The 57,671-nt window shown below is 69.3% G+C and carries 45 protein-coding genes (1 of these 45 running past the window's edge); 28 read left to right on the top strand and 17 right to left on the bottom strand.

Going from position 1 to position 57,671, the window contains the following annotated elements:
- From ACN469_RS28360 to nadE, 10 genes are all read left to right on the top strand, one after another.
- Nucleotides 1-1,275: cyclic nucleotide-binding domain-containing protein (locus ACN469_RS28360; RefSeq protein ID WP_498772733.1), on the top strand; the 1,275-nt coding region annotated here is incomplete at its 5' end.
- 168 nt (nucleotides 1,276-1,443) lie between these two features.
- Complete coding sequence (locus ACN469_RS28365) at nucleotides 1,444-2,124, top strand: hypothetical protein (protein ID WP_498772735.1); 681 nt, start codon at nucleotides 1,444-1,446, stop codon at nucleotides 2,122-2,124.
- A gap of 171 nt (nucleotides 2,125-2,295) precedes the next feature.
- On the top strand, nucleotides 2,296-4,698 hold the full coding sequence (locus tag ACN469_RS28370; protein WP_498772737.1) for an ABC transporter permease: 2,403 nt from the start codon (nucleotides 2,296-2,298) through the stop codon (nucleotides 4,696-4,698).
- Between the two features lie 188 nt (nucleotides 4,699-4,886).
- Nucleotides 4,887-5,750: a hypothetical protein gene (locus ACN469_RS28375; RefSeq protein ID WP_498772739.1), complete on the top strand. Its 864-nt coding sequence runs from the start codon at nucleotides 4,887-4,889 to the stop codon at nucleotides 5,748-5,750.
- Nucleotides 5,751-5,829: 79 nt separating this feature from the next.
- Nucleotides 5,830-6,300: an acyltransferase gene (locus tag ACN469_RS28380; RefSeq protein WP_498772741.1), complete on the top strand. Its 471-nt coding sequence runs from the start codon at nucleotides 5,830-5,832 to the stop codon at nucleotides 6,298-6,300.
- The gene (locus tag ACN469_RS28385; protein WP_253991708.1) at nucleotides 6,297-6,887 is read left to right on the top strand and encodes an acyltransferase; all 591 of its coding nucleotides are present in this window, start codon (nucleotides 6,297-6,299) and stop codon (nucleotides 6,885-6,887) included. The genes ACN469_RS28380 and ACN469_RS28385 overlap by 4 nt, the downstream gene beginning before the upstream one ends.
- Nucleotides 6,888-6,977: 90 nt before the next feature.
- Nucleotides 6,978-7,232: an acyl carrier protein gene (locus ACN469_RS28390; protein WP_498772743.1), complete on the top strand. Its 255-nt coding sequence runs from the start codon at nucleotides 6,978-6,980 to the stop codon at nucleotides 7,230-7,232.
- Nucleotides 7,233-7,245: 13 nt separating this feature from the next.
- Nucleotides 7,246-9,222 carry an asparagine synthase (glutamine-hydrolyzing) gene (asnB, locus tag ACN469_RS28395; protein ID WP_498772745.1) on the top strand — a complete coding sequence of 659 codons (1,977 nt, stop codon included), beginning with the start codon at nucleotides 7,246-7,248 and terminating at the stop codon, nucleotides 9,220-9,222.
- Complete coding sequence (locus tag ACN469_RS28400; protein WP_498772747.1) at nucleotides 9,219-10,793, top strand: class I adenylate-forming enzyme family protein; 1,575 nt, start codon at nucleotides 9,219-9,221, stop codon at nucleotides 10,791-10,793. The genes asnB and ACN469_RS28400 overlap by 4 nt, the downstream gene beginning before the upstream one ends.
- Nucleotides 10,794-10,816: 23 nt before the next feature.
- A complete protein-coding gene (gene nadE, locus ACN469_RS28405; RefSeq protein ID WP_498772749.1) occupies nucleotides 10,817-11,812 on the top strand; it encodes an NAD(+) synthase in 996 nt (331 codons plus the stop codon).
- Nucleotides 11,813-11,869: 57 nt separating this feature from the next.
- Here nadE and ACN469_RS28410 read toward each other — a convergent pair whose 3' ends face one another.
- The gene (locus tag ACN469_RS28410) at nucleotides 11,870-12,862 is read right to left on the bottom strand and encodes a hypothetical protein (protein ID WP_498772752.1); all 993 of its coding nucleotides are present in this window, start codon (nucleotides 12,860-12,862) and stop codon (nucleotides 11,870-11,872) included.
- Between the two features lie 167 nt (nucleotides 12,863-13,029).
- On the opposite strand from ACN469_RS28410, the gene ACN469_RS28415 reads away from it, so the two are divergent.
- The 3 genes from ACN469_RS28415 to ACN469_RS28425 all read left to right on the top strand — a co-directional run bounded on the left by ACN469_RS28415 (nucleotide 13,030) and on the right by ACN469_RS28425 (nucleotide 15,678).
- Entirely contained in the window at nucleotides 13,030-14,505 is a 1,476-nt protein-coding gene (locus tag ACN469_RS28415) for a C39 family peptidase (RefSeq protein WP_498772754.1), read from the top strand.
- Between the two features lie 83 nt (nucleotides 14,506-14,588).
- Complete coding sequence (locus ACN469_RS28420) at nucleotides 14,589-14,792, top strand: hypothetical protein (RefSeq protein WP_498772756.1); 204 nt, start codon at nucleotides 14,589-14,591, stop codon at nucleotides 14,790-14,792.
- Nucleotides 14,793-14,922: 130 nt separating this feature from the next.
- Complete coding sequence (locus ACN469_RS28425) at nucleotides 14,923-15,678, top strand: hypothetical protein (protein WP_498772758.1); 756 nt, start codon at nucleotides 14,923-14,925, stop codon at nucleotides 15,676-15,678.
- A gap of 296 nt (nucleotides 15,679-15,974) precedes the next feature.
- Here the strand turns inward: ACN469_RS28425 and ACN469_RS28430 are convergent, their stop codons facing one another.
- The 3 genes from ACN469_RS28430 to ACN469_RS28440 all read right to left on the bottom strand — a co-directional run bounded on the left by ACN469_RS28430 (nucleotide 15,975) and on the right by ACN469_RS28440 (nucleotide 22,317).
- Nucleotides 15,975-16,274 carry a hypothetical protein gene (locus ACN469_RS28430; RefSeq protein ID WP_498772760.1) on the bottom strand — a complete coding sequence of 100 codons (300 nt, stop codon included), beginning with the start codon at nucleotides 16,272-16,274 and terminating at the stop codon, nucleotides 15,975-15,977.
- Nucleotides 16,275-16,411: 137 nt separating this feature from the next.
- A complete protein-coding gene (locus ACN469_RS28435) occupies nucleotides 16,412-21,352 on the bottom strand; it encodes a myxosortase-dependent M36 family metallopeptidase (protein ID WP_498772762.1) in 4,941 nt (1,646 codons plus the stop codon).
- A 224-nt stretch (nucleotides 21,353-21,576) separates the two neighbouring features.
- Nucleotides 21,577-22,317, bottom strand: coding sequence for a hypothetical protein (locus ACN469_RS28440; protein WP_498772764.1), 741 nt, complete (start codon nucleotides 22,315-22,317; stop codon nucleotides 21,577-21,579).
- A gap of 224 nt (nucleotides 22,318-22,541) precedes the next feature.
- On the opposite strand from ACN469_RS28440, the gene ACN469_RS28445 reads away from it, so the two are divergent.
- The 3 genes from ACN469_RS28445 (at nucleotide 22,542) to ACN469_RS28455 (ending at nucleotide 25,998) form a co-directional block, all read left to right on the top strand.
- Nucleotides 22,542-24,371 (top strand): sensor histidine kinase, encoded by a 1,830-nt coding sequence (locus ACN469_RS28445; RefSeq protein ID WP_498772766.1) that lies wholly within the window; start codon nucleotides 22,542-22,544, stop codon nucleotides 24,369-24,371.
- On the top strand, nucleotides 24,368-25,084 hold the full coding sequence (locus ACN469_RS28450; RefSeq protein ID WP_498772768.1) for a response regulator transcription factor: 717 nt from the start codon (nucleotides 24,368-24,370) through the stop codon (nucleotides 25,082-25,084). Before ACN469_RS28445 ends, ACN469_RS28450 begins: the two co-directional genes overlap by 4 nt.
- Nucleotides 25,085-25,248: 164 nt before the next feature.
- Nucleotides 25,249-25,998 carry an energy transducer TonB gene (locus ACN469_RS28455; protein ID WP_498772770.1) on the top strand — a complete coding sequence of 250 codons (750 nt, stop codon included), beginning with the start codon at nucleotides 25,249-25,251 and terminating at the stop codon, nucleotides 25,996-25,998.
- A gap of 21 nt (nucleotides 25,999-26,019) precedes the next feature.
- Here ACN469_RS28455 and ACN469_RS28460 read toward each other — a convergent pair whose 3' ends face one another.
- Nucleotides 26,020-27,138: a tetratricopeptide repeat protein gene (locus tag ACN469_RS28460; protein WP_498772772.1), complete on the bottom strand. Its 1,119-nt coding sequence runs from the start codon at nucleotides 27,136-27,138 to the stop codon at nucleotides 26,020-26,022.
- 207 nt (nucleotides 27,139-27,345) lie between these two features.
- Between ACN469_RS28460 and ACN469_RS28465 the strand changes: the two genes are divergently transcribed.
- Together ACN469_RS28465 and ACN469_RS28470 are read left to right on the top strand one after the other, a co-directional pair.
- Nucleotides 27,346-28,185, top strand: coding sequence for a zinc metalloprotease (locus ACN469_RS28465; protein WP_498772774.1), 840 nt, complete (start codon nucleotides 27,346-27,348; stop codon nucleotides 28,183-28,185).
- Nucleotides 28,186-28,362: 177 nt separating this feature from the next.
- On the top strand, nucleotides 28,363-29,853 hold the full coding sequence (locus ACN469_RS28470; RefSeq protein ID WP_498772776.1) for a phytoene desaturase family protein: 1,491 nt from the start codon (nucleotides 28,363-28,365) through the stop codon (nucleotides 29,851-29,853).
- 73 nt (nucleotides 29,854-29,926) lie between these two features.
- On the opposite strand, the gene eutB is transcribed toward ACN469_RS28470, so the two are convergent.
- From eutB to ACN469_RS28505, 7 genes are all read right to left on the bottom strand, one after another.
- On the bottom strand, nucleotides 29,927-32,242 hold the full coding sequence (eutB, locus tag ACN469_RS28475) for an ethanolamine ammonia-lyase subunit EutB (protein ID WP_498772778.1): 2,316 nt from the start codon (nucleotides 32,240-32,242) through the stop codon (nucleotides 29,927-29,929).
- 112 nt (nucleotides 32,243-32,354) lie between these two features.
- A complete protein-coding gene (locus ACN469_RS28480) occupies nucleotides 32,355-33,485 on the bottom strand; it encodes a dienelactone hydrolase family protein (RefSeq protein WP_498772841.1) in 1,131 nt (376 codons plus the stop codon).
- Nucleotides 33,486-33,505: 20 nt separating this feature from the next.
- Nucleotides 33,506-35,398: a two-component system sensor histidine kinase NtrB gene (locus ACN469_RS28485; RefSeq protein WP_498772780.1), complete on the bottom strand. Its 1,893-nt coding sequence runs from the start codon at nucleotides 35,396-35,398 to the stop codon at nucleotides 33,506-33,508.
- A 94-nt stretch (nucleotides 35,399-35,492) separates the two neighbouring features.
- The gene (locus tag ACN469_RS28490; RefSeq protein ID WP_498772782.1) at nucleotides 35,493-36,443 is read right to left on the bottom strand and encodes a TIGR02757 family protein; all 951 of its coding nucleotides are present in this window, start codon (nucleotides 36,441-36,443) and stop codon (nucleotides 35,493-35,495) included.
- 152 nt (nucleotides 36,444-36,595) lie between these two features.
- A complete protein-coding gene (locus ACN469_RS28495) occupies nucleotides 36,596-38,602 on the bottom strand; it encodes a M20/M25/M40 family metallo-hydrolase (protein WP_498772784.1) in 2,007 nt (668 codons plus the stop codon).
- A gap of 181 nt (nucleotides 38,603-38,783) precedes the next feature.
- Nucleotides 38,784-39,281, bottom strand: coding sequence for a MogA/MoaB family molybdenum cofactor biosynthesis protein (locus ACN469_RS28500; RefSeq protein ID WP_498772786.1), 498 nt, complete (start codon nucleotides 39,279-39,281; stop codon nucleotides 38,784-38,786).
- 395 nt (nucleotides 39,282-39,676) lie between these two features.
- Nucleotides 39,677-39,994 carry a Rieske (2Fe-2S) protein gene (locus ACN469_RS28505; RefSeq protein WP_253991683.1) on the bottom strand — a complete coding sequence of 106 codons (318 nt, stop codon included), beginning with the start codon at nucleotides 39,992-39,994 and terminating at the stop codon, nucleotides 39,677-39,679.
- A gap of 78 nt (nucleotides 39,995-40,072) precedes the next feature.
- Here ACN469_RS28505 and polX point away from each other — a divergent pair, with 78 nt between their 5' ends.
- From polX to ACN469_RS28530, 5 genes are all read left to right on the top strand, one after another.
- Nucleotides 40,073-41,815, top strand: coding sequence for a DNA polymerase/3'-5' exonuclease PolX (gene polX, locus ACN469_RS28510; protein ID WP_498772788.1), 1,743 nt, complete (start codon nucleotides 40,073-40,075; stop codon nucleotides 41,813-41,815).
- A 19-nt stretch (nucleotides 41,816-41,834) separates the two neighbouring features.
- Entirely contained in the window at nucleotides 41,835-42,458 is a 624-nt protein-coding gene (locus ACN469_RS28515; protein WP_498772790.1) for an MXAN_2756 family trypsin-like serine endoprotease, read from the top strand.
- Entirely contained in the window at nucleotides 42,455-43,180 is a 726-nt protein-coding gene (gene mrtX, locus ACN469_RS28520; protein WP_498772792.1) for a myxosortase MrtX, read from the top strand. The genes ACN469_RS28515 and mrtX overlap by 4 nt, the downstream gene beginning before the upstream one ends.
- 18 nt (nucleotides 43,181-43,198) lie before the next feature.
- Nucleotides 43,199-43,822 carry an RDD family protein gene (locus ACN469_RS28525; RefSeq protein ID WP_498772794.1) on the top strand — a complete coding sequence of 208 codons (624 nt, stop codon included), beginning with the start codon at nucleotides 43,199-43,201 and terminating at the stop codon, nucleotides 43,820-43,822.
- A 267-nt stretch (nucleotides 43,823-44,089) separates the two neighbouring features.
- Nucleotides 44,090-46,195: a M4 family metallopeptidase gene (locus ACN469_RS28530; protein WP_498772796.1), complete on the top strand. Its 2,106-nt coding sequence runs from the start codon at nucleotides 44,090-44,092 to the stop codon at nucleotides 46,193-46,195.
- Here ACN469_RS28530 and ACN469_RS28535 read toward each other — a convergent pair.
- From ACN469_RS28535 to ACN469_RS28555, 5 genes are all read right to left on the bottom strand, one after another.
- Nucleotides 46,192-47,604 (bottom strand): S28 family serine protease, encoded by a 1,413-nt coding sequence (locus ACN469_RS28535; RefSeq protein ID WP_498772798.1) that lies wholly within the window; start codon nucleotides 47,602-47,604, stop codon nucleotides 46,192-46,194. The two genes, ACN469_RS28530 and ACN469_RS28535, sit on opposite strands and share 4 nt — an antisense overlap.
- A 150-nt stretch (nucleotides 47,605-47,754) precedes the next feature.
- On the bottom strand, nucleotides 47,755-49,455 hold the full coding sequence (locus ACN469_RS28540; RefSeq protein WP_498772800.1) for a GYF domain-containing protein: 1,701 nt from the start codon (nucleotides 49,453-49,455) through the stop codon (nucleotides 47,755-47,757).
- 231 nt (nucleotides 49,456-49,686) lie between these two features.
- Entirely contained in the window at nucleotides 49,687-51,102 is a 1,416-nt protein-coding gene (locus tag ACN469_RS28545) for an NAD(P)(+) transhydrogenase (Re/Si-specific) subunit beta (protein ID WP_498772802.1), read from the bottom strand.
- Nucleotides 51,099-51,392 (bottom strand): NAD(P) transhydrogenase subunit alpha part 2, encoded by a 294-nt coding sequence (locus ACN469_RS28550; RefSeq protein ID WP_498772804.1) that lies wholly within the window; start codon nucleotides 51,390-51,392, stop codon nucleotides 51,099-51,101. The genes ACN469_RS28545 and ACN469_RS28550 overlap by 4 nt, the downstream gene beginning before the upstream one ends.
- 1 nt (nucleotide 51,393) lies before the next feature.
- Entirely contained in the window at nucleotides 51,394-52,560 is a 1,167-nt protein-coding gene (locus ACN469_RS28555) for a Re/Si-specific NAD(P)(+) transhydrogenase subunit alpha (RefSeq protein WP_498772806.1), read from the bottom strand.
- Nucleotides 52,561-52,810: 250 nt separating this feature from the next.
- Here ACN469_RS28555 and ACN469_RS28560 point away from each other — a divergent pair, with 250 nt between their 5' ends.
- The 5 genes from ACN469_RS28560 to tssB form a co-directional block, all read left to right on the top strand.
- Entirely contained in the window at nucleotides 52,811-54,529 is a 1,719-nt protein-coding gene (locus tag ACN469_RS28560) for an AMP-binding protein (RefSeq protein WP_498772808.1), read from the top strand.
- A 182-nt stretch (nucleotides 54,530-54,711) separates the two neighbouring features.
- Complete coding sequence (locus ACN469_RS28565; RefSeq protein WP_498772810.1) at nucleotides 54,712-55,098, top strand: DUF4280 domain-containing protein; 387 nt, start codon at nucleotides 54,712-54,714, stop codon at nucleotides 55,096-55,098.
- Nucleotides 55,091-56,122: a type VI secretion system protein IglI family protein gene (locus ACN469_RS28570; protein ID WP_498772812.1), complete on the top strand. Its 1,032-nt coding sequence runs from the start codon at nucleotides 55,091-55,093 to the stop codon at nucleotides 56,120-56,122. The genes ACN469_RS28565 and ACN469_RS28570 overlap by 8 nt, the downstream gene beginning before the upstream one ends.
- Nucleotides 56,123-56,126: 4 nt before the next feature.
- Complete coding sequence (locus ACN469_RS28575) at nucleotides 56,127-57,029, top strand: hypothetical protein (protein ID WP_498772814.1); 903 nt, start codon at nucleotides 56,127-56,129, stop codon at nucleotides 57,027-57,029.
- A gap of 65 nt (nucleotides 57,030-57,094) precedes the next feature.
- Nucleotides 57,095-57,671, top strand: the 5' portion of a protein-coding gene (tssB, locus tag ACN469_RS28580; protein ID WP_498772816.1) for a type VI secretion system contractile sheath small subunit. It continues 44 nt past the right edge of the window; only the first 577 of its 621 coding nucleotides appear in the window; its start codon is at nucleotides 57,095-57,097; the stop codon falls past the right edge of the window.

Raw genomic sequence — 57,671 nt, forward strand, 5'->3', positions numbered from 1 at the left:
ATGCTGACGTTCGCCTTCGGCGTCATCCGCGCGGGCGTGGGCTTCGGCCTGAAGCTCCTCCGGCTGCGCTCGTCGTCGGTCGGGACGCCCAAGATTCTCCGCAACGTCATCGACTTCCTGCTCTACACGCTGGCGGCCGTTCCCATCTTCCAGACGCAGCTGGACCTGGACCTGACGGGACTCGTCGCCACGTCGGCGGTGCTGTCGGTCGTCATCGGCCTGGCGCTCCAGGAGACGCTGGGCAACCTCTTCGCGGGCCTGTCGCTCCAGCTCGACAAGCCGTTCGAGGTGGGCGACTTCATCCGCATCGGCGAGCACACCGGACGCGTGGCGCAGGTCAACTGGCGCTCCATCCGCATCATGACGTTCCGCCGCGAGTTGGTGACGCTGCCCAACTCGATGGTGGCCAAGGAGCAGCTCAAGACCTTCTCCCAGGACCGGGAGCCGGTGGGCGTGGACACGCAGGTGCGGGCCTCCTACGACACGCCGCCCAACGTGATGAAGGCAGCCCTGCTCGACGTCGCGCGCGAGATTCCGCAAGTCCTGGTGGACCCCGCGCCCATCGCCCGCACGCTCGCGTTCGACGAGGCGTCCGTCCGCTACATGCTCCGCTTCTTCGTGAACGACTTCTCGCTCGCGGACGCGGTGACGGCGGAGGTGCACACCCGGCTGTGGTACCGGCTGCGACGCGACGGCGTGGAGGCGCCCGTGCCCCACCGCGTGCTGCGCATCCGCGAGGACGTGCCGAAGCCGGAGCTGCCCGCGCACACGGTGCTGAGCCTGCTGCGCGCGGTGGACCTCTTCCAGCCGCTGGCGGACGCGGACCTGGAGCGACTGGGCCAGGAGGTCCACGTGCGGCGCTTCGGCCGGGACGAGCACGTCATCCAGGAGGGAGACGACGGCCGCACCTTCTACCTGGTGGCCTCCGGCAAGGTGAGCGTGCGCGCGGGCAAGACCCAGGCGGAGGTCGCCCAACTGGGCCGGGGCGACTACTTCGGGGAGATGTCGCTGCTCACCGGAGAGAAGCGCGCGGCCACCATCGTCGCGTTGGAGGACGCGCTGCTGCTCGAGGTGGACCGGCCGACCTTCGCGCGGCTGTTCGCCGAGCACCCGGGACTGGCCCGCCAGCTCTCCGCCATCCTGGCGCAGCGGCGCACCCAGCTCCGGGCCGTCGCGCAGGCCAGCGGCGCCAACACGGACCCCATCCCCGCGGAAGTGGGACGGATCCTGAGCCGACTGCGCCAGATTTTCGGGCTCCACGCGTCGCACGAGTAGCCCCCGCCGACCCTCGCCCGAAGGGGCCCGTTGAGCCCCGGTTGGGCCCGCTCGCCCTACCTGCCAGGGCGTCCATTTTCCGGCGTCCGCGAGCCCCTCCCCGCCACAGGGAATGTCAGACCCCTCCGGTAGTATCTCCTCATTCTCGCTACCGGAAAGGAAGTCGACATGACCACCCTTCGTGAGACCCCGTGCGTTTCCGTCAACCAGTTGGGCCAGTACCTCACCGGAACGCCGTCCCTCCGCAAGCGCATCATCCACGGGCAGCGCAACCCCGTGGACCCGCAGTACCTGCGCTACCCCGCCGCCGCCCAGGCCATCACCGAGTACCTCTGCGAGGGCCGTGACGAGGTCATCCTCCGCTACCACCAGCGGCGCCTGCTCAACGCCCAGCCGGACTCGGACTTCGACGCGCACCGGCTGGCCCTGTGCGCGGAGGCCCTCCAGCGCTGCCTCCTCGCCGCGGAGGACCTGGCCTCGTGCGCCATCGCCAGTCCCGCGGAGCTGGACCCCGCTCCCCTGGAAGTCGCGGGAGTCGCCGTCAAGGTCCGGCCGGAGGTGCTGCTGCGCGGCGTCGATGCGCGCGGGCAGATGCGCTCGGGCGTGCTGAAGCTCTACTTCTCCAAGCACGCGCCGCTGGATGAGCGCGCCGGCCAGTACATCGCCACCGTGCTCCACCGCTTCGCCGAGGAGCGCCTGGAGCAGCGTGGCCCCGTGGACCCTCGACTGGTGGGCGTGTTCGACGTGTTCGCCGGCCGGCTCTTCATGGCGCCCAAGTCCCAGCAGCGCCGGCTGAACGACGTCATGCTCGCGTGCGAGGAGATCGCGGGCTGCTGGAACCGGAACTGACAGCCCGCCGGCCCCGCCCGTGCCCAGGTCGGCGCGGGGCCGGTGTTCATTTCCGGGACGCGACTTCCCGCATCCGCGAACGTACTTGGGGGAAGCGCCCGTCACCCCCCTGGGAAGCCGGCGGTTTTCCTCGCGGGTGAAGCTGGCACGGCCTTCGCTTTGAGGGCCGCCATGGACTCGCTCCGCCAGGATTTCCGCTATGCGCTGCGCACGCTGAGGCATACCCCGGGCTTCACCATTGCCGCGGTGGTGACCCTCGCGCTGGCCATCGGCGCGAACACCGTCCTCTTCAGCGCCATCCACGCCATGCTGCTGCGGCCGCTCCCGTTCCAGGCGCCGGAGCAGCTGGTTCGCCTGTGGTGCAAGCAGGAAGTCATCAGCACCGCCTCCCTGTCACCCCCGGAGCTGCTCGGTTGGCGGGAGCACGGCCGCGGCTTCACCGCGCTCGCGGGCTTCACTCGGCAGGACTTGAGCCGCACGGGTGGCGACACTCCCGAGCGGGTCCGCGCCGGCCGCGTCACCCCCAACTTCTTCAAGCTGCTGGGGGTCTCGCCCGTCCAGGGGCGAGACTTCCTGGACGAGGACGCGCAACCTCGCAACACCTCGAGCGTGGTGGTGGTGAGCCATGGCTTCTGGCGAAAGTCGCTCGGTGGCGCGGCGGACGCGGTGGGCTCGTCGTTGCAGTTGGACGGGCGCACCCACACGGTGGTGGGTATCCTGCCGGAGGGCTTCGCCTTCCCGGAGTTCGCCGAGGACGCGGACGTCTGGCAGCCCCACTGGCTGGACCCGGAGGCCCACGGCAACCATTACATGCAGGTGGTGGGGCGGCTGGCGCCGGGCGTCACGCTGGACGCGGCGACGGAGGACCTGCAGCGGGTGGCCCTGGCCATCGCCCGGACGGACCCAGGTGAGAAGCCGCACAAGGTGACGACGGCGCTGTGGCAGCAGCACCTCACGTCCAGCAGCCGCCCGGTGCTGTGGACGCTTTGGGCAGCGGTGGGCTTCGTGCTCCTCATCGCCTGCGCGAACGTGGCCAACCTGCTCCTGGTACGGGCCTTGGGGAGGCAGCGGGACGGGGCCATCCGCGCCGCGCTCGGCGCCAGTCGGGGCCGCCGGATGCAGCAGGCGCTGGCGGAGAGCGTGCTCCTGGGCCTCTTCGGCGGCGCCCTGGGACTGCTGTTGGTGATGTGGGGCATGGAGCTGGTGCGCGCGCTGTTGCCCCAGTCGATGTTGCGCATGGCGCCCGTGGAGCTGAGTGTTCCGGCGCTGCTGTTCAGCCTCGCCCTCTCCGTGAGCGCCGGGCTCCTCTTCGGACTGGCGCCCGCGCTGCACACCGCCGGCATGGATGTGCTGCCGCTCTTGAAGCAGTCCGGAAGCGCGGTGGGCGCCCGCGCCAACCACCCCCTGCGCAACGCACTGGTGGTGGTGCAGCTGGCGCTGGCGCTGGTGCTGCTGGTGGGCACGGTGCTGATGGTGCAGACACTGCGCAACGTGCAGGCCGTGGACCTGGGGTTCGACGCGGAAGGTGTACTGAGCGCGCGGCTGTCACTGCCCGACGTGAAGTACGCCACACCCGACCGGCTGCGAGGCTTCTACGGCGAGCTGCTGGAGCGCCTGCGCGCGCTGCCCGACACGGAAGCGGTGGGTCTGGTCAACGACGCGCCACTGGGAGGAACCAACGCCAACGGCAGCTTCACCCTGGAGGGCGCGCCCGACCAGGACACCGACCGCTACCTCGCCGAGTACCGCGTGGCCTCTCCCGACTACTTCCGCGCCCTGCGCATCGCCGTGCGCCAGGGCCGGGAGTTCGGCCCCCAGGACTCCGAGAAGGGCGCCCCCACCCTCATCGTCAACGAGGCCTTCGTGCGCACGTTCCTGGAGGGCGGCGACGCCCTGGGGCGCAGGGTGCGGCTGGGCTGGAGCGACTCCGAGCCCTTTCGCGAAATCGTCGGCGTGGTGGCGGACGTGCGCCACGTCCGCCTGACGGAGGCCGCCACGCCCGAGGCCTACCTGCCGTACGAGCAGTACCCCCTGCAGACCATGTCCGTCCTGATGAGAACGCGCCGCGAGCCGTCGACCCTGGTGGCCTCGGTGCGCCAGGAGCTGAAGGCCGTGGACGCCGAGCAGCCCATCTATGACCTGGCGCCCTTCGCGAGCCGGGTGGACCGCCAGCTCTCGCGCCCCATGGCCACCGCGCGCCTGCTGGCCGCCTTCGCGCTGCTCGCCGTCATCCTGGCGGGCGTGGGCGTCTACGGCGTCATGGCCTACGCGGTGGGGCAGCGCACCCGGGAGCTGGGCATCCGCCTGGCGTTGGGCGCTCATCCCCGCCAGGTGCTCGGACTGGTGATGCGCCAGGGCCTCCAGCTCACGGCGGTGGGCGTGGGCGCGGGGCTGCTGGCCGCCTTCGGCTGCATGAGGCTCCTGGCCACGCTGCTGTACGGTGTGAATGCAAACGAGCCGGGCGTCTTCCTGGGAGTTGCCGTGGTGCTGGGGGCGGTGTCGCTCCTGGCCACGTGGTTCCCCGCACTGCGCGCGAGCCGGGTGTCGCCGTCCGTGTCGCTGCGCTCGGAGTAGCCCCGCCCTCCTGCTCGCTCTGGGACGGGGCGTCGCGGAACGCCCCTCCTCCCAGCGTCAGGCCCTCTCCGGGCGCATGGGGTGACTTCACCCCACCAACCCCTCATCGGGCGGCGGGGAGCGAACCAGCGAACGTCCCGGACGGTTGGCCCTTTGACGCTTGGCGATGGAAGGGTTTAAGAGTCCGCATGCACTTCGACTGGACCTTTCTGGTTCGCGTGAGCGCGCTGGTGTTGCCCGCCATGCTGCTCATGGTTCTGCATGGCGCGACGGCGAACGCCGCGGAGACGAGCGCCCCGCTGGAGAAGCTGGCGAGCCGGCGCATCTTCTTCGGCCACCAGTCGGTGGGCGGCAACATCCTCGACGGAGTGAAGCAGATCCCCGCCTCCTCGCAGGGGCTGGCGCCGCGCGTGGTGGAGGTGAAGAACCCCACGGAGTCGCTGGCGCCCGGCACCCTGGCCCACGCCATGTTGGGACAGAACGAGAAGCCCGAATCCAAGATCGCCGACTTCGAGCGGATGATGGACGCGGGGCTCGCGAAGTCGACGGACGTGGCCTTCTTCAAGTTCTGCTACATCGACTTCAACGGCGCCACGGACACGCGCGCGCTGTTCGAGAAGTACCGCGTCTCGATGGAAGGCCTGAAGGCGCGCCACCCGGGCACCACGTTCGTCCACGTCACCGCGCCGCTCACCACGGTGCAGCGGGGCGCCAAGGCGTGGCTGAAGGAGCTGCTCGGCCGTCCGGTGTGGGGCATCGCCGAGAACGTGCAGCGCGAGACGTTCAACGAGCTGATGCGCAAGGCCTACGGCGGCAAGGAGCCCCTCTTCGACCTGGCGCGGCTGGAGTCCACCGCGCCCGACGGCACGCGGGAGACCTACGAGCTGAACGGGCAGACGTGGCCGGCGATGGTGCCGGGCTATTCGGACGACGGCGGCCACCTGAATGCGACGGCGCAGGCGCGACTGGCGAAGGAGCTGCTCAACTTCCTGGCGGGCCTGCCCGCGCCCGTCGTGCAGCCTCCCATCCCCGCTGTCCAATCCACGCCGTGACATGACGCCGTTACGCCAATCACTGTCGCGCGAGCTCGGGGGCCTCCTGTCCCGCCTGAAGTTGAGGCGATGTCAGGAGGTGGGGGACTCGGTAACGGTGCTGGGCCGCGTGTGGATTCACGGCGCGGGCCGCGTGCACGTGGGCTCCCGCGTGGTGCTGGACGGACGGATGGCGCCCATCGAGCTGCACGCCATGTCCAGCGACAGCCTCATCATCCTGGGAGACGACGTCACCATCGAAGGTGGCGCCTCCCTGGAGGCGCTGAGCTCCATCACCGTGGGACAGGGCGCGCGGCTGGGGGCCTTCATCAAGGCGATGGACAACCAGCACCATCCGCTCAGGGGCAACCGCCACGAGCGGCCTCCATCGGTGCCGATGGTCATCGCGGAGGGGGTGACGGTGGGCAGCCGCGCCATCCTCCTGCCGGGCGCGCAGCTCCAGAAGGGCTGCACCGTGGCGCCGGGCACCGTCATCTCGCGCAAGATTCCCGCGGGGGTGACGGTGGGCGGCGCGCCTGCCCGGGTGTTGCGCAGGGAGGTGACGGGATGACGTCGCGAATGCCGTTCGTCCGAGTGCCCGCCGTGCTGGCCCAACTGGAAGCGCTGCGCAAGTCCGTGGAGCCCCGGGCCCAGCGCGCGGTGGCCATGGTGCGCGCCCGCTGGCTGTTCCGCGACGTCCAGTCGCTGGGGCACAACGTGGCCGCCTACGGGCCGCTCTCCGTGCACAACGCGGGGGAGATGGTGCTGGGAGACAGGCTCACCTTCGTGGGCGGAATGCTGCCCAGCTCGCTCGTGTGCCATGCGGGCGCGCTGCTCACCATCGGCGAGGAGACCCAGTTCAACTATGGCGTCTCCCTGGAGGCCTGGAAGTCGGTGAGCGTGGGAGCCCGGTGCATGTTCGCGTCGTTCGTCCGGCTCGGAGACCGGGACGGCCACCACACCGCGCCCATCGTCATCGAGGACGACGTCTGGGTGGCCCACGGCGCCATCATCATGCCCGGGGTCCGCGTGGGGACGCGCTCGGTGGTCGCCGCCGGCAGCATCGTCACCCAGGACGTGCCGCCCGACACCCTGGCCATGGGCAACCCCGCACGCAACATGAGCCTGGAGCTGGTTGCTCGCGACACAGGCAGCTGAGCGCCTCAATCCTTTGTTCCGGGTGCGTCTTCTTCACGCCCGGATTGTTTCCGAACCCATCCACCGTTTTTCCAGACAGGACGTCCTACCGTGAGCATTCGTGAACGCATTCGTACCTTCATCGTCGACACGTTCTTCGTGGACGAGTTCGGCGACGACGACTCCTTCCTGCGCAAGGGCCTCATCGACTCCACGGGGATGATGGAGCTGGTGGCGTTCCTGGAGCAGGACTTCGGCATCAAGCTGGAGGACAAGGAGCTGGTGCCGGAGAACCTGGACTCGCTCACGCGCGTGGTCGCCTTCGTCGAGCGCAAGCAGCAGCAGCGCCTGCCCCAAGCAGGCTGAGAGCGAGCGCGCCATGTGTGGAATCGCTGGCTTCACCTACCCGGCGGGAGGGGACGCCGGGGCCGCGCGGGCGGAATCCGCCGAGCGGCTGCGCCGGATGACGGCCAGCATCCGCCACCGGGGCCCCGACGCACAGCGGGCCCTGTTGCTGGATGGCGTGGCCCTGGGCCACACGCGGCTGTCCATCGTCGACCTGGAGGGCGGACACCAGCCCATGCGGGACGCGGCGACGGGGCTCACCGTCGTCTTCAACGGAGAGATCTTCAACCACGTGGAGCTGCGCGAGCAGCTCGCGAGTCAGTACGCCTTCCGCACGCGCTCGGACACGGAGGTCATCCTCGCGGCGTTCCTGACGTGGGGCATCGACTGCGTGCGCCGCTTCGAGGGCCAGTGGGCCTTCGCGCTGTGGGACCCGCGTGACGCCACGCTGTGGATGTCGCGAGACAGGGTGGGCATCTGCCCGCTGTTCTACGCGGAGCTGCCGGGTGGACACCTGGCGTTCGGCTCGGAGGCCAAGGCCCTGTTCGCCAGCGGGCTGGTGACGCCGTCGCTGGACGCGCGCGGGCTCAAGCAGACCTTCCAGCTCTGGTCGCCGGTGGCGCCGCGCACCTCGTTCGAGGGCGTCCGGCTGTTGCCCCCCGCGCACTCGGCGCGCTTTCGCGCGGGGACGCTGGAGACGTTCCGGTACTGGGACCTCGACTTCGGCGTGGAGCCGAGCACCGCGAGCGACGAGCGCATCCAGGAGGAGCTGGGCGAAGCGCTGGAGCGCGCCGTGCGGCTGCGGCTGCGCGCGGACGTGCCGGTGGCGGCGTACCTGTCGGGTGGACTGGACTCCAGCCTCCTGTGCGCGCTGGCGCAGGGACAGCTGGGCGGGACGCTGCGGACGTTCTCCGTGGGCTTCGAGCGCGCGCGTTTCGACGAGCGCCAGCACCAGGCCACGGTGGCGGAGGCGCTGCGCACGGAGCATCGCGTGGTGGAGATGCGGGACGGTGACATCGGCACGCTGGTGCCCGGCGTCATCTTCCACGCGGAGCAGGCGATGATGCGCTCGGCGCCCGCGCCCTTCCTGCGGCTGAGCGAGTGGGTGCGGGAGAACGGCATCCGGGTGGTGCTCACGGGAGAGGGCTCGGACGAGATGTTCCTCGGCTACGACCTCTTCAAGGAGACCAAGGTCCGGCAGTTCTGGGCGCGGCAGCCGACGTCGAAGTGGCGGCCCCTGCTCCTGCGAAAGCTCTACCCCACCCTGTCGGTGAGTCAGCAGAACGTGGAGCTCTTGCGCGAGTTCTTCGGCATGGGGCTGGAGGACCCGGGGAGCCTGGGCTTCTCGCATCTGGTGCGCTGGTCCAACAGCGGTCGAATCCTCCGCTTCCTCGCGCCGGAGTTCGCGGCGAGCGTGGTGGACGAGGACCCGATGGCCTCGGTGCTCGCGACGGTGCCGAAGCACGTGGCGTCGTGGCGGCCCCTGGCACGCGCGCAGTACCTGGAGGCGAAGACGCTCCTGTCCGGATACCTCCTGTCCGCGCAGGGCGACCGCATGCTCCTGGGCAACGCGGTGGAGGGACGCTTCCCGTTCCTGGACACCTCGGTGATGGAGCTGGCGGCGAGAATCCCCGAGCGCGTGCGGCTCAAGGGCCTGGACGAGAAGCACGTCCTCAAGCGCTTCGCGAAGGGGCGTGTTCCGGAGTCCATCCTGGAGCGCAGCAAGTTCCCGTACCGCGCACCCATCGCCGGAGCGCTGGTGGGACCGGAGGCGCCCGCATGGGCCAAGGAGCTGCTCGCGCCCGAGGCCATCGCGAAGGTTGGTGTCTTCGACGCGCGCAAGGCGGAGCGGCTGGTGGCCAAGCTGCGCGCGCCCAACTCCATGGAGAGCGAGGCCGACACCATGGCCCTGTTCGCCATCGCGTCCACGCAGCTGCTCGCGCAGCACTTCCTCACCCCGCGTCAGCTGCCCCAGGCGGACGTGGACGCCGTGGTGCTGGAGGCAGCATGAGCGCGACGGACTCCGCACCCGCGTGGGTGCTTGGCCACGCGGAGCGCACGCCGGACGCGTCGGCGGTGGACTCACCGTGGACGCGGCTCACGTATCGACAGCTCGCGGAGCGGCTGCGGGCTCTCGCGGGACATCTGCACGCGGCGGGCGTGGTGCCCGGAGACAAGGTGCTCATCGCCCTGCCCCTGGGCTCGGCGGGCGCGGTGGTCGGGCTCGCGGTGCAGGCCCTGGGCGCATGCGCGGTGGAGCTGGACCGGGAGACGGGAGCGACGTCGGTCGACGCCATCCTGGCGCAGACGGGCGCACGCCATGCCTTCATCTTCGGGCAGGACGCGCGCAAGTGGACGGGCAAGGGGCTGGGACACCTGTACGTGGTCCACTCCGCGCGCCCTCCGGAGCGGATGCTCCAGGCGCTGACACCGGCTATGTGCACGTGGGTGCAGGAGGACGGAGCACTCGACGCGGACGTGAAGGTGACGCCGCTGGACGCGCTGCCCTCGACTCCCGCCCAGGCCCACGCGTCCATCGTCTACACGTCCGGCAGCACGGGCACGCCCCGAGGTGTCATCCAGACCTTCGGCAACATCTCCGCGAACACGCGCTCCATCGTCGAGTACCTGGGCCTGTCCTCGCGTGACAGGGCGCACCTGATCCTCCCCCTGCACTACTGCTACGGCAAGAGCGTGCTCCAGACGCACCTGCGCGTCGGCGGCTCGGTGTTCCTGGATCCGCGCTTCATGTATCCGCAGGTGGTGCTGGAGGCGATGGCGGCGGAGAAGTGCACGGGCTTCGCGGGCGTGCCGCTCACCTTCGAGCTGCTGCGCAGACAAGCCGGCGCGGAGGCCCTGTCGAAGCTGCGGCTGCGCTATGCGACGCAGGCCGGCGGAGGCATGTCACCGGACACGATTCAGTGGACGCGGGAAGCGCTCTACCCCGCCGAGCTGTACGTCATGTATGGCCAGACAGAGGCCACCGCGAGGCTCAGCTATCTGCCGCCCACGCGAGCCACCGAGAAGGCCGGCTCCATCGGCGTGGCGATTCCCGGCGTCGAGCTGCGCGTCGTGGGCGAGGATGGCAAGGCGCTGCCCACGGGCGAGACAGGCCACCTGATTGCTCGAGGCGCCAACGTGACGCCGGGCTACCTGGGCGACCCCGAGGAGACGGCGGCCATCCTCAAGGATGGCTGGCTTTGGACGGGTGACCTGGCGTGGCGGGACGCGGAGGGCTTCATCTTCCTCGTGGGTCGCGCCAAGGAAATCCTCAAGGTGGGTGGCCACCGGGTGAGCCCCGCGGAGATGGAGCATCAGCTCGCGCGGCACCCCGCGGTGCGAGAGGTGGCCGTGGTGGGAGTGCCGGATGCCCTGGGTGGCGAGGCGGCCTGCGCCGTGGTGGTGCGCCAGGAAGGCGTCGAGGTGAAGGAGGACGACCTGCGACGCTTCTGCAGGGAGTCGCTGCCGGCGCACAAGGTGCCTCGGCACGTGGTGTTCGTGGAGGCGCTGCCGCGCGGGCCCAGTGGGAAGGTGCTCAAGGCGGAGCTGCGCACCCAGTATTCGTCGGTCGGTTCTTCGTGAAGGGTTCGAGAGGGGTCCACACAATGAAATTCTCCAAGCAGGTGCTGGAACTGGATTGGGAGGCGAAAGCCGCCGAGCTGTCCGAAGGGCTGCGCGAGACGGTGCTGAAGAAGCTGCGCAAGCGCGGCCTCGTGGTGGCCGTCTCCGGAGGCATCGACTCCGCGTGTGTCGCGGCGCTGGCCGTGCGCGCGCTGGGGCCCGAGCGCGTCTTCGGCATCCTCCTGCCGGAGAAGGACTCCAGCGGGTGGAGCTCACAGCTGGGCCGCAAGCTCTGCGAGAAGCTGGGGATCAAGTACCAGCTCCACGACATCGCCCCCATCCTCGAGGCCGCCGGCTGCTACCGGCAGCGCGACGAGGCGGTGCAGTCCGTCTTCCCGGAGTTCACGCCTGACATGAAGTGGAAGATTGTCATGCACGGTGACCGGCTGAACTCGGACACGGTGAACTTCTTCTACGTCGTGGTGCAAGTGAATGGCGAGGAGCGCCGCTTCCGGCTGTCTCCCCAGGCCTATACACAGATTGTCGCCGCGACGAACTTCAAGCAGCGCACGCGGAAGATGATGGATTACTTCCACGCGGACCGGCTGAACTTCGCGGTGGCGGGCACGCCCAACCGGCTGGAGTATGACCAGGGCTTCTTCGTGAAGCTGGGCGACGGCGCCGCGGACGTGAAGCCTATCGCCGGCCTCTACAAAACCCAGACATACAACCTGGCCAGGCACCTGGGCGTCATCGACGAAATCACCAGCGGCGAGCCCACCACGGACACGTTCAGCCTTCCCCAGTCGCAGGAAGACTTCTATTTCTCCGTGCACTACTCGCAGCTGGACTTGCTGATGTGGGCGAAGAACCACGCGGTGTCCACGGACGAGGCCGCGCAGGTGATGGGCCTGACGCCCACGCAGGTGCAGCGCGTCTACGACGATATCGACCAGAAGCGCCGCAGCACGGCCTACCTCCACTCGCCGCCGCTGCTGCTGGAGAAGGTGCCGGAGCTGGAGCCCTTCAAGCTCGGCTGAGCCTGGGGCCCGCCGTGCGGCGGGAGGCAGTCCATCGCCTCCCGCCCGGCACGCCGCTCACTCGAATTCGTCGCAAGCCTCGGTGCGGACGGGAATGCCCTTTCGCGCGTCGTCGCGGACGTACAGCTCTCCCTTGCGGAAGAAGTCCTGACCGCCCTGCAGGCGCACCACGTTGCGCTTCGCGTCCACCACGGACCACTGCAGCGTCTCGCGCGAGCCGGCGTACACCACCTCCAGCGTGGACACGCCAGCTTCCCCCGCCTTCACGGCCGCGAGCTTGCCTTCAAGGCTGTCCTGCCCGAAGTCGACCTCCATCGCCCCGTCCGCCTTCACCGTCACCGCGGGAATGGCCGAGCCACAGGGCTGGTCGATGACGTAGCCCTTCCCCTTGCGGTGCACCTGCACCCAGCGGCCCACGAGCGCCTTCACGTCCACGCCCTCCGCGCTCGCGGACGCCGCGCCCGCCTCACGCAGGGGACAGTCCAGGTCCAGGTACGGGAGCTGCCCCACCAGCACTTGCTGCCCCCGGACGACGCGCACGGGCACCACGTCCGGAGGCGGTGACACCGCGTACACCTGCACCGCGTCACCCGACGCCAGGGACACGGCCCCATTCGCCCCATCCGCCGTCTTCAGCGCGGTCCGCGCCGCCTTCACCTTGCACTCCAGCAGCGCCGACGAGGACGCGCGCGTGAAGCTGTCCTGGCCGGACCAGCCCGCGCCGCAGCACCCCGTCCCCGGGCCCTTCAGCACCAGTCGCTCGGATTCCAGACCCAGTGTCCAAGTGCCCCCAGGTTGAAAAGGAGACAGTGTCCAGGCCTTCGCGGACTTCTTCCGCACGGCCAGGGTGCATTCACAATCACCCATGCCCTGCCCTTGCGGAAAAATCGACTCGTATTGGACGAGCGTCTGATTGTCTCCCTCGAGCACCGCGAGGGTGCCTCCTTCCCTGGCATAGACGCCGGAGAGGGGCTGTTGCTGCGCGGCGGCAAGGGTGGCCCACAGACACAATGACGTGCCTGTCACGAGGCCGTAACGCAGTGCATTCATTCGCGACTCCTTGTGCGAGCTTCGCTGGGAATGGCGCCTGTCCTAGCCGGGGCGCACCCAGGAAGTCAGTCAAAACCGTGGGGGGTCGAGGCAACTCTCATTCTCATCGCCCGACAATCCGGACATCTGTTGTTCCCACACCCCTGTTTCCAATCGCGGAGTGCCCCATGTCCCCCCGCATTGAAGGTCGTCAGCAGACGTACTCGCCCACCTCGACGCAGGCCTCGGGCCTGCCCCAGGGCCGCGACGCGCAGCTGAACCTCCAGCAGCTCTGGCCGTACATCGAGAAGTACGCGCAGAAGTACGGCGCGGACCCGAAGGTGCTCGCGGGCATCGTCGCGCAGGAGTCGTCGTTCAAGAACCACGGCGTGCACCAGGACGGCACGGGCCACGGACTCATCGGACTGGATGACAACGGCCTCTTGCCCTCGTTCGAGAAGTGGTCCGGCATGCAGGTGGGCCGGGGGGCGAACGCGCAGACGATTCCGCCCGAGAAGCAGATGGAGTTCCTCGCGAAGACGATTGGCGACCTGACCAAGAAGCACGGCAGCAGCCTGGCCGCGGCGCGCGAGTGGCACCGGGGCGCTGGCAACATGAACGACGCTCGGGGCTACGACTACCAGAGCAAGATTCAGAACCACATGAACAGCCTGTTCCCCGGCGGCAAGACGCCGAGCGGGACGAACACCAACGTGCCCGACAGCACGGTGACGGGCGGCAACAACACGCCGGGCGGCAACAACACGCCGGGTGGCAACAACACGCCGGGCAACAAGCCGGGTGTGGCGCCGAACCAGGTGGACCCGCGCAAGCCGGTGGGTGAGTCGGATTATCAAATCAAGAAGGGTGACACGCTCTGGGGCATCGCCTCGAAGCTCAAGAGCCAGGGCATGGAGGGCTCGCACTGGGATGTCATCAACCAGATTCGCGAGCTGAACCCGAAGATCACCGACCCCAACCTCATCCTCGCGGGTGACTCGCTCAAGCTGCCGGGAGTCGCGGGCAAGGACCAGAGCACGTTCACGCCGGGCACGAACAAGCCGGGGCCGGTGGACCTCAACCCCAAGCCCACGGGCCCGCAGGCCACGGACGGCGCCGCGCCCGTCACGGGTGACGGCCGCGTGGACCCGAGCAAGGTCCCGCAGATCAGCCAGTACAACCCGGCCGGGAAGAACGGCGCGTACACGAACGGCCCGGCGAACTGCGGCCCCACGTCGATGGCGCAGATTGCTCGCGCCTTCGGCTACGGGAAGGACATGACGGACGCCCAGCTCATCAACCACCTGGGCCAGATTGGCGGCACGTCGTCCAACGGCACGGGCGTCAACGGCATCTCCTCCATGGCGAAGGCGATGGGCAAGAACGCCGTGACGAAGGGCCCGGGCGCCAACGTGGAGTGGATCACCGAGCAGCTCAAGGCGGGCAAGCTGGTGGTGGCCAACGGCGACTACCACGCCATGCCGCCGCACCAGAACGAGGGCCGCACGTCCGGCCACTACGTCACGGTGGCGGGCATGGACTCGAAGGGCAACTTCATCGTGCGCGACCCCGCGGACGCGAACGTGAAGACCATTACGCCCGAGCAGATGCGGCACTTCCTGAGCTCCAACCCCAACGGTGGCTATCAGATGGCCATCGGCTGATGCGGAGTGAGTGAAGTAGGCTTGCGCGGACCGGCACTCCCTGGGTGTCGGTCCGTTGCGTTTCCACACCCCGAGGTCCCGCGATGACGCAGAGCAAACCGACGCACACCTGTCTCTCCTGCAAGAAGACCGAGGGCGGCGAGGTGATTGGCTCCTCCTACATTTCCACGGGGGAGAATGGGATGATCGTCCGCTTCTGGATGTGCGACGCGTGCGCCCTGACGATGGGACCTGACCAGGGCCCCATCGACATGGACGAGCCGGCTGGAGCGGCGCAGCGAGGCTGAGACGCGCCCTGGCGCGGGGCGAGGAGCCGCGCGAGGGCCCGTATCGGCGGGTGGGGGGCCTACACCGGGGTGGAGCACGGGCGGCGGGCGGGGTATGGAATACGGCGTCCCTGCCCCCGTCGGAGAAGTCATGAACAAGCTCCTAGGCCCTGTGTCCTTCGTCCTCGCCTCGGCCGCGCTCGCGGTGGCCCTCTGGGCCCCGGGGCGCACGGAGGCGCCTTCCACGTCCGAGCGGCCCGAGCCCGTGGCCGCCCTGCCCGCCAACCAGGAAGACCTGGAGCGGCGCGTCCAGGCGATGGAGGACACCACGCTGAGCCTGTCCCGGCGCCTGATGGAGCTGGAGCGGCGGCCGGCGGGAGTAGCAGGCGATGGAGGTGGCGCGGCGCCCGCGCTGACGGCCGAGTTGGAGCAGCTCCGCGGGGAGGTGCGGGGGCTGATGACCGGGGAGACCTTGAGCACGGAGGGTGGCCGCGAGGCGCTGAAGGACGCGATGCGTTCGGTGCAGGAGGAGATGCGCACCGAGCAGTTCCGTTCGCGGCAGGAGGAGTGGATGCAGGCGCAGGTCCGCTCGACGGCTCAGCGCACGGAGCGAATCAAGCAGCTCGTGTCCGAGGCGAAGCTGAACTACTCGCAGGAGCAGGAGCTGACGCGCCGGATGGAGGCCGAGGAGACCTCGCGCAACGCCCTGTTCGAGGAGGTGCGCACCGGCGCGAAGAACCCGCGTGAGATTCGTCAGGCATTGCGGACCCAGCGCGAGGAGACGGACCAGGCGATGAAGGGCATCCTCGACGAGGGGCAGCGCGCCAAGTACGACATCATGCGGCGCGAGGAGCAGATGAACTCCCGGCCCCGTGGCCCTCGTGAAGGCCGGTCTCAGGACCCGTAGTCGGGGATTGGAATCAGCCCTGATGCGACAGACATGCTGATGCAGCGACTTCGACGAACGATGGTGTGTGTCCTCGTGGCCTTCGGTGTCATCGGGGGACTCTCATGCAAGGGTTGTGAGAGTCCCTACGATCCTGAGTGCGACCGGGTTGACGTGTGTGGACTGCTCTGTGCGGGAAAGCCTGTGCCCGCGATTCCCGACCACTGTCCACAACCCGTGTGTCTCTGCCGCAAACGCGACGCGGGCGTCAATCCCAACCAGGAAGAGCAGCCCTCGAAGTAGTCGCTGGAGTCTGACTACTCCTTGGACGTGGGCGGCACCGGGCGCGGGTCACAGGCAATCCCCGGGCACCGCTTGTTCTCCGAGCAGCTCCCATCGCAGCACTGGAACTGCCCCGGAGGACACGCCGGGGCACCGGCGTCCTCCCGTTTCAGCTCGCGGCGAATCAGCACCTCACTCGCCGCGTCCGGAGCAGGCGGCGGAGCAGCCTCGCGCTTCAGCTCGTCCCCAGGCCCCCGGCAGCCCAGCCCCACCAGCAACGCCCCCGCCACCATCCACCGTGCCCAGTTCGGGCGCTGACTCGACTTCGCGAACATCGACGTCCTCCGTGTGTCCCGGGCCCCTTCGCCCCTCGCGCGGTGGCCCTCTCAAAAACAAGGGGCGGCCCCGGAAACCTCCCGGGACCGCCCCTCACACTTCCCGCTCCGACCTCAAGCAGAGGCCGGGCGAATCACTAGCTCCTGCGACGACGGCGCAGCGCGAGCGCCAGCATGGCCAGGGCCGGCACCAGCGCGCTGGTGGCACTGCCACCCGCCGCGCTGCAACCACCCTCGTCCGCCAGGTTCCGCACCGTCACCGACACTTCGACAGCGTCGCTCGAGCTCACGCCGTCGTTCGCCCGGACGCGGAAGAGCAGCACCGACGTCTCCGACACTTCAGGGGCCACGAAGAACGCCTCTGCCTTGTCCGCACCCTGGAGCTGCACGGACGGACCGGCGATCTGCGTCCACGCGTAGGTGAGGTCATTTCCGTCAGCATCCGTGCCCGTGGCGCGCATCTTCACGCCCGAGCCCTCGTGCACCGTGTAGCTGCCGATCGCGGTGACCACCGGCTTGCGGTTGTCGCGCGTGACGGTGACGGTGACCGTGCTCGCCTCGCTGGCCTGACCATTGGCCGTCGCCACGAAGCTGAAGCGCAGGACCGCCGACGCCCCCGTCACTTCCGGCGCCGTGAAGCTCACGGTGGGCGTGTCCGCCCCCGTGAGCGCCACCGTCGTACCTTCAGTCTGCGTCCAGGCGAAAGTGAGGGCCTCGCCGTCCGCATCCTCGGCGCTGCCATACAGCGTCACCGTGGAGCGCGAGCCGACTTCCTGGTCCACACCCGCGCTCGCCACAGGCGCGCGATCCACCTGACGAACGGTGATGGTGATCGTCGCCGGGGCGCTCGCGTTGATGCCGTCATTCGCCACCAGGCGGAAGGTGAAGGCCGTGTTCGCCGTCACCTCCGGAGGCGTGAACGTCGGAGTCGCGCTGGTCGCGGAATCCAACACCACCGCCGGACCCGCGGTCTGGGTCCACGCGAAGCGGAGCGTCTCACCGTCCGCGTCCGTCGAACCCGTCGCGTCGAGCGTGATGCTGCCGGAACGCTCGTCCACCGTCGTGGGGCCGCCATCCTTCACGCGGGCCACGGCGACGGGGACGTTGTTCACGTTCGTCACCAGGACCTGCACCACCCTGGGCAGGCTGGAGTCCGTGCCATCGCTCACCACGAGCTGGAACGTGAAGATGGTGTTCGCGGGAACGAGCGTGCTGAAGCTCGGCGTGGCCGTGTTGGCGCCGTTGAGCGTCACCGTCGGTCCACCCACCTGCGTCCACGCGTACGTCAGCGTGCCCTGCGCGGAGCCATCCGGATCGATGCTCCCCGTGCCGTTGAGCGTGATGACCGTCGGGGTCCGCACACCACCAGCACCCACGATGACCTCCGCCACCGTCTGGGACACGCCCGCCTCGGCCACCGGCGCCACGTTGCAGGTCGGAGCCGTGCCCGTGCCAGTGAACGTCTCCGCGACGCGCGAAGTGAACGGCGTCGTGTTGGTGATGCCGGTGACCTGGATGTCGTCGACATCCCAGCCATAGGCCCCCACGCCGCCATCGGAGGCATGCCGGAACCGCACGCGGACCTGACGACCCGCGAACTGATTACCGAAGTTGTAGGTCACCGGAGTGAACTCCGGGTAGTCCTCGCTCAGCTGGACGAAGGCAGGGAAGCCACCCAGGTACGGATTACCCGCATCGAGGAGGTTGATGTTGGCTTCGCTCTCGGTCGTGCCCGCGTACCAGTTCAGGTCGTACCAGTTGACCCACGCGCCTTCGTTGACCGAGACCTCGATGGCCGCACCATCGTAGTGCACCCACGCGCCACTGACCCAGGCGGACTCGAAGCTGAATCGGTGGCTGAAGGACAGCATGAACGGCTGCCCGGCCGCGACGCTGAACAAGGGCGAGGTCAGCCGCTTGTCCAGGCTCGTCGCCTCGTTGGAGGCGTGCCAGTGCTGAGCACCCGCCTGCCCGTTCTCCCACATCGGCCGGTAGTTGAACGTCGACGACACCCACGGCGTGCTCTGCGTGGAGACCGTATCCGTGTTCGACGAGTTGGCGCGCTCGTCGTAGTTGACCTCGGTCTGGAACGAACGGACGCTGGAGCCATCCACCAGCTTCAGGGTGTTCGGGAACGTCACGTCGAAGCCCAGCACCGCCAGGGCACCCGCCTCCGGAGCCGGAGCCGCCGTCAGCGCAACCGCCACTGAAGCAGTCGCGGTCGCACCGCGCGCGATGTTGTTGAAGCTGAGAGTGGCTCCGCTGGAGAACGCCGCCTCGACACCCGCGCTGGAGCCCGCGAAGGCCGCGGTGGCCGTCACTCCACTGACCGCTCCGGCGCCCACGTTGCGCACCGTCACCTTGAGGAGACCCGTCTCACCCGCGTCCAGCACGCCGTCCTTGTCACAGCCCGTGGCCGTGTCATCCAGGCTGATGCTGACGATCTCGAGCGTGTTGCCGGACTGGAAGCTCTCCACCACGCCGATGTGGTCCGCGCTGTTGCGGTCCGCGACGCGCGCACCGAAGCCGGCACCGCGCTTGGCGAAGGCCATCAGGAAGCGCTGGTAGTCCGCGGGATCACTCGCGGCGGCGGCCGCCAGCACGGCGTCACGCCCCTCCAGGAACGTGGGGCTCACCGGCGTCGCCTTGTAGGCCGCCACCAGGTAGCGCTTCATCCGGTCCTGCGCCTCGTGGAACGGATGGGCGTTCAGTAGGCTCGCGTAGCACTCCCACAGCATCGTGGCCCAGACCTCGCCCGCGTTGTGGACCTCGGCGTTGTTGGAGCCCCCGCTGGTCGGGTGGTTGGTCGGCAGGGGCGTGCCGTCCGCCATGTGGCGGAGCGTCAGGCCGTTCTTGCCCGTGTCCGTGCTGTAGGGAACGCGGCGGATGCCGTAGTAGTAGCCCTGGTTGCCCGGACCGCTCTGGGTGAAACCAGCCATGCCGTAGGTTCCCTGCCACTGGTTGTTTCCAGCGCGGGTCACGTCCTCCGAGCGCACCGACAGGAGCATGGCGTGGAAGTCACCCCAGCCCTCGCCCATGGAGCTGCCCTGGTTGTTCGTCAGGCCGGCGCCGTTGCCGACGAGACGGTTGGAGATGTAGTGCCCCCACTCGTGCGCGATGATTTCGTTGTCGAGCGTACCGTCGCGGTCCGCTTCACGAACCATGCGCGCCGCGACGGCGCTCGTCGCCAGCGCCGCCCGCCAGGCGTCACCGTCGGGCTTGGTCACCAGCAGCGCCGGAATGGTGATGGCGTCGTCGATGGCCGGAATACCCGTGGCGGCCATTCCGCTCAGGACACCCGTGGTGCTGTTGGTGATGAGCACGGCCTTGGCGCCCGCGCGCTGCGCGTTGAGGACCTTATAGGCAAACGAGCAGCTACCGCGCTCGATGAGCGCGATCTTCCCGGTGAACGGCGTCGTGCCGCCGTACGGGTCAGCTCCGTTCGCGTCCGCGCAACCAATCCGGAAGGCGGTGGTCTTGGCCTCGTCACCCGCGAACGTCGGGGGCACCACGAACTCGCCCGACAGGTCGAAGATCGTCCGCCCGAACGACGCGGTGTACGTCCGGTGCGCCTGCGCGAGCGGCGCCGGAGCGGTGATGCGGAACTCCGCCGAGCTGTCGAAGATGAACTGCTGCATGCGGGGACGCGCGCCGTCGGCGGGCGTCGCCATGTTGGCGTTGTTCCGGCCAGCGGAGTCCTGCGCTTCCACGCGGAGGCTGTCGCCCTCCAATCCGCCGCGCCCGAAGTTGCTCATCTGGGCGTTGCCGGAGGCCTCGTCGAAGCCCGCGTCGTAGAACCAGTCGTGCAGGAAGTTGGTGACATAGAACAGGTTCACCACGGCGGCCAGCCGCTGCGTCTGGTTCGCGTTCGGCTGGATGGTCGTGTCGTAGGCGTAGTCGAAGCCGCGGCCCGCCACGTCGCTCAGCGGCGCGCGCAGGTCGAAGCCCGTCTGGAAGCCATCGCCACCACCGAGGTCCGCATACGCGTCGACGTTGTTGCCCGTCGTCGTCGTCGCGTTCGCCGGCAGCCACGGGTCACCGCGGCTGAAGCCAGCGTGCTCCAGCGCCACCAGGTTGGCCGGGACGTTCAGCGGAGCCTGGTAACCATCCGGGATGCCCGTGGGGTGAGGCGTAGCCTCCGTACCCTGGGGACCGTCGTAGGGCAGCTTGGAGTTCGGGTCCGCCCACACGCGGTAGGTGAACGCCTCCGACTGCACCAGGCTGTGCTTGAGCAGCAGCGAGCCGTCCCGCGCGTCGATCACGTAGGCCGTGTACGCCGCGTCCGGGTTGGCCGCCGGGCCCGCGTTGACCTCCACGTAGTACGCCGGCACCAGTCCGTCGGGCATCGGGAAGAGGACCTTCTTCGAGCGCGGCGCCTCACCGAAGCCGTGCGTCGCCAGCAGGTTCGCGTCCACCGCGTAGTGGCTGTAGTCGCCCTTCGAGCCCGAGGGCACCAGCGCCCGGGCGTCGAGCGGACTGCCCGTCATGTCCTGGAACGCGCGGGAGATGGCCTGCGGCGCCGAGACGCGGAAGGCCGACGCCTGGGCGTTGCGCTCGTCGTCCTGCTGACGCGGCTGCAGGTAGCCCGAGATGGCCACCAGCTGCTGGCCGGCGTCCATGACGACCTTGACCTCGTTGCGGAACACCTCGATGCCGTTGACCCGACGGCCGTAGGTCGCGACCACCGCGCCTGCGCCATCCTTGGGCAGGTGCACCGTGCGCAGCTCCGCGCTGTTCACCTCGGAGGCGTTCAGACGGTACAGGTCCGCCACGCCACGCAGGTGCTCACGCGCCGCGGTGTTCGCGCTGGCCTCCGTCAACGGACGCGAAGCCTTGGCCTGCTGCGGACCCGCGCTCAGCGCGCGCTCCGTGAAAACGAACGTCGGTACGCCGAGACGACCTTCCACGCTGTTGATGCGCAGTCCGCGCTGGGGGGCGGTGGCCGCGGACTGGGGCAGGGAGCGATCCGCCGGCGATACGAGGAAGGCATCAACCGCGGCCTGCCTCGCGTGTGCCTGCGGAGACCACATCAGCACGGCGAACACGGCGCTCACCGTGCCCATCCAAAGACGCTTCATGAACGACGACCTCTTTCGGGTGGTGTTGCGGGGGGCCCACGCCGTCGGACGCCTGCTCGGCAGGGCGTCCAGAGGTTAACGATTATTTTGTTACCAACACAATTGCCCCCCGCAACTCGCCTACCCCCCGAGCAAGAATACCAAGAATTGCCACAATTACTGGCTGGCAATTCGGAGAAGGCAGACTATTTGTCACACAGTTGCGTTCACCGCGAGGCCGTGTATCAGCCAAACGGCGGGCGCGCGTTGTGGGCGATGACGAGCACTTCGTCGGGCCGGGCCTCCGCGCGTGCATACGTGAGGAGCGCGGCCAGGCCATCCGAATGCTTGGGCCCGGCGGTCTCCAGTACCACTTCCTCGCGGTGGGGATGGAAGAGGTCGGCCTCGCCCAGGTTCTGCTCCATCCACCGCCGCCAGCCCGGCAGCGGCGCGCCCAGTGATGGCTGCAGGCCCACCACGTCGTAGCCCTCCGGCGTGAAGGCGCGGTGCAGCCCCACCACCGTCGCGCCCGTACCGAAGCCGCTCACCACCAGCCGCACCGTGGGAAACGCCTCGCGCACGAAGTCGCGCAGCTCGCTGGCCCAGCCCTCCACGCAGCCCACCAGCGCGCCGTTGGAGAGCTGCCGAGGCCAGCACCAGCCCTGACGCTCGTAGCCCAGCGCCACCTCCCAGGCCTCGGAGAGCTGGCGCACGGTGCGCACCTCGCCGCCGAACCCCTGCCCTCGCAGGTAGGCGGCACCGGCCGTATCCGTGAGCGCGAGCACCGGCAGCCCGCGCTCCTTGCCCAGCGCATCCAGCGCGAGAGACGACGAGGAGCCCGACAGCTCCACCAACCCACGGGCGCCCTCGGGCACCGTCTCCAGGTAGCGAGAAAACGTCAGGTACTTGAGCCCACCGGAGGGAAGCTCTCCCCCCCACAGTACCAACGGCCCATCGGGGGACAGCCGTGACAGGGGAAAGTGCATGGGCGGACCTCCCTTCGGTTAAGGCCCGCGTGGACACCTCGGGCCCACGGCTGAACCTCGGCACCGTCTTGCCCCGGCGGCCAGTCCCCTCCTCCTTCCGCTGTCGCCCCGTGGACCCGCGAGGCTGCCCGTCCGCTGGCCTGGGACACTCGCCAGCCCCCGGGGGCGATGCGAAAGGTCTCCTGGGGCACCTTCCTGTGCGATAGTGACCCTCAACGAATCGCATGTTGCGCAGGCTCCTTCCCACGCTCATCGCCCTGGGTTGCGGGCTCCTCGCCCTCGGTTGGGGGCTGGTGAGCCTCCAACGTATCTTCACGCGCGAGCGCGAGGACGCGCACGCCCAGGTCCGCTCCCGCCGCGACGCCCTGGCCCACGCCGCCACCGAGTCCCTGCGACAGGTCCTCGCCCGTCAGCTCGAGGAGCAGGTCTTCGCCATCCACGCCGCCGTGGACAATCCCCTCGCTCCCGGCGAGGGCTTCTATCTCCAGTTCCGCGGCCACCAGTTCCTCCCGCGCCTCACCCATCCCCTGCCGGGCCAGGACATGCCCGCGCGCGCCCTCTACGAGATGCTCTCCGACCACCTCCGGGGGAGCGTCCACACAGAGGGCTGGGAGCCCCGGCTCGCGAGGCTGCGCGCGGCCCAGGCCGCCCTGGTCGCGGGAGAGACGAGGCGCGCCACCGCGCTGGTGGAAGAGCTGCTGCGCCACCACACGCGCCAGACGCTCCCCGCCGAGCAGGAGCTGCCCTTCCTGCTGCTCGCGGTGGAGCACCTGCAGCGCGGCCCCGTCACCACGCCGCTCATCCGCGCCCTGCTGCGCGAGGGACTCCCGGAGGAGTTCGGCGGCATCAGCCGGGGCGCGGGCCTGCAGCGGGACTTGCTGCGCGCGCGCTCGCGCTTCTCCCAGGCGGACTTCGACTTCCTCCAGGCCCGAATCGTCCGGTTGAGCGCCGCGCTGGGGGAGCCCACGCGCGACTTCCTGGAGCGCTCGGGCGAAGCGGGCGCGGGCATGCTCGTGATGCCCGAGGGGCTGGTGGAGCCCACCCTGCTGGGAGAGCAGTGGTACGTGGAGCCTCGCGGAGAGGTGCTGTACGGCATCGCCGTGGACATCCCCGCGCTGCTCATCCCCATCACCCAGGACATGCGCACGCGCGGGCTCTTCGGCGCGGATGGGCGGGTGCGCCTGCAGACGGACCGCCCGGCGATACCGGCCCGGGAGATTCCGCTGCTCGTGGAGCTCCCCGAGTGGGCTCGCGCTGAGGTGGACATCGAGGCGCGCTATGGCCTGAAGACGCTGCTGGTGGCCGTGTGCGGCGCGCTCGCGGCGGCCATCGTCGCGCTGGCGCTGGTGTCACAGCAGCGCAAGTACCGCTTCCTGGAGCTCAAGAGCGACTTCGTGGCCACCGTCTCTCATGAGCTGCGCACGCCGCTGGCCTCCATCCGCCTGCTCGGCGAGACGCTGGAGCGCAAGCTGGCCCACACGCCCGAGGTGCGCGACTACCCGGCCCGCATCGTCCAGGCCGCCGACGGGCTCCACTTCCTGGTGGAGAACATCCTGTCGTTCAACCGCATCGACAAGGGGCGCTGGACGCTGCGCTCCTCCCGCGTGCGCCTGGAGGAGCTGGTCAACCCGCTGCGGGACGACCTGGCCTCGGCCACCTCCGTGCCGGTGGAGCTCACCACGGACATGGACGACGCGGAGCTGGAGGCGGACCCGTCCCTGTTGCGCCTGCTCTTCTCCAACCTGGGCCGCAACGCGTGCGCGTACAACCAGCGCAACCCCGTGCGCATCTCCGTGAGCGCCCGGATGTTCGAGGGTCACGGCTGCACCATGCTCTTCCGCGACAACGGCGTGGGCATCCCCGAGTCCGAATGGGAGAACGTCTTCCAGGACTTCTATCGTTTGACGCCTCCCGGACAGGAGGTGCACGGCAGCGGTCTAGGCTTGGCGCTGTGCCGGAAAATCATGAAGCTGCACCATGGCGACATCCAGGTGGCCTCCTCCACACCCGAGGGGACCACGTTCGCGCTGACCTTCCACGAGCCGCGTCGATGACCACCTCCACCCCACCCTCCTCCACCCGTCCCGCCATCCTCATCGTCGAGGACGATGCGCACCTGCGCGTCGGGCTCCGGGACAACCTGCTGGACGAGGGCTACATCGTCTCCGAGGCCCCGAGCGCCCGCGACGCGGAGCCGCTCTTGCGCCAGCGCGAGTTCGACCTGCTCATCCTGGACGTGATGCTCCCGGGCGAGGACGGCTACAGCTTCTGCCGCCGCCTGCGCGCGCAAGGCGTGAAGTGCCTGGTGATGATGCTCACCGCGCGCTCGCTCGAGGACGACATCGTCCGGGGCTTCGACGCCGGGGCCCAGGACTACCTCACCAAGCCCTATCGCCTGCGGGAGCTGCTCGCGCGCGTGGGTGCCCTCGTCCGCCGTGCGGGGACGGCGCCGGCCCAGGTGACGACGTTCGGCGGCTACGCGCTGGACCTGGGCCGCCGCACCGTGGCGAAGCCGGATGGCGCGGGCGTGGAGCTGACGCGCACGGAGTTCGACCTGCTGGCCTACCTGCTTCGCCACCGCGAGCGCGCGCTGCCCCGAGGAGAAATCCTGGACGCGGTGTGGGGCCGCGACGTGGTGGTGGACCCGCGCACGGTGGACAACTTCGTGTCCAACCTGAAGAAGAAGCTCGGCTGGACGAGCGCCTCGGGCTTCACCATCCACACCCTTCGCGGGGTGGGCTACCGGATGGAGGTCTCCTCGTCATGACAGAACCATGACCAACAGATGGACTGCCTCCGGCCATTCCACGGCGCCGACTCCGTAGTTTGAGTGGTGCGTGGACGGGGCGCTCCAAGCCAACTGCCCACGCCGGAGAACCACCGTGTGGTGCGGTGGACTCCGGGAGCGCCCGTCGGTGGGAGGAGGCTTCCGTGTTCAAGTCGGTCATCGAGCGGCAGCGAGCAGGGCGGTTGGGCATGGGGTTGTGGTGGTCCGTCGCGGTCCACGCGGGGTTGTTCGGCGCGGTCCTCGTCATCTCCTCGCGGCCCGCTGAGCTGGCCGTGGAGCCGGAGAAGGACCACGTCCTGACCATCTACCAGGGCCGTCAGCAGGTGGCGAAGGGCTACGCGGCGCCGGCCCAGCCGAAGCAGGCCACTCCGCCGAAGCCGCGCAAGCCCAAGCGCACCACGATGCCCACGCAGATCAACCCGCTTCCGGCGGACCCGCAGCCGGTGGAGCCGGAGCCGGTGGCGAACACCTCGGACACCGACGAGACGGTTCCTCCGGGTGACGGCGTGCCGGGCGGCCACCCGGATGGCGACCCGAACAGCACCGTCATCGGCGTGCCGTACGTCCCCGGCCTGGAGCCCGGCGGCAGTGGCACGGGCGAAGAGGTGCTCCCGTTCGGGCAGGGCATGACGCAGCCGGTGCTCCTGGGAGGCCCTCCGCTCGAGTACACCGAGCAGGCCCGCATGGCCCGCGTGGAGGGGACGGTCATCGCCAAATGCGTCGTGTCTCGCGAGGGAGACGTGCGCGACTGCCGCATCCTCAAGGGCCTGGCGCACATGGACGAGGAGGTGCTGGATGCACTGCACCACCGCCGCTACAGCCCCGTGACGTTCCAGGGCCGCCCGCAGAGCGTCTCCTACGTGTTCACCTTGCGCTTCAAGCTGCCTCGCTGACCTGGGCCCGCCGCGCGTCCGTCACAAGTCGTAGCCTCCGACGGCGGACGCCGGCACCAGGACATGCTTGAGCACATACGCCTTGAGCCGCTGACGAACATCGTCCTCCAACGTGAGGACGACCTGGGGGTGGATGCGAGCCCCCACCTCGAAGAGCACCGCCTGCATCAACATGCCGTCATCGGTGATGGCGGCCAGGCGGTCCAGCGTCGGATCGGAGCGCTCCGCCGTTCCCGCGTGCTTCTGGCTCGCATGGACGATGAGCGCCGAGCCCAGGCACTCCATCTCCTCCACCGTCGTGTAGTGCTCCTTCGTGGTGCCCGTCATCTCCTCGCGATGCGACGGCTCGCCCAGCCACAGGCCCTTGCAGTTGGCGAAGGCGAGCCAGGAGGGGTCATGGTCCGGGTCGAACTGGATGGTGACGCCCTGCCCGGCTCGCTCCGCGTAGCCACGCGGGATGATGGCGTCCTCACGGACGACGAGCCCCAGGCCGGAGTTGGCGCGGAAGAACTGACGGATGATGGGATAGCGCGGGTTCAGCACCAGGCACCACGCCCACGACTCCAGCGCTTCATCGAAGCGCCCCAGGCGCGCGTACGCGTTGCCCAGGAAGAACCAGGAGCGGTGGTCATTCGGGTTGATGCGCGTCGCGGTCTTGTAGTGCTCCAGCGCGGTGGCCGCGTCGCCCGCGAAGTACGCCGCGTCACCCCGGAAGTTCCACGCGAGATAGCAGTCCGGGCACACCTTCGTGGCCTGCTCGTACAGCTTCGCCGCCTCCGCGAAGCGCTTCGCTTGGAAGTGCGGCTCCGCCTCGTCGAGCAAGGCCCGCGCCTTCGGGTTCTCGGGCCAGTCGAGGATGACGAGCTCCCCCTTCTCCTGCACCACACGCGGAGACTCACGCGAGGCCACCCGCTGCGGCCAGAGCTGGTCCGCCCAGCCGCCCGGAGGCGAGTCCTTTCCCTCGATGCCGTACACCACCGGGGAGGCCTCTATCCGCTTCACGATCTCCGCGGGGTTGAGGAAGGGCGGCTTCGTCGGCGCCTTCGACACCCTCTCCGTCCCCGAAGTGGGCGCGGGTTTTCCCGTCGAAGCGCAGCCGGCCACGAGCACGAAGCAGAGGACGACGAGGGGGCGGTGCACGGGAAGCCCTTTCGGTGAGCGGTCTGCTCCAGTCTACGCCTCCCTCGCCCCTGGCTTGCCCGCCCTCGAACGATTGACGGCCTTCCTCCCTGGGGTCGCGACACCCCCTGGCGCGAGCCGACACGTTTTACAATGATGTCGGAGAGCGCCTGATTTCGAGCCGCTGCGGCGACACATCCGTTGCACTCACGAAACTGGAGGCAGGTCATGGAGCGAAGCAACGCGGGGGCATTCGTCCTGGTGAGTCTGCTGGCCTGGGGCTGTGGTGGTGGACTCGAGCCGCTGGAGCCCGACGTCACGGCTTCGCGCTGTGGGACGGAGGACCCCACGGAGGAGACGCTGACTCGCGTGGCCCAGGAGTCGAGCCAGGGCGTGAGCGCGATGCGGCTGCCGGGCTCGGTGCGGGTACCAACCTATGTGCACGTCATCAATCGGGGCACGGGGGTCGCGAATGGGGACGTCCCGCTGGCGACGATTCTCGCGCAGGTCGATGTCCTGCGCGCGGCCTACAGCGCCACGCCCTTCTGGTTCGACCTGGTGACGGTGACACGGACGACGAACGCGACGTGGTACGTGATGGCGCCCGGCAGCACGGTCGAAACCATGGTGAAGAACGCGCTGCGCCGGGGTGGCAAGGAGTCCCTGAACCTGTACCTGACGAACCCGGGGAACGGGCTCCTCGCGTGGGCCACGTTCCCCTGGAATGTCGCCGGGGCGCCGACCAACGACGGCGTGGTGTTACTGAATGCCACGCTGCCCGGTGGCACCGCTTCGCCGTTCGCGCAGGGAGACACGGCGGTGCACGAGGTGGGACACTGGCTGGGCCTGCTGCACACCATGGTGGGCTGCACGACGGACGATGGCGTCAGCGACACGCCTCGGGCCAAGCCGACGTACACGTGCGCGGTGGGAGTGGACTCGTGTCTGACCGACCTGGGGCCCGATCCGATCCGCAACTACATGGGTTACGTCGATGACGCGTGCATGTCCGAGTTCACTCCGGGCCAGTCAGCACGCATGGATTCGATGGCGCTCATGCATCGCTGAGGGCGATATGAGGACGTCCACCGCGCGGACGACGTGCGGTGGACAGTGTCGAGCGGCCCACGTTCGCGGGGAATCGCTCGCGAGCGGAGCGCGACTTCGTTAGGAGCGGCTCGGGCCCGAGGCACGGGTCCAGAGTTCCAGGGACCTCGACACCTCGTCCCGATGACGCCGACCTGGATGATGTCGACCCTCGATTACGACGCAGTGGTGGTGGGCGCGGGCTTTGGTGGACTGGCCACGGCCCTGGAGCTGACGCGGCGAGGCGCCAGGGTCGCGCTCTGCGAGACGCTGAGCTACCCGGGAGGATGCGCCAGCACGTTCCAGCGGGACGGCTACGCCTTCGAGGCGGGCGCCACGCTGTTCTCCGGCTTCGAGCCCCACCAGCTCTTCGGCCGCTGGATTCGCGAGCACCGGCTGGACGTGACGGTGGACTGGTTGGAGCCGGTGGTGGAGCTGCGCACGCCGGAGCTTCGGCTGGCGGTGTCGCGGAATCGCGCGCGGTTCATCGACTCGTTGTGCTCGCTGCCGGGGGCTCCGGCTTCGTCGGTGCGGCGGTTGTTCGACCTTCAGGCACAGGTGGCGGGCGCGCTCTGGCCCTTGTTCGATGACCCGGACCTGCTGCCGCCCCTGGACCTGCGGGCGCTGCTTCGACATGCGGGACGGATTCATCGATACGCGCCGCTCGCGCGGTGGATGGGGAGACCGCTGGGGGCCGTGCTGGAGCACCTGGGACTCTCTGGCTTCGCGCCGCTGCGCACGTATCTGGATGCGCTCTGTCAAATCACCGTTCAGTGCTCGGCCGGGGAGGCGGAGGCGCCCTTCGCGCTCGCGGCCATGGACTACTACTGGCGCGGTACGGGCCATGTGAGGGGTGGCATCGGCGTGCTGGCGAAGGCGCTGGCGCACGCGGTGGAGGCGCGCGGGGGGACGGTGCTGCTGGCGAACAGGGTGCAAGCCATCGAGCCTCGGGACGGCGGCTGGCGGGTGCGGACGCGGCGAGGTGAGCTGCGTGCAAGACACGTCGTGGCCAACCTGTTGCCGAGCGGGTTGATGCGGCTCGCGGGACTCTCACCGGAGCGCGTTCCCCGTCTGAGGGCCTTGTCCGAGCATGTCGCGGAGGGCTGGGGCGCGGCCATGCTCTATCGCGTGGTGAAGGCGCCTCGCGGCGGCGCGGCGGAAGCAAGCCACCTGGAGCTGGTGCGGGACCCGCGGGCGCCCTTCATCGAAGGCAACCACGTCTTCATGTCCATCAGCGGTGAGGCGGATACGGGTCGTGCCCCCGAGGGACTCCGCACGGTGACGGCGTCGACGCATGTCCCGCTGAAGACGCTGATCGGAGGGACTCCGGAGGAACAGGCGCGATACATCGCGGGCATCCAGTCGCGCATGCGCGAAGGACTGGAGCGGCTGGCGCCGGAGTGGATGACCGGAGTCACCCATGAGCTGACGGGCTCACCGCGCACGTTTCAGCGCTTCACGCAGCGAGAGGGCGGAGCGGTGGGCGGCGTTCCCCGGCGCGCTGGCTGGAGCCACTACCGACACCTGGGCCCCCTGCGTGTCATGGACGGACTGTGGCTGGTGGGTGACTCGGTGTTTCCGGGTCAGAGCACGCTGGCCACCGCCGTGGGCGGTGTCCGCACGGCGGCGAGCATCGCGAATCAGCGATGAGCTTGTTCAGGCGAGAGGAAGCCTCCGTGCCGCCACATGCCTTGGCCGCGCACCTCGCGGCGACAGCTCCGCCTCAGCGATGAGCCAGCTCAGGCTCCACTCTCAGCTCGGGCGCGGCTTGCAGCTCGGGCACCGCGCGCAGGTCCGTCTTGCCCACCACGGTGGGTGACTTCATTCGCGTCGTGGAGGTCAGCTCCGCGAGGATGCTCACCGCTTCGCGCGCCGCCGACTCCGGACGGACGCTCGTATCGGAGATGCCCGCGATGAGCCGGGTGATGTCGTGGTCCGCCCTGCCCTGTCGCCACCACGTGTTCGCGGAGGGCGCCGTGAGGTACGCGGAGAAGGCATGGTGCCCCGAGCCCGGACGCTCGCCGATGACGTGGATGAGCGCTCTCGGGGAGCTGTCATCCGCCTCTCCGAACAACAGCTCACCCACCTGATACCCGGCCCGCACGCGCCCCTGCTTCAGCACCAGGTGCTCCGGCGCCACCTTCCACCCACCCGCCTCCAGCTCCCGCCGCAGCTCCATCAGGAATGGGGACAAGTGCCCCTCGTCCATCAACGAGCGCGCATCCAAGCCATCCGAGACGAGAATCTGCGCGTTCCAGCGGCCCTCATGGCGCAGCCGCAGCATCCGCACCGCCAGCTCGGAAGCCGAGTCCAGCCGCTCCCCCGTCGGAGGATGCAGGATGTAGTCGCGACGGTCCTCCGCGCACGTGCGCAGCACCACCGCCTCGGGAATCTTGGCCACCGCAGAGTCCGTCAGCTCCGACCAGAGCCCCACCTTCGCGTCCTCGTACAGCGCGCGCAGCTCCCGCTCCAGCGACGGCTCCAGGTCCCACGGCGTCTCGCCATGCCCCACCGCCAGCGGCACGCCCCGCTCACGCACCGCCGCCATCTCGGAGCGCGCTTCCTCGAGGACACTCGCGTCCGAGCGAACATCCCCCTTGCGACGGCGATACTGGAGATACACCCAGGCCGGGTCCCCGAAGTGCTCGGTGGGCCGCCCCGCTTCGTCGATGACCCCGAGCGACTGGAAGAAGGCCCACATCCGGTCATCGACCTTGAGCCCCTTCGTCTCCCGCAGCCGCACGTGGTCCTGGAAGCTCGTCGTCAGGTAGCTGAGCATCGGGTCATTGCGCGTGGGCAGCGCCATCAGATAGCCGGGCGCGGCCTCCACCACCTGCTCCAGACACCAGCCCAGGTCATCCAGCGACACGTCCATGTGCAGCGTCGAGCACACGTCCAGGCCAATCATCAGCCCGTGCAGCTTGCCCATGACGATGTCCTCCAGGCAGCAGCGAACGAGCTGCTCCCGGGTGCGGAACACCTCCGGACCGATGAACCCCGCCACGTCATTCACGTGCACCCACGGCGCGGGCGCCTGTCCCGCCCCGAGCTGCGCCAACGCCACCCGCTCCTTCAGCGCCCGGGCGAAGCCGTACTTGCGTGACTCGTGCACCAGCATGTCGCAGCCGAAGTGATGCCCGTTCGTCGCGTCCGCGCCCTGCCCCGTCTCGAAGTAGAGCCCGTAGCGCCCCGTCCGACTCGCCGCGTGCGCCGACATCTTCTCGAGCGTGAGGTCGAAGGTCCGATTCGCCGCCTCATTGCCCGCGAGGCTCTGGAACCAGATGCCCGTGGAGCCGGGCCGCATCGCCTCCACCTTCGCCTGCACGTCGATGTGCGAGAGCACGCAGTGAGGCATCACCTCGGTGAGCCCGAAGGTGACGAGGAGGTCGTGCAGCGCGGCCTCCACCGCGGCCACGGACTCCGGCGCGGAGGACACCGGGTTCGTCCCGAGCACCACGTCGCCCACCGCGAAGGACCAGCCGTTGAACACCTGCCAGCGGATGTCGTCCGGATGGTCCGTGGGCGAGTTCGGCTGGAGCCGCGCGCCCAGATACCCCTTCGCGCCCAGCTTGCTGCCCGGCAACGGATGGAAGATGCGCGAGCCCACCGCCTTCAGCTCCGCGTCGCTCATCAGCTTCACGACACACGCGATGACGTCGCTGCCCAGGCCCCCCAGGATGGCCTTGATGTCCGCCTCGTCGGCCGTGAGCAGGTACGACTTGAGCTGTCCCAGCGTCCAGGCCCCCAGCCGCTGAAGCACCTCGACGTCCAGGGCCTCCATCATGAAGGCGTGGAGCCGGTCCTCGAAGGGAGGGTGCGAGTGCAGGTCGCTCAGCCGCGTGCGAGCCAGCAGTGTGCGCGCATTGGCCCGGGAGTCCTCGTCGGCGGCGGCGATGCCAAGGGCCTCGTCGCCCTCCTTGAACTCATTGGCGGCGCCGAGAATCCGCTGGAAGAGACGTGAGTCGAAGGAACCTTGAACCCGATGGATGTAGCCGAACACGTCCTCACCCGAGAGGACGTCACGGAGACTGACGCTCATGACGCGGGACAATGTATCCGCCGTTTCATTCCGGTAGCCATGCCCGCACCGCGTTGTCCGCTGGATGACGCCTGAGGGCCCACCCTCCAGCCAATCAGGGCCCGGGGCCGCCTCACTCGTCCAGCAGGCTCGACCAGAACCTCACCATCCGGACCACGTCCCCCGCTCCCGCCTTCTTGTCCACCTCCGCATGGCTGATGAGGGGCGTGGAGAGCTGGTGTACTTCCGTGTAGGGGCGCAGCACCTCCGCCAGCAACACGGACTCCATGGCTGGAATCACCGTGTCCCCGGCGCCATGGAGCAGATACACGGGCGCGGCGGGCGCGGGAGACCGGGCCGGCGACATCGACGGGGCCGCGGCGAACTCCTGGACCAGCGGCAAGAGCAGCGGCCCCAGCGCCGCCACGTCCCGCGTGTTCACATACCCCATCAGCTTCGACGCGGGCTCGGGCATGCGCATCTGCAACACCCGCGCATGGGCGAAGGTCTCCTCCGCCAGCTTGCCGTCCGTCTGCGTCTGGTGCGACGCGCGCAGGAAGGTCCGGATGCCCTCGCGCAGCGGCTCCACCTGCTCGGGTGGAACCAGCCGGTCCGCGACGTTGAGCAGGATGATGACCACGCCGTAGTCATGCGGCGCCAGGCGCGAGCCATCCGGCAACACCCCGCTGCACAGGAAGGCCAGCACCCGGGGCAGGTCTCCATGTCCTCCGAAGGAGAGCGCGGAGGCGACCTTGTCTCGAAGCGCGGGCCGCCCCGCCGCGACGACGGAGAGCCCTCCCGAGAAGCTGATGCCGAACAGGTCCACCTTCCCTCCAGGCGCCAGGTCCTCGCGCGAGGCCGTCCACAGGGCCGCGTCCTCGATGACGTCGGGGAGCCGTGGGGTGATTTCGTAGCGCAGCAGGTCCGGCGGCTCGGGAGTGAGCACCGTCTGTCCGCCCGTCGCCAGGTCCTTGGCCAGCTTCACCAGCCGTGGCTCGTCGATGCCCTCGGCATGCACGCCCGAGGTCAGCACCACCGTGCTCCCCCTCACCTCGTGAGGCCGATACAGCCGCGCGCGCACCTCACCGTGACGGGTGGGGACCCGCAGCTCGCTGACCTCGTAGGGCCCGTTGCGCCACCGGGCCACCACCTCGGGCACCGAGCCCTCCATCCCCGCGGCGCGCACGACGAACGACAGGCCTGGCAGCCAATGCACGCCCACCAGCACCACGCCCACCAGCACCACGGCCAGACCGAGGCCCAGGTTCCTCCAGGTCTTTCGCCTCACGGGAAGAGATGCTCCACGAAGGTGCACAGCCGCTCGCGCTCGAAGGGCTTCTCCAGGAGCCCCCGCGAGTGACGGCCCACGAACTCGCGCGCCTGCGCGGTGAAGGCTCCGCCCGTCATCATCCCGGTGCGCAGCACCAACTCGGGCGCCAGCCGCTCCAACTCCACCACGAAGTCCATTCCGCTCATTCCCGGCATCATCAAATCACACAGGATGGCATCGAAGCGCTCGCCCGTGGACAAGCGTCGCAGCGCCTCGCGTGCGTCCTGCACCGCATGCACGTCGTAGACGTCGCGCACCAGTCGGCTCACCGAGTTGCCCACGGACGGCTCGTCATCGATGAGCAGCAGCCTGCGACGCACCGCCAGCGGCACCACCACGCCGAGCACCGGCGCCTCGGGCGCGGCGACCGTGCCCACCGCGAGGGCCGGCAACACCACGCGGAAGGTGCTCCCCCAGTCCTGCGCGCTGTTCACCTCGATGCGGCCCCCCATCGCCTGCACCAACGTGAGACAGATGGACAGCCCCAAGCCCGTCCCCTCCCCCACGGAGCGCGTGGTGAAGAACGGGTCGAAGATGCGGCGCTGCACCTCCGGCGCCATGCCCAGCCCGTTGTCGGCGACCTCCAGCTCCACCTGTCCCGCGCGTCCGGTGCGCAGGCTGACGCGCACCCGGTTCTCCTCGGCGGGACGCGCGGGCAGCGCCTGGAGCGCGTTCACCAGCAGGTTCAGCACCACCTGCCCCAGCCGCACCTCGTTGCCGTGGATGGGCGGCACCTGCTCCAGCGTGCACACCACACGCGCCCGGTGCGTCAGCTCGTTGCGCACCAGTCGCAGGGCGCCCTCCACCGCGCGCAGCACATCCACCGGGCCGTGGCGCTCTTCGTCCCCGCGCGCGAAGGTGCGCAAGTCCCGGACGATGGCGTTGACGCGCCCCGCGCCATCGATGGCATCCGCCACCACCTCACGCAGCTCCGGCAAGTGCTCCGAGGACAGCGTCGGCTGCGCCAGCAGATCTTTCACATACGCGAGGTTGGAGCTGACATAGGCCAGGGGGTTGTTGATTTCGTGCGCCACGCCAGCCGCCAGCGTGCCCACCGACGCCATCCGCTCCGCGAGCAGGAGCTGCGACTCCAGGCGCTTGCGGTCGGTGACGTCACGGATGATGGCCACCAGGAACGTCTCTCCAGCGCCGTTGAACGTGGCCTTCTTCGTCATCAGCACCCGGGCCAGTCCTGTCCGGTCCGTGAGCGTCTCCTCGCTCTCGTCGGGGATGCCGGAGCGGAACACCTGCTCGTCGTTGCGCCAGAAGCCGTCCGCCTCGTGCTGGGCGACGAACTCGTGGTCGGAGCGGCCCAGCAGGTGCTCCGCGGGGTGCCCCATCACTCGACAGAAGGCGCTGTTGACCGCCACCCAGCGGTGCTGCCGGTCCTTCACGAAGAGCGGCTCCGGCACCGCGTCCAGCGCGTTGCGGAGGAACTCACAGGTGCGGCGCAGCGCCTGCAAATCCCTCTCGCCCGTCTCCGTCTCCAGCCGCCGACGCAGCGTCACCAGCCGCGCGCCCCAACCTCGCTCCGGTGACTCGACACACTCGTCGGCGCCAGCCTCCGCCAGGGCCTCGGCCTCCACGTCCTCGCGGGTCGTGAGCACCACCAGGTGCGTGCGCGAGGAGACCCGGAGCGCGTGGAGTCGACGCACGCCCGCGAGCACCTCCTCCAGCGGGCCGCCGGGGTCCCACGTCACCAGCAGCCCCTCTTCCACCGGAGCGGCAATCACGTCGGCCCCCGTCACGCACAACACGTGGCAGGACTGTCCCGCTCCCGACGCGCGGACGCCGCGCTCCACCGCAGCCGCCACCGCCGGGGGCACCGCCACCAGTGTCGCGAGCACCGCTTCACGCTCCTCGGCCCGGGGAGGCCTTGATGTCACCCTGGAGAAGACACGGAGACATCCGGCCGGATTGCAGCGTTCCGGCGCTCCAGGGTCAACGACGTTCCCCATTCGACACCGAAGAGCCCTTCGATCGCGAGGCACCGGAGACCCGACGGGTCGCCGTCGCCACCACACCCGGCCCCACGAGGCAGGCAGGCAGCAACGGGCAGCGCGCACAGTTCTCCGGCACCGGCTGCGCCGGGCACGCACCGCTCATCCCATAGTGGCAGAGCGCGAAGTCGTAGCGGACCGGGTCCTGCGCATCCAGGGCCCGCAACGAGGCCGTCACCTCTTCCGCGGTGCGCCACGTCAAATCCTTGCGGCGCGTAAGACCCAGGTGGCCGGCGATACGGCCGATGTGCGTGTCCAACGGAATCATCAGGACCGAAGGCGACACGCGCTTCCAGATGCCGAAGTCGACCGCGTCCGGCCCCCTCACCATCCACCGCAGGAACAGGTTCAAGCGCTTGGCCGCGCCCGGACCCAGCGGAGAAGGCAGCAGGTGGTGGAGTCCCCGCTCGGGGCCCATCGCCGCGCGCAGGGGCTCCAGCGGCACGCGGCGCAGCGCGGTGGTGAAGGCCCCCAGCGCGCCATGCAGGCTTCCCTCGGCCGCGAGCCCCTGGACGAAGAGGGACTCCAGGTCGCCGTGCTCGCGCAGCGCGCGTCCCATGCCCAGGAGTAGCACCGCGACATCGGTGCCCACGTTGAAGCGATAGACGAAGCCGTCCAGCAGTGCCTTCGCGCCAGGGATGTCGAGCTCGCGCACATAGGCCGCGGGTGACGGCCCCATGCGTTGAAGCAGCGAGTCCACCTTGGGACGGAACAGGTCCGCGCGCCCATAGGCCAGCGCACAGGCGAGCAGCGCGCTCACCTCGATGTCGCGAGCGTCTTGGTAGCGGTGCGGGAACTCCACCGGGTCGAACCCGATACGGGCCCGGGCATCCGAGGAGGCCAGCAAGGCGTCGAGCCGGGGGCGCAGGTGCTCGGCTGCCCGGGAGCTCAAGCCAGGGTTCGACTTCGAGCGGCGTGTCACGTCGGGGGCTCCCAAATGTTCCTGGAACGGCGGCCCGCCGCCCGCGCTTCCCGAGACTTGTCGTCCCGGGGGTCCACGCCCCCTTCCGAACGGGGAAGGGGGCATGGGGGCATCCTACGGAACTACGGGCTGACGGCGAACACGATGTCGTCGTGGTCGTCGTACGACGTGGTGCCGCAGGGCGCCGCGCTGCCGTTGTAGCGGAAGCGAGCGCGCACGGCCTGCAGCGTGCCCGCGGGCAGCGTATACGTGGCCGTCAGCGTCTGCTGGCCGGTCGCCACGGGAGCCACGGTGGCGATCTTCGTCCACACCGGGCTGTTGGCGTTCGGCGCGTGGTACAGGTCCAGCTTGTCCGGGCGGATGGCGAAGACCCACACGGTGGCCTCGACACGAATCACCTCGCCAGGGGCGAAGGAGTTGCCGCTGACGGTGGACACGCGGATGCGGTCGTTCGACTCGTCGGAGTGGTACGCGCCGGAGACGCCGTCCGCGCAGGAGTTGTTGATGGTGTTGGGGGCATTCGCCTCGGGCCCCAGGCCGGCGCGGCCGTTGAGCAGCGTGGTGGAGTCACACACGTTGCCGACGTTGGAGCAGCGCGGCACGCGCAGCACCGTGTCGTAGATGGCGTTGCTGGAGGCGTTGCTGCTGGTGACGGTGACGGCGGTGCTGGTGGTGGTGTTGCCGATGAGGTCATAAGCCCTCGCGGTCACCACGTGGCTGCCGTTGGCCACCGCGGCGGAGTTCCACGCGCCCGCGTGCGGCAACGTGGTGGCGGTGCTCACGAGGTTGCCGTCCACGAAGAACTCCACGCGGCCGATGCCGACGTTGTCCGCGGCGTTGGCGGCGAGCGTGACGAGGCCAGAGACGGTGGCGCCGGTGGAGGGGGCGGTGATGGCCACGGTGGGAGGCACGCTGTCGGCGACCGCCGCGGTGCCCTTGGCCAGCTCCGCCATGTAGGCGCCGGCGATCTTCGCGAACTTGAGCGCGTGGTTCGCGTTGTTGTTGCTCTTCGCCAGCGTGTCACCCGAGGTGTGGATGAGGTTGTTGTGCTGGCCCATCAGCGCCTCGAAGGGAATCGACGCCGCGAAGCCCGCGCTCGTCCACGAGGCGTGGTCCGAGCACGCGTAGCCGCACGTGGAGTTCGTGATCTGGATGTTCGACACATACGTGGTGACGAGGCTGGTGATGAACGCGTTCTGCGGCGCGTTCGTGAAGTCCGTCATCAGCGCGACGTCGGCGACGGAGCCCTTGAAGTTCGTCATGTCGAGCTGCAGCGCGCCAATGACGTTGGCTCCCTGGTTCTTGTGAGCGTCGGCGATCTCCTTGGAGCCGCGCAGGCCCACTTCCTCGGCCGCGTACGCCATGAACTTCACCGTCTTGGCCGGCTGGTAGCCGTTGGCCATGGCCACGCGGATGACCTCGGAGATGGTGGCGATGCCGGACGCGTCGTCGTCGGCGCCAGGGGCCGCGCCCGAGGAGCTGGTGGAGTCCAGGTGACCACCCAGGACGACGATCTCCGACGGCGTCACCGAGCCGGTGATGGTGAGGATGACGGACGGCTGCGCCCACGCCGCGTGGGTGAACAACTGGACGGTGACGTCACCACCCGGCTGGGCACGCACGCCCGCGTAGCCTTCCCACAGGCCCTTGAGCCAGTTGGCCGCCTGCACGCCCGTGGTCGACGTGTAGTAGCGCGTGGTGTAGCTGGAGAGGTGGGTGATGTTCGCCAGGATGTTCGGCTCGGCCATGCTCGCCAGCAGCGTGTTGACGACCGGGCCGTTGTCCAGCGTGTACGTCACCGCCAGCGGGCTGAGGTGCGTCTGGCCGCCACCGGCTACCGCCGCCAGGGCCTCCGCCTCCGTGTCGTGGTAGACGAAACCGCCGCAGCGGTTGAGCTTGTCGTGCATCACCCGGGAGACCCGGTTGATTTCCGACTCGGGCAGCTTGAGGGCGACGACATCGCCCTTCTGCCCCGCAAGTGAGGGAACCTTCGCCCCCGCGACGATGAACGCGGCGTTCACCTCCGACAGCGCATCCGAGCCGAGAGTGATCCACACCTCCCGCTCCGACGCCTTCGCGAACGCCGAGACACAACCGAGCATCAACACCAACGAAGCCAATCGCTTCATGTGCATGGGGCTCCTCCTCTGGGGAGGTCTGCTTTGTGGGGGACGACCTACAAGCCTATTCGCGACAGAGCAGCGAATGTTGACTACTCTGCGTAAACGTTGCCTGCGGGTCAATCCTCAAACCAGCCCCAATACAGAAAAGCCGTATCAACGGCCAAACGACAGAATTCCCGGATGTTGATTATCGAGTGAGTTCGCGCACCGCGTGGCCCAGTTCCGGGAGGATGAGCGCGTCCAGCGCCAGTCGCGCGGCCTGCGGGGAGCCCGGGAGCGCGAAAATTATCATTCCTTGATACGTGCCTGCGGTCGCTCGGGACATCATCGCGGGGCTGCCAATCTGGCGGTACGAGAGCATGCGGAACAGCTCTCCGAAGCCAGGCAGTTCCTTCTCAAACAAAGCCCGCAGTGTCTCCACGGTGGAGTCGCGCCGGCCAATGCCGGTGCCACCCGTGAAGAGGATGGCCCGAGCCCCCGACGCCTGGGCCTCCGCCACCGCGGCCCGGATGGCCTCCGGGTCGTCCTTCACGACGACGTAGCCGGCGATGCCATGGCCCGCGGCCTCCAGCCCTTCCCGGAGGACCTTGCCGCTGTCATCACGCGTGGCGTCACGGCTGTCCGAGCACGTCACGACGAAGGCACTGACGTGAACGGGCGCGCGCGACTTGTGCTCCCGAGGCACGTTCCCCTCGGGAGTCCCGTGGTCGTGCGAATGAGCGTGGCCCCCGTGCTCGTGGCCGTGGTCCTGGCCCCCGTGCGCGTGGGAGTGGCCCCCGTGCTCGTGGCCGTGGGAGTGGCCCCCATGCTCGTGGCCGTGGTCATGGCCCCCGTGCGCGTGGGAGTGGCCGTGCTCATGCGCGTGAGGGTGCTCATGCGCATGGGTGTGCTCGTGCGCGTGGGTATGCCCGTCCTCGTGCTCGTGAGGGTGGCTGTGCCCGTGCTCATGCTTGTGGGCATGGGTGTGCTCGTGCCCCTGGTCATGCTCGTGGGCGTGGTCAGGTCCATGCCCGTCGCCATGACGGGGGTCATGGTCGTGTCCGTCGTGTGCCATGTGGGGACTCCGTTGCGCCTGGCGCTTCAGGAATTGTCGGGGAGGTCGACGACGAGGGAGCCGTCCTGGACTTCGACGGTCACTGTCGGCTGGTCGTCACAGACCCCAGGGGAGGTCTCGTTGCGGCCCGTGTCCATGTCGAAGCCGACCTCATGACACGGGCAGACGACGAGGTTGTCCTCGATGCGACCTCCGGACAGCAGGCAGCCCGCGTGGTTGCACCAGTCATCAAGGCCCTTGTATCGGCCGTGAATCTTCGCGATGCAGACGTTGCGCTTGCCCACTTCGTAGCCGCGCATTTCCTTCTCGGCGAAGTCCGCCGGTCCGAGCTTGATCTTCGTCATCGCCGTCCTTTTCCCACAACGAGGAGCGGCCTGCATCCCCGTTCCCCGGGCATTACCTTCCTCAGCGTGACTCCAGCCGTGACCGCTCCCATCGTCGACAAAGCCACCGTTGCCCAGGTCCTCCGGGACATCTCCCTGCTGCTCCAGCTCCAGGGCGAGAATGGCTTCCGCTCTCGCGCCTACGACATGGGGGCCGACCGCATCCTCGGCCTCACCGAGGAGCTGGGCGCCATCGTCTCGGAAGGACGCCTGGAGAGCCTCCCGGGCATCGGCCCCGCGCTCGCCGAGAAGATCACCGAGCTGGTGACCACCGGACGGATGACCTACTTCGAGGACCTGCGGGCGAAGTTCCCCCCGGGCCTCCTGGAGCTGATGAAGCTGCCGGACATCGGCCCGCGCAAGGTGGCCGCGCTCTGGAAGGAGCTGGGCATCGGCTCCGTCGAGGAGCTGGAGGCGGCCTGCCGCGAGGGCCGCGTGCGCAAGCTCAAGGGCTTCGGAGAGAAGAGCGAGGCGAAGATATTGGAGGGCATCGCCCTGTACCGGCGCTCTCGCGGCGAGCGCAAGCTGCTGGGTGACGTGCTCCCCCTCGCCGAGGCCTTGCTGGAGCGCGTGCGCGCCTCGCCCGGCGTGGTGCGCGCCAGCCTGGGTGGCAGCGTGCGCCGCCGCGCGGAGACGGTATCGGACGTGGACATCATCGCCTCGGCCTCCGACGCCGGCCCCGTGCTGGACGCGCTGGCCACCTCGCCGGGCGTCGCCACCGTGCTGGGCAAGGGCGACAGCAAGTGCTCCGTGCGCATGGAGGCGGGAGACCTCCAGGTGGACCTGCGCGTGCTGCCGGACGAGGACTTCGCCACCGCCCTGCACCACTTCACCGGCTCCAAGGCCCACCACATCCGCCTGCGCAACCTGGGCCACGAGCGGGGCATGAAGATCTCCGAGTGGGGCGTGCACCGCGACGACGGCACCAAGCTCCCGGTGAAGGACGAAGCGGCGCTCTACGCGCTGCTCGACATGCAGTTCGTGCCGCCCGAGCTGCGCGAGGACAACGGCGAGGTGGAGGCCGCCCGCGCGGGCACGCTGCCCACCGACCTCGTCACCCTGGAGGACGTCCAGGGCGCGGTCCACGCGCACACCACCTGGTCCGACGGCCGCAACTCCCTGGAAGAGATGGCGCGCGCCGCCAAGGCGATGGGGCTGAAGTACCTCACCATCACCGAGCACAGCGAGGCGGCCATCTACGCGGGCGGGCTCAAGGTGGAGGCGCTCCAGCGCCAGTGGGAGGAGATCGACCGCGTCAACGAGGCGGTGCCTGGATTGCGGCTGCTCAAGGGCATCGAGGTGGACATCATGGAGTCCGGCGCGCTCGACTATGACGACAAGGTGCTGGAGCAGCTCGAGGTCGTCATCGCCTCCATCCATGTGCGCCACGGCATGGACGAGGAGCAGATGACGCGCCGGGTGCTCACCGCGATGGACAATCCGCACCTGCACATCCTCGGACACCCCACCGGCCGCCTCCTCCAGAGCCGCGAGCCCTACCCGCTCCGGATGGAGGACATCCTGGAGCACGCCGCGAAGCGCGGCGTGGCGGTGGAGATCAACGGCAAGCCCGCACGGCTGGACATCAAGGCCGAGTACGTCCGGAAGGCCACGCAGCTCGGCGTGAAGCTGGTGGTGAGCTGCGACGCGCACCGCCAGGAGGACCTCGGCAACCTGGCCTATGCCGTGGCCACCGCCCGGCGCGGCTGGGCGCGAAAGCAGGACGTGTTGAACACGCTGCCGGCGCAACGCTTCCTCACCGCGCTGCGCGCCGGGCGGTGATAGGCTTCGGCGCGCGCCGATGTCCCGCCTGTCACCGCTCGCCCTCGCACTGTGCCTCGTCACCCTGCCCGCCTCCGCCGCGGACCCGGGCAAGCCCTCGCGCGCCGACCTCCAGCGGGTGATGGAGCAGCACAGCCGCTCCGTGGTGACGGTGAGCGGCCCCCGCCGCGCCGGCCCGGGAGTCTTCGTGGGCTCCGCCGGACAGGTGCTCACCTCCATGGAGCCCGTGGGCCTGGAGTACGTGGGCCTCAACGTCGCCACGGTGGAGCACGCGGGGCAGGCCCTCCCCGCGCGGGTGCTGCTCGCCAACGTGGCGCTGAAGGTCGCCGTCGTCGCCGCTCCCGATGGCACCTACCCCGCGGTGCCCGTGAGGCTCCTCAAGGATGGCGACAGCCTGGAGGGGCGCTGGGTGGTGGGCGTGGTGCCCGGTGCCCGCAACCGCCCCGCGAAGCCGGAGGCCGCCCAGGCCACTCGCGCGCCGGCCCCCTTCTATGACGTCCCCCTCGCCCTGCCCCCCGGCAGCCCCCTGTTCGACTCGGATGGGCGGGTGGTGGCGGTGGTGGTGCAGCGCACCCGGCGCGGCTGCAGGGTGCTCCCCCTGGGCGAGGTGAAGCTCACCCTCGCCTCCGCGAACGAGCCATGACTCAAACGGTGGCGACCCCCTGGCGTCCCAACGCCGTGCAGGAAGCCGTGGGCCTGTGGGCCCTGGGCTTCGCGGGCATCATCGCCGCGTTCCTCATCTTCGGCGGCACCAGCGTCCCCAAGCTCGTGGCGACGGTGGGCTTCCTCTACCTGCCGCTCATCCCCATGCGCTGGCGCGACGAGGACTACCGCGACTATGGCCTGTCCATGCGCGCGTGGCGCGAGGACGTGCGCCTGTTCCTCCTGCTCTCCGCCGTGGTGGGCCCGCTCTTCTTCCTGGCGTTCGCCGGCTTCGCGGAGCTCTTGCCGCACCTGCCCGACACCCTCGCGCGCCACCTCACGCCGCTGGGAGGCGAGGTCCACTTCCGGCTCCGGTTGCCGCCGCGCTTCGGGGAGTGGGTGGTGGATCAGCTCTTCGTCGTGGCGCTGCCCGAGGAGTTCTTCTACCGGGGCTACCTCCAGACGCGCCTGCGGGACGCCTGGCCCCAGGGGCGCAAGTTCCTGGGCGGCCGGCTGGGGCCCGCCTTCTGGGTGACGGCGGTGCTGTTCGCCCTGGGGCACCTGGCCATCTTCCAGGCGTGGCGGCTGTCCGTGTTCTTCCCCGCCCTGCTGTTCGGATGGATGCGCGAGCGCACCGGCACCGTCGTGGGCGCCGCGCTGTTCCATGCGGCCTGCAACCTCTTCGTGCGAGTGCTCGAAGTCTCGTTCTTCGGCGGGCCCTGAGCACCGCCTGGAGCCGTCATGTCGTCATTGGATCCCGCCACGAGCCCGTCGCTCGACGCCCGCTGTGCCCTCCACCCCGACACCGTGGCGACCGCCGCCTGCCAGCGCTGTGGCACCTTCGCGTGCCAGCACTGCCTGCAGTGGGCGCGCGACGGCCGGCGCTACTGCGGCGCCTGCGCCGCGAAGGCCCTTCCACCTCTGGCCTCCCGGGAAGACCGCTTCTTCGCCAACCTGGTGGACTCCTTCGTCGTCTTCGTCCCCTTCATGGCGGCCCTCGTCATGTTGGCGATCACCGACGCGCTGAGGGGAGAGGACGCCCTCTCCGTCTCCCTCCTGCTGTTCGGATTGCTCGGCTCCTTCGTGCTGTGCCTCGTGCAGCTCTACCTCTCCGGGCAGAACGGACAGAGCCTGGGCAAGCGCTGGCGGCACATCCGCGTGGTGAGGATGGACGGGAGCCATGTTTCACTCGCGCGAATCATCTTCCTGCGCAACCTGCTCCCCAGCATCCTGAACCAGTTGCTGTGCGTGTTTGGCCTTGCCGACGCGCTCTGCATCTTCCGGTACGACGTGCGCTGCATCCACGACCACCTGGCGGACACCCAGGTCATCCAGGTCCTGGACACCCCTCATTCCTCGCCTTGAGGGGGTGGAAAAATGCCGGGATAATTCACCAATAATTCTCGTCCGCCGCGACAGGGAGTCGGCCTGGACTCCTGCGGCAGCCCCGCTCCGGTTCCACCCCCAGAAGAATGAGACACACGTCCAGTCTCACAAAAGGGCCGGAATCACTGAAACACTGGCAAAAATTAGCGGAGAAAGCGGGGATGGCGCGTCGCAGCACTGAGATCCGAAACTCCATGTGACGTCAGCGCGACAATCCTCACATCCCCCGCTGTCAATGAGCTTCGAATGACCATCCGTCGAGTCGACACCAAGCCTGTCAGCGTCCGTCCCGCAACCACCGAGACCCAGCCGAAGAACACGGCGAAGGCGGCCACCCCGCTGACCACCAAGGACGGCTTCGGCCCCTCGGTGCGTCCCACGGATCTGGCGCGTGCGGAGAAGACGCTGACCCAGGCCCCCGCCGGTCCTGGCCGGATTGCACTGACCAGCCCCGAGGCGCAGCAGGCCGTGCAGGCCTCGCTGAACCACATCAACCCCCTGAAGGGCGCGCAGACGCTGCTGCCCCAGCCCACCACGTTCGTTCCCGCCAACGTCGAGCGCGACGCGCTCGGCATGACGCACGTCCGCCTGGACCGCGTTCACGAGGGCGTGAAGGTCTTCGGTGAGCAGATCATCTCCCACCTGGACAAGGACGGTAAGGTCACCGGCGTCACGGGCGACCAGTCCACGGTGCCGGCCGGCCTGGGCCGCGAGCTGCCCAAGCTGAACACGCAGTCCGCCATCGACATCGCGCGCAAGGAGTTCGGCCTGAAGCCGGACAAGCAGCCGAACGCCGAGCGGGTCATCTACCAGGACAAGGAAGGCGCCTACCACTCCGCGTACCGCGTGCAGATGCAGGCGATCGAAGGCCAGGACCGCCCCCAGAAGATGAACTACCTGGTGGATGCGAACACCGGGAAGGTCTTCGAGTCCTTCAACGAGATTGGCGGGTTCTACGGCTCGAACCGCGCGGCCCCCAAGGGCGCGGCGGCCCCGGAGCCCATCACCGCGGCGTCCACCACGAAGGCGGAGATTGTCGACCAGGGCACCATCACGTCGAAGGTCGCCTTCGACAAGGACGTGACCATCGACAAGCTGAAGCTGGACCTGGACATCGCCCACACGTTCAAGGGCGACCTGAAGGTCACGCTGACCAGCCCCTCCGGCACGAGCGCCGTGGTGCACGACCGCAAGGGCGGCAGCACGGACGACGTGAAGGGCTCGTTCGACCTGAGCGCGTTCGCTGGTGAGAGCGCGAAGGGCGAGTGGACGCTGACCGTCGAGGACAAGGCCCGGTTGGACAAGGGCACCCTGAACGGCTGGAGCGTGAGCGTCACCCCGACGGAGACCACGCCTCCCGTCGAGGAGCCCACGAACAAGACGGTGGACGACACCTCGCTGTACAGCGGCAAGGTGGCCCTGGAGACCACGAAGGGCGCGGACGGCAAGTACACGCTCGAGGACAGCACGCGCGGCAAGGGCGTGAACACCTACGACGCGATGAACAAGTCGACGGCGACGGGCAAGACGCAGCTCACCGACGACAACAACGTCTGGGGCGAGGCCTCCGACGGTCCGCGCACCAAGGCGGCCGTGGACGCGCACTACGGCGCCGAGATGACCTACGACTTCTACAAGGAGATCCTGGGTCGTGACTCCATCGACGGCGCGGGCGAGGCGCTCAACTCCTTCGTCCACGTGCGCACCAACTACGTCAACGCGTTCTGGGACGGCACGAAGATGAGCTACGGCGACGGCGACGGCAAGACGTCCGGCCCGCTCACCGCGCTGGACATCGCCGGCCACGAAATCACCCACGGCCTGACGGAGCGCACCGCCGGCCTCATCTACCGCAACGAGTCCGGTGGTCTGAACGAGGCGTTCAGCGACATCATGGGCGCGGGCGTGGAGTGGTACGCGTCGACGAAGAACCCGGAAGTGAAGTTCAACTGGACGGTGGGCGAGACCGCCTGGACGCCGACGAACGGCTCCAACGAGGACGGCCTCCGTTACATGAACGACCCGAAGAAGGACGGGTACTCCATCGACAACTACAAGGACTACCCGAAGCAGACGGAAGTCCACGGGTCCAGCGGCATCGCCAACAACGCCTTCTACCTGCTGGCGAACGGCGGCACGAACAGCACCTCGAAGCTCGAGGTGAAGGACGGCATCGGCATGGACAAGGGCCTGAAGATCTACTACCGCGCCCTGGCCCACTACATGACGCCGAACACCACGTTCGCCCAGGCCCGCGCCGCGACCATCACCGCGGCCTCGGACCTGTACGGCGCGGACTCCGCCGAGGTGGCGAAGGTCAAGGAGAGCTGGACCGCCGTCGGCGTGAACTAACGCTGACCATGGCGCCGAGGGCGGGGACCGAACTCCTCGCCCTCCGGCTCCAGCTGCCAGGACATTGATTGCAGCCCCGAGGCCTGGGGACTCACGCCAGCCCACTGGCGCAAGAGTTCCCGGGCCTCGTTGCGTTCGGGCTCCGGCAGCTGGGCGATCCGCGCGCCGTGATTGCCCCCCGGCACCGTGTAGAGCGCGGACTCGCGAGCGTTGCCCAGCTCGTACGCCGCCGCGCTCCAGGGGTCATCTCCGCCGTAGATGAACAGCAGCCGCTCGCCCTCGGTGGCGACCCAGCGCTGGATGTCCGGCATCACCTCCGGACGAAAAACAGGGGTCACCCCGCTCGGGACGTACTGCGCCGGCACGTCGGTGCCCGGGTACTGGAGCAGGTCCGCCAGGTGGCCCTCGAAGGGCCGGGGGAAGCCCAGCTCCACCGCGGCCTGGTAGTGATACGGGCCGTAGCCGTCCACGTCCGCGTCGGAGAAGAAGTCGAGCCCCACGCGCCCATCCAGCTCGTCCATGAGCGCGGCGTCGCTGACGGTGGGCTCGGGCACGGTGTCGCAGCGGGAGAGGCCGTCGTACTGCCAGAAGTAGAAGGAGTGCTCGATGACGGCGTGCTCGAAGGCGCGCTCCCTTCCCAGGTGCTCGAAGGTGAGGCGGCGCTGGCGGGCGCGTGCATCCATCAGCGGCAGCAGGGCCTCGCGCCGCGACAAGGCCGCGCGCTGGAAGGCCTTCAGCCGCTCGCGGCAGGACGCCTCGCCCACGGCCTCCTGGAAGGCGACGAACCGCTCATCATCGAAGCGGGCGATGGGCGCCACGTAGGCCACGGTCGCGTCCACGTCCTGGGGGTGGAAGCGGCGGAAGAACACCATCGTCTCACCGCCCTTGCTCCCGCCCGTGGAGAGCCAGCGGGTGGAATACAGGGGCTTGAAGGCCTCGACGATGCGGTGGAAGTCGTCCGCGGACTGCCGGATGGTGAGCTGGCTCCAGTCGGTGGGCACGGGGCGGCTCGGACCGAAGTAGCGGTGCTCCACGGAGAGCTGGTTGGCGCCGAGCAGCTGGGTGGGCTCGCGCCGCGAGGGCTCCGTGGAGACGAAGTAGCCGCTCGCGTAGAGCACCATGGGGCTCTCGTGAGAGACATGCAGCAGCGTCAGGCGCTGGCGGAAGCGCTGGCCGTCCGGCCGCGCATGGTCCACCGGCTGCTCGAACTCCATGACGAAGAAGCGGTGGTCGGGCAGCTGCGGCCCCGCCGGCTCCTCGCGCACCGTGAGGCCGGGAATGGCGGCCAGCCGCACGAGGAGGTCCTCCTCCACCGGTGGCGCGTCCCCATCGTCACAGGCCGTCAGGAGGCACAGCAGCAGCACGCAGGCGAGACGCCCGTGACGCGAGAGGGGCTCGGCGAGAGACATGGCGCTCCAGTTCCGGCCGGGCACCACCGCCTGCGACATGCGAGCACGGGAGTCCGGCGCGTGGCGACGAGGCTACTCCGATTCGCGCGACACCTCGCCGCGCACGGCCCGCGCTCACTGCGCCCCGGACTCGACGCTCCTGTCGCGGGCTCAGAACACGAACGGGAAGCGCACGGGCCCCCCTTGCTCCTGGTGCTTGGGGAAGATCCAAGCGCCGACCTTCGCCTCGATGCAGCGCGCGAACGACGTGCCGCGCAGCGAGCCCGTCTCGGTGACGACCTCGGACACCTCTCCGCTCGGGAGGATGGACCAGCGCACCACCACGCGAGTCCCCGTGTCCACCGGACGCGGCTTCACGTCCGCGCACGCGGTGACCTCGCCCTTGTTGGCGAGCACCACCTCGAACACGTCCGACTGCGCCAGCGACACGCGCGGATTCTGGATGGGCGCCACCGGCGGGATGTAGACGGACTTGGCCTCGTCCCGAGCACCCGAGCCCGGAGCCGGCCCCGCCAGCTCCCGCGCGAAGTCCTCGTCGAGCCCCAGGTCATCATCCGAGCCAGCCGGCGCTGGAGCGGCGCGCACGGGCTCCACGACAGGCACGGGCGGCGGCGCCACGGGCCGCGCTCCGGAGGCGAGCTTGACCTCGGGCACGCGAGGCGACACGGCGCCGACGCCGGGCGCGGCCTCCACGTCCTGGTTCAAGTTCGACGAAGACGCGCTGGCCCTCACGGACGTCGCCAGTCCTCCGCCCGCCACGGCCAGCACCGGCACCGCCCCGCCCCGCTCCACGGCGGCGACGCCCGCGAGTGAAGGACGGGCCTGGGCGACCTGCGGCGGCGTCGGCAAGAGCGGAGCCGCGGTCACCGCCACTGGAGCAACCGCGCCACCCACCGGCGCGGGAGACACTGCTTCAGCGGACACGGGAGTCGCGACCACGGCCTCGGCGGGAGGCGCACTCACAGCCGGCGGCGCGGCGGCCACGACGGGCGGAGCCACCACCTCCGTCGGAGCGGGCTTGAACAGCTCCGCGACATTCATCCGGGCGAGCAGCGCCGAGGCGCCATCCCAGCGGCCGAACAATCCCATCACGAGCGCGACCGTCACGCCGCCCGCGACACCGCCGGCCAGCGTGAACCACCAGCCGCCCACGCGGGTGCGGGCCTCCACCTGCTCGGAGACCTCGGTGACGTCCTTGAGCACCGCATGCGTTCCCACGGAGTCCACGGGCGCGCTGGACGCCGTCCGAGGGGACGCCTCGACGGCCCACGAGGGAATGCCCGAGGACTCCGCCACGGTCGCCGTCATCGCCGCGGGCAGCTGTGGCCCCTCCGCGAAGGCTGCCGACAGGGCCTCATCCACGGCGGCGCTGAGCTCCAGCGCCAGGGGGAGCGGCGACAACGATTGGATCAGCTCCGGAACCTGTCCCAGCGGCAGCCACGCCTCGAAGCCCACGCGCCAGCACAGCGAGTCAGGCCCCAGTTCACCGCGCTCCCAGGGAGCCTTGAGGGCCTCCGCGTCGAAGGGCCCCACGGGCTTGGCGCCCAGCACGATGAACCACGCGTGCTTCTCGGTGGGGACCGGCGTCGGTGCGGGCTCCTCTTCCGCCACGGATGACACGAGCGAGCGACGCACGCCCTTGTGCAGCCGCTCTCCATGCACGTCGCCGCGAGCGCGCGACGTCGCCGCCGGCACCCGTGGGTTCTTGTCCGTACGCAGCTTGCTGACGAAGACGTCCAGCTCCGCCTCGGAGACGCCACCGAACACGGGGGTGCCTCCGCCTTCAGGCTCCGTCGTGCCCCCCGGAACATCCTCCGGCAGGCCCTTTCCTTCCCGTGAGTCGCCGACCATTCGCCAGCTCCTTGATTCCGCCCCGCCCCGGCTCCATGTGAATCCCTCAATGGAATGCCGATGCGCGATTTCGTCAACGGAGAGTCTCTGCGCGAAGGTAGCCAGGATCCACACTCAATGAGGATTCCCGATGGAATTCTCCATCCTCATTCCGGATGAATCAGCACACCTCCGCACACTGACACACGGGCACGGTGAAATGCCTTCAACCGCGCCTGGGTCAGAGTCGCTCTATTCCCTCAGCGCGGAGGTGAACTGCATCAGCGTCTTCTTCGCGTCCCCCAGCACCATCATTGTGTTGGAGCGAACGAAGAGCTCGTTCTCGATGCCGGCGAAGCCCGGATTGAGTGAGCGCTTGAGCACCACGCACGTCTTCGCCATGTCCGCGGAGAGGATGGGCATGCCGTAGATGGGGCTGCTCTGGTTGGAGCGCGCCGCCGGATTGACGACATCGTTGGCGCCCACCACCAGCGCCACGTCGGTGGCGGTGAAGTCGTCGTTGATGACGTCCAGGTCATAGAGGTGGTCGTACGGGACGTTGGCCTCGGCCAGCAGCACGTTCATGTGCCCCGGCATCCGTCCGGCCACCGGGTGGATGGCGTAGCGCACGTCGCAGCCGTTGGCCTGGAGGACGTTGGCCAAATCCCTCACCGCGTGCTGCGCCTGCGACACGGCCATGCCATAGCCCGGCACGACGATGACGGAGCGGGCCGCTCTCAGCACTTCGGCGGCCTCCTCCACGCTGCCCACGTTGGGAGCGGGCCCCGACGGGGCCGCGCCTTCCGTGACGGCCTTCGCCTGCGGCGCCGCGCCGAACGCGCCGAAGAGCACGTTGGCGAACGAGCGGTTCATCGCCTTGGACATCATCATGCCCAGCAGGAAGCCGGAGAAGCCGTCCAGCGCGCCGCAGATGATGAGGACGTTGTTGCCCAACGCGAAGCCCGTGGCCGCCGCCGCCAGGCCCGCGTACGAGTTGAGCAGACAGATGACCACCGGCATGTCCGCGCCGCCGATGGGCAACACCAACAACACCCCGAGCAACACGCCCAGCGTCGCGACGGAATAGAAGGCCCACGACGCGTCGGGTGAATAGACGAGCAGGCCAATCAGCCCCAGCGTGCCGACAATCATCAGCATGTTGGAGATGTTCTGCCCCGGGTACGTGACGGGCCGGCCGGTGATGAAGCCCTGGAGCTTGCCGAAGGCCATGATGCTTCCCGTGAAGGTCAGCGCGCCGAGCGCCACCTCCAGGCCCGTGGCGGTGATTTGCAGCGTGCTCATGTTCGGGCCGCCGTGCTGCAGATACTCGACGACGCCGACGAGCCCCACCGCGAGCCCACCGAAGGCATGCGAGAGCGCGATGCGCTCGGGCATCTTCGTCATGGGAATCCACAAGCCCATGCCGGTGCCCACCGCGGAGCCGATGAGCAGCGCGACGACAATCCACTCCCACCGCACGATGACCTGCGTCACGCCCACGCCATACAGCAGCGTGCCGGCCACGGCGGCCACCATGCCAATCTCCGCCAGCAGCACGCCCCGCCGGGCCGTCCGCGCGTCGCCCAAATCCTTCAGGCCGAGCACGAAGAGGATGGAGGCGCCCAGGTACAGCAGCTGTACGAACGTCTCGGTGAGGGACAGGGTCATCGCGCGCCGCCCTTCTTCTTGAACATCCGCAGCATGCGGTCGGTGATGAGGAAGCCACCCACGACGTTGATGGTGGCGGCCAGCACCGCCACCGCGCCGAGCGCCGTGGACACCGTCCCGTAGTGCCCACCCGCCGCGAGCAGCGAGCCCACCAGGGAGATTCCGGAGATGGCGTTGGTGAAGGCCATCAACGGCGTGTGCAACAGGTGCGGCACCTTGGAGATGACCTGGTAGCCCGTGAAGGCCGCCAGGAAGAAGACGTAGAGGCCGAAAATGAGCGTCAGTGACATGTCAGCCCTCGCTCCTGGCCATGGCCGCCATGGCCATATCCGCTACGGCCGGGTGGACCACGTCCCCGCCCCGGGTGATGAGCATCCCCTTCACGATTTCATCCGAGACATCCAGCTTGAGCACGCCGTCCTTGTCGGTGACGTGCGCGAGCAGCTTCTCCATGTTGCGCGAGAACATGGCGCTGGCATGCACCGACAACTGGCTGGGCAGGTTGCGCTCGCCGATGACGGTGACGCCCGTCTCCGTGCGGTAGCGCTCGCCCGCGCGGGTCAGCTCGCAGTTGCCGCCCTGCTCCGCCGCGATGTCCACCACCACGGAGCCGCTCTTCATCCGCCGCACCATGTCCCCGGGCAGCAGCACCGGCGCGCGCCGCCCCGGCACCAGCGCCGTGGTGATGACGACGTCCGACTTCGCCACGTGCGTCGCCAGCACCTCCGCCTGCTTGCGCTTCGCCTCCTCGCCCAGCTCCTTCGCGTAGCCTCCGGAGCCCGCCGCGTCCGCGATGTCGATGTTGACGAAGCGCGCGCCCAGGCTCTCCACCTGCTCCTTCACCACCTTGCGCACGTCGTATGCCTCCACCACCGCGCCCAGCCGCCGCGCCGTGGCGATGGCCTGGAGCCCCGCCACGCCCGCGCCCAGCACCAGGACCTTCGCGGGTGGAATGGTGCCGGCCGCCGTCATCAACATGGGGAACAGCCGGGGCAGCGCCTCCGCCGCCAGCAACACCGCGCGATAGCCCGCAATCGTCGCCTGAGAGCTGAGCACATCCATCATCTGCGCCAGCGTCGTGCGCGGAATCATGTCCGTGGCCAGGAGCGTCACCCGCCGCTTCGCCAGCTCCCGCGCCAGCGCCGGATTCGCCAGCGGATACGCCAGGCTCACCAGCACCGAGTCCGCCTTGAGCCGGCCCAGCTCCGTCTCGTCCGGCGGCTGAATCTTGAGCAGCAGGTCGGCGGCGGCGTAGAGGGCCTCGACGCTCGACTCGACGCGGGCACCCGCGGCCCGCAGCTCGTCGTCGGAACACTCCGCGCCCAGGCCCGCACCGCTCTCGACCACCACTTCGTGCTTCTTGCCGACGAGGCGTTTCACGCTCTCCGCCACGAGCGCGATCCGCCTTTCGCCCGGCACCGTTTCACGGGGGATGGCGATGATCATGCGGGCCAGCATAGGCCCATCCCCTCCATCCAATTCAATCCCAGCCAACGAAAGCCTTTGCAATCCGTGTCAAGCACACCCGCGTCACGAGTGTTCACCTTGCAAGGCATTGGCGTCGACGTAAGGGTTTCCCCCGAGCCCCGACATCACCCCGCCCGGCCGGCTCGCTGAGGGTGCAGGGCCCCTACCGGCCCGACTCTTGCTGTCGTTGACGGACGCACACGTCCCCCCCGTCGGATAGACTCGGCGGGAGAAAGCCACCATGCCCTTCGACCCCCGGGATATCCTTCGCCAGTCCGAAGCCGCCTCCTCCGATGGAGTGCTCCCCGCCTGGCTGCGGGAGAGCTGGAGTGACTCCGAGGGCTTCATCGCCGCGCTCGCCACCCACCACGCGGGGCGCGGCGGCCCCGCGCCGAAGAGCCGCCCGGGCCAGCATCACGACTTCTTCCATGACCTGGTCGTCCGCCACGCCGACGCCGGCGCGGTCGCCTTTCGCTCCTGGGACGCCACCCGAGGCTGGCAGGCCCTGGGCTACCGCGAGCTGGCCGAGCGTGCGTCCCGCCGCGCCACCGAGTGGGCCGCCCAGGGCGTCAAGCCGGGCGTGAAGGTCGCGCTCGTCCATCCGCTGGGGCAGGAGCTGCTCGTCTCGCTCATGGCCGCGCTGAAGCTGGGCGCGTGCATCAGCGTCCTTCCTCCCACCGGCCCGCTCTTCCTGTCGCGCAGGCTCTCGAACCTGGAGCCCCAGCACATCTCCGCGGAAGCCCACCAGGCGCCGCTCATCAAGGGCTTCGAGAAGCTCCTGCTGCGCTCCCGGGGGGACGCGGCGCCCTCCTTCGCCTCCCACACGTACCGCCCCGCGGACACGGTGGCCCTGCTCTTCTCACCGCGCGTCGACCCGCCGGACAGCCCCGTGCCCCTCAGCGCCGAGCGCGCGTGGACCAGCGCGCTGTGCGACGGGCTGCTCACCTTCGGCCTCGCCGGAGGCGACGTGCTCGCCGCGCCCGGCATCCACTTCCTCCAGCACCAGCCCGCGCTCCTCTTCGCCTCGCTGCTGCGAGGAGCGACCTTCGTCCACCTGGAGCCCGCGGACGTGGAGCGCACGCCCAGCCTGCTCCTCGAGCACCCGCCGCGAGCGCTCGGCGTCACGCCCGCGCTGCGAGAAGCGCTGACCCGCGCCCGCTTCGGGCCACTCAAGGGCGTGGGGCACTGGTTCCGCTCCGTCGATGCCCTCCATGACTGGGAGGCCTGGCGGGAGTGGGTGCGCCAGTCGGAGCTGACCAAGGTGCCCCACGCGCTGGTGCTCATCGACGCCTCGGAGGGCGGCGTGGTGCTCGCGTCCCCCCGCCGCATCGGCGAGCTGAACGCGGCCATCGCCCCCGCGCCTGGACGCGCCTGGACGCTCAAGGACCTCAACCTGAGCGGTCAGGAGGCCGCGGGCGACGTGGGCGTCTTCACGCCCCTGCCAGACAAGGACCGCCCCCCGGGCCACGTCATCCTCACGCGCCAGCGCGAGCAATTCCTCTATGCAGGAACGCGCGATGTGCGCCGCGAAGGACGCATCTATCCTTCGACTGAAGTGGTGGAGGCGCTCGCCGACCTGCCCTTCTGCCAGGGGGCCTGCGTCAGCATCGCCGCGTCGGGAGGCACCGCGCAGCACACACCTCACGTCCTGCTCGTCTTCACGGGCGCCGAGGACGCGGAGCGCTCCACGCAGGAAGCAGGCAACCGTCGCCTGGAGGTGCGCCGCCGGCTGGAGCTGCGGCTGGGCGCCGAGCACCTCCCGGACCGCATCGAGCTGTTCCCGCTCCTTCCTCATAGGACGAAGGACGGACAGGTCAACGAGGAGTGGTGCCGCTCCCAGTACCTCACCGGCGCGCTCCATCAGAAGTCCTCGGACCCCGTGTTCCAGGCCCTCACCGCGCTGAGGGGCCGTGCTCGCGAGAGCGTCCGGGGCCCCGGCGACGACGAGCGCTCCCGCTAGCGCGCGTACGCGCCGGACGCGCCCGCGTTCCCAAGCGACGCGTCCTGGCCGACCCCGCCCCCCTCCGCCCCCCCGCTCCAGAGGGAAGCGGGTGGAATTGAACGCTGGCACGCGCCACGCAATGGCCGGGTCCAGCGTCAGACGTTCCATCCCGGAACCCACGACGCCCAAGAGGTGCTCGCATGGGAGCCCAGGTCGTCATGGGAGCGATGCTGCAGTGCAGTTTCGGCCTCGCCCCCTCGTCGCTCATCGTGCTTCCCACCAACAAGGTGGTCGGCCCGACGCCGGCGGCGAACGTCCTCGACAACAAGCCCATGGTGAACGTCCCCCCTTTCGGGATGTGCCAGTCGCTGGCCAACCCCACGGTGGCGGCGGCGACGGCGGCGGCGCTCGGAGTCCTCACCCCCATGCCCTGCATCCCCGCCACCGCGGCGCCCTGGGTGCCCGGCTGCCCCAAGCTGATGCTCGGCGGCGCGCCCGCGCTGGAGAGCAACTCCAAGCTGATGTGCTCGTACGGCGGTGTCATCCAGATCGTGTCCCCCGGACAGATGAAGGTCATCGATGGCTGACCCGGCCCACAACCTGCCGCCCTTCGACGGCACCTTCCTGGAGCAGCCCCTGGAGGGCGAGCCTCCCCGCCAGGCGCCCGGCGACGAGCCCGACCCCCGCGTGGAGGCCGTCACGGAGACCGTCGCCAGCGGCGACTACGCCACCGCGGCCCGCGGCGCGGAGACCCTGCTGCGCGAGGGCCAGCGCGACACGCGGCTCGTCGGCGCCTACCTCTTCGGGGCCTTCCAGGAGCAGGGCCTGCTCGCGATGCCGGGCCTCTTCCGCTCGCTCCTCCTGGTCCTCACCACCAGCCGCGCCGCGTTCGGCCCGGAGGCCAAGCGCGACATCTTCCTGGAGAGCGGACTGCGCTGGTTGCTCCGCTCGATGAACAAGCACCTGGCGCACAACGAGAAGAAGCAGGACGCCACGTGGAAGCGCTGGTGCGAGGCCGACAACCGCGCGCCCATCGAAGAAGCCCTCAAGCTCTCCGAGCCCATCCTCACCGCGCTGCCCTCCCTGCCCAAGAACGGCTGCGAGGAGCCCATGCGCAACCTCAGCCACTGGCTGAGGCGCCACCTGGAGGCCCTTCCCCCGCCCGCGCCGCCCGCACTCGCGCTCGCGCCCCAGCCGCTCCCGCAGGCCGCGCCCTCCCGCGACAACACTTCTTCGGAGAAGCCCGCGCCTCGCGCCGAAACGGCGGCCCCGGCCGCGCCCACCGTGGCGGGCGTGCCCATCTCCGCGCCGCTCGCGCTGCTGCTGCGCAAGCTGGAGGCGTTCAACACGCTGGTCGCGAACGGGGAGATGACGAAGGCGGGCGTGATTGCCGCGGACGTGCTGGCCACGGTGGAGCGGTTCGACCCGCGCGTGTACCTGCCCTCGCTCTTCACCCGCTTCTACGCGGGCCTGAGCCGCAACGCGAGCGGGCTGGAGCCATTCCTGCATGAGACCGACTCGCTGCCCATGCGCGCGCTGGAGCAGCTCTACCGAGTGGACCTGGACGCCTTCCTCGACCAGCCCTCGCTGACATCCGGAGAGGAGGACTGACCCCATGCACGAGACCACGCCCTCCTCCTCCACCCTGGCCGTCGGCGAGCCCTCCATCGAAGCGCGCATCGTCGAGCGCGCCCATGAGTTCGACATCCCCGCGCTGATTGAGCTGCTCTCCAAGGAGGGCTACGGCCCGGATGACCTGGAGCTGCGCAGCCACCGGGGCACCGTGCACGCGCCCCAGCTCATCCACTCCATCGAGTTCGCGCGCAACCCGCGCCGCGCCATCGTCACCGTCAACCTGGGACTGCTCAGCGTTCAGTCGCCCCTGCCCTCCTTCTTCCTCAAGGCGATGGAGTCGCTGGACCACGACACGATGGAGAGCTTCCTGGGCTACTTCGACCACCTGCTCCTGCGCGCGCGCTTCGCCGGCCTCTTCCCCGAGCGAGACGACTCCCTGCTGCCGGGCTGGGAGGGCTCCGCGGCGCACCGCCTGCGCCTCTTGCGTCCTGGCTGTCCCTCCACGCTGCACTGGCTGTTCTCCCACGCGTACCCGGAGGCGGAGGTCCGCGTGCGTCGCGCCACCCGCCGCCAGCGCATCGACACGCGCGGCATCCAGCTGGGCGGCGCGGCGCTGGGCGACGGCACCTCCATGGGCGGCTTCGCCACCGTGCCCACCGGCGGCCTGGAGGCCTGGCTGCACATGAGCGAGGCCTTCAGTGGCACCGGCACTGCATGGGCCATTGAAGCGCGACGCCGGCTGCGCTCGCGCGTGTTGCCTCACCTCATCGATACACCGGTGTTCCTCACCGTGGTGCTGGTCATCAGGGACCAGCACGGCCACGCCCGCGTCGAGGACTCCAGTCACCTGGGCTACGAGCCCATCATCGGCGGACCCGAGCAGTCGCGGCAGGTGGTCCTGTTCTCCGGTGACACCACGCCGACCTCACCGCCTCCGCAGTGAAGCAGGACCCCGGCGCGTCCCGCCGGGTCGCAGAAAGGCCTTCCACCCGAGGGAGTAACGTAGCCATGTCAATCCAGGAACAACTGCCCAAGTCGCGCATCACGCTCACGTACCGCACCACCATCAATGGCGAGCAGGAGGCGGTCGACCTGCCGCTGCGCATGCTGATGCTGGGAGACTTCTCGCTCGGCTCCTCCGAGGACCGGAAGGTGGACCTCGACGCGCGCAAGCTGCGCTCGGTCAACGGCCGCAACCTGAATGAGCTGATGGCGGACATGAAGATGTCCGTGAACTTCCAGGTGCCCAATCGCATCAACCCGGACGTGGAAGCCGACCTGAACGTCGAGCTGCCCATCACCAAGATGAAGTCGTTCCACCCGGACGAAATCGTCAACCACGTCCCCAAGCTCAAGGCGCTGCGGCTGCTCAAGAAGCTGCTGCTGGAGATGCAGTCCAGCATCGACAACCAGAAGGCGCTGCGGAACATGGTCTACGAGCTGTTCTCCAACAAGGAGGCGCTCAAGGCCGTCCTCGCGGAGCTCAAGGACTACGAGTCGCTGAAGCTGCCCAAGGCGATTCCCGCGAACGCCTCGCCCGCCACCACCGGCGCCGCGGCGACCACGCCCGCCACTGCTCCCGCCA

The organism is Corallococcus terminator (assembly GCF_049194865.1).
GTDB classification, from domain to species: Bacteria; Myxococcota; Myxococcia; order Myxococcales; family Myxococcaceae; genus Myxococcus; species Myxococcus terminator_A.

Excerpts from the sequence above, each read along its gene's own strand:
- ACN469_RS28505 (WP_253991683.1), bottom strand. The coding sequence starts at position 39,994 with ATGACGAAGATCAAGCTCGGACCGGCGGACTTCGCCGAGAAGGAAATG.
- ACN469_RS28530 (WP_498772796.1), top strand. The coding sequence starts at position 44,090 with ATGACCATCCGTCGAGTCGACACCAAGCCTGTCAGCGTCCGTCCCGCA.
- ACN469_RS28365 (WP_498772735.1), top strand. The coding sequence starts at position 1,444 with ATGACCACCCTTCGTGAGACCCCGTGCGTTTCCGTCAACCAGTTGGGC.
- ACN469_RS28435 (WP_498772762.1), bottom strand. The coding sequence starts at position 21,352 with ATGAAGCGTCTTTGGATGGGCACGGTGAGCGCCGTGTTCGCCGTGCTG.
- ACN469_RS28515 (WP_498772790.1), top strand. The coding sequence starts at position 41,835 with ATGTCCCGCCTGTCACCGCTCGCCCTCGCACTGTGCCTCGTCACCCTG.
- ACN469_RS28495 (WP_498772784.1), bottom strand. The coding sequence starts at position 38,602 with ATGAAGCGATTGGCTTCGTTGGTGTTGATGCTCGGTTGTGTCTCGGCG.
- mrtX (WP_498772792.1), top strand. The coding sequence starts at position 42,455 with ATGACTCAAACGGTGGCGACCCCCTGGCGTCCCAACGCCGTGCAGGAA.
- ACN469_RS28385 (WP_253991708.1), top strand. The coding sequence starts at position 6,297 with ATGACGTCGCGAATGCCGTTCGTCCGAGTGCCCGCCGTGCTGGCCCAA.
- ACN469_RS28430 (WP_498772760.1), bottom strand. The coding sequence starts at position 16,274 with ATGTTCGCGAAGTCGAGTCAGCGCCCGAACTGGGCACGGTGGATGGTG.
- ACN469_RS28470 (WP_498772776.1), top strand. The coding sequence starts at position 28,363 with ATGATGTCGACCCTCGATTACGACGCAGTGGTGGTGGGCGCGGGCTTT.
- ACN469_RS28550 (WP_498772804.1), bottom strand. The coding sequence starts at position 51,392 with ATGTCACTGACGCTCATTTTCGGCCTCTACGTCTTCTTCCTGGCGGCC.
- ACN469_RS28410 (WP_498772752.1), bottom strand. The coding sequence starts at position 12,862 with ATGAATGCACTGCGTTACGGCCTCGTGACAGGCACGTCATTGTGTCTG.
- ACN469_RS28525 (WP_498772794.1), top strand. The coding sequence starts at position 43,199 with ATGTCGTCATTGGATCCCGCCACGAGCCCGTCGCTCGACGCCCGCTGT.
- ACN469_RS28450 (WP_498772768.1), top strand. The coding sequence starts at position 24,368 with ATGACCACCTCCACCCCACCCTCCTCCACCCGTCCCGCCATCCTCATC.
- ACN469_RS28445 (WP_498772766.1), top strand. The coding sequence starts at position 22,542 with ATGTTGCGCAGGCTCCTTCCCACGCTCATCGCCCTGGGTTGCGGGCTC.
- ACN469_RS28535 (WP_498772798.1), bottom strand. The coding sequence starts at position 47,604 with ATGTCTCTCGCCGAGCCCCTCTCGCGTCACGGGCGTCTCGCCTGCGTG.
- nadE (WP_498772749.1), top strand. The coding sequence starts at position 10,817 with ATGAAATTCTCCAAGCAGGTGCTGGAACTGGATTGGGAGGCGAAAGCC.
- ACN469_RS28560 (WP_498772808.1), top strand. The coding sequence starts at position 52,811 with ATGCCCTTCGACCCCCGGGATATCCTTCGCCAGTCCGAAGCCGCCTCC.
- ACN469_RS28575 (WP_498772814.1), top strand. The coding sequence starts at position 56,127 with ATGCACGAGACCACGCCCTCCTCCTCCACCCTGGCCGTCGGCGAGCCC.
- ACN469_RS28555 (WP_498772806.1), bottom strand. The coding sequence starts at position 52,560 with ATGCTGGCCCGCATGATCATCGCCATCCCCCGTGAAACGGTGCCGGGC.
- asnB (WP_498772745.1), top strand. The coding sequence starts at position 7,246 with ATGTGTGGAATCGCTGGCTTCACCTACCCGGCGGGAGGGGACGCCGGG.
- ACN469_RS28400 (WP_498772747.1), top strand. The coding sequence starts at position 9,219 with ATGAGCGCGACGGACTCCGCACCCGCGTGGGTGCTTGGCCACGCGGAG.
- ACN469_RS28420 (WP_498772756.1), top strand. The coding sequence starts at position 14,589 with ATGACGCAGAGCAAACCGACGCACACCTGTCTCTCCTGCAAGAAGACC.
- ACN469_RS28570 (WP_498772812.1), top strand. The coding sequence starts at position 55,091 with ATGGCTGACCCGGCCCACAACCTGCCGCCCTTCGACGGCACCTTCCTG.
- ACN469_RS28375 (WP_498772739.1), top strand. The coding sequence starts at position 4,887 with ATGCACTTCGACTGGACCTTTCTGGTTCGCGTGAGCGCGCTGGTGTTG.
- ACN469_RS28540 (WP_498772800.1), bottom strand. The coding sequence starts at position 49,455 with ATGGTCGGCGACTCACGGGAAGGAAAGGGCCTGCCGGAGGATGTTCCG.
- ACN469_RS28415 (WP_498772754.1), top strand. The coding sequence starts at position 13,030 with ATGTCCCCCCGCATTGAAGGTCGTCAGCAGACGTACTCGCCCACCTCG.
- ACN469_RS28465 (WP_498772774.1), top strand. The coding sequence starts at position 27,346 with ATGGAGCGAAGCAACGCGGGGGCATTCGTCCTGGTGAGTCTGCTGGCC.
- ACN469_RS28545 (WP_498772802.1), bottom strand. The coding sequence starts at position 51,102 with ATGACCCTGTCCCTCACCGAGACGTTCGTACAGCTGCTGTACCTGGGC.
- ACN469_RS28440 (WP_498772764.1), bottom strand. The coding sequence starts at position 22,317 with ATGCACTTTCCCCTGTCACGGCTGTCCCCCGATGGGCCGTTGGTACTG.
- ACN469_RS28565 (WP_498772810.1), top strand. The coding sequence starts at position 54,712 with ATGGGAGCCCAGGTCGTCATGGGAGCGATGCTGCAGTGCAGTTTCGGC.
- ACN469_RS28370 (WP_498772737.1), top strand. The coding sequence starts at position 2,296 with ATGGACTCGCTCCGCCAGGATTTCCGCTATGCGCTGCGCACGCTGAGG.
- eutB (WP_498772778.1), bottom strand. The coding sequence starts at position 32,242 with ATGAGCGTCAGTCTCCGTGACGTCCTCTCGGGTGAGGACGTGTTCGGC.
- ACN469_RS28425 (WP_498772758.1), top strand. The coding sequence starts at position 14,923 with ATGAACAAGCTCCTAGGCCCTGTGTCCTTCGTCCTCGCCTCGGCCGCG.